Source organism: Rhodobacter sp. CZR27, assembly GCF_002407205.1.
Lineage (GTDB): Bacteria > Pseudomonadota > Alphaproteobacteria > Rhodobacterales > Rhodobacteraceae > Cereibacter_A.
In genome coordinates this window covers 586,413-644,083 of sequence record NZ_CP023549.1, presented here as the reverse complement: position 1 = coordinate 644,083, position 57,671 = coordinate 586,413, and the positions used below count along the sequence as shown (strand labels likewise).

Here is a 57,671-nt window from a genome sequence, read left to right as displayed (position 1 = left end):
GGGCCGCTCGGCGCCCATGCTGACCGACCCGCTGTCGAAGGTGCGACGCGAGAAGACGGGGCGCCTCACGAAGCGACCTTGGGGCGCCGGCGGCATCAAGCCGACAGGCGAGGCTCTCCCCGATCCGCGCGTCGTTCGCGAAGCACGCCGGCGAGCCCGACGAACCGGCCCGCCTCGTCCCGGATCGGCGAAACCACCACCGAGACCTCGATGGAGGTCCCGTTCTTGTGGAGACGCCGCGTCTCGAAGGCGAAGCTCGCAAGACCCTTCGCGTGATCCCGCCACCGGGTCTCGCCGTCGGTCCTCAGGTCGTCCGGAACGAGCACCATGATGCTTCTGCCGACGATCTCCTCCTCGGTCCAGCCGAACAGGCGTTCGGCGCCCGGATTCCAGGAGGTGATGGCGCCATCGACCCCGGTCGTGATCAGCGCGTCGTCCATCGACCTGACGACCGCCTGAAGATGCGCCTGCCCGGATGGGTCCTTGCGGTCGGTGATGTCGGTGATCGTGCCGAGCAGGCGGCCGGGCTGCTGTGCCAATTGCCCGCGCAGGGCGATCCGGCGCAGCGACCCGCGAGTGTCGCGGATGCGCACCTCGATGTCGATCATGCCGATCACGCCGGCCTTGCGGCAGGCATCGCGGAAGATGGCGCGATCCTCCTCGAGGACATGTCGCTCCGCGGCATCGATGCTCCACGACGACGGCGGCGTGTCATAGCCGAAGATGAAGTCGTGCCGCGCGTTCCCCCGGACCGCCCCGGTGAGGAGATCCGCTTCCCAGACCCCCACCTGACCCGCTTCCACGGCGAAGGCCAGCGTCTCGTCATGTCGGGCGGGACGTTGCGGGCTGCGCCGCAGGTCATCGACCTCGGTGGTCGAGCCGTGCCAGCGCCGGATCAGGCCCTGACCGTCCCGCAGCGGGACAGCGAGCGAATGGAACCAGCGAAAGGTCCCGTCGCGCCGCCGCAGGCGGAATTCGCATTCGTGGGCGGCACCCCGCTTGACGCAGTCATACCAGGTCTCGACGACCTGTTCGCAATCCTTGGGGTGGATGAACGCGGCCCAGCCCATGCCCAGCAGCTCTTCCGCGGCAGCGCCGGTGTAGTCGGCCCATTGCGGGCTGATGTAGTCGCAGATGCCATCGGGGCCGCAGGTCCATGTCAGATGCTGCGGACCCTCGACCATCCCCTTGTGGTGGCCGGCGGCCGTGTCGCCCGGGTCAAGGGCCTGCGCCTGCGCGGACAAGCTGCGCACCATGGCCATGAACACCGGCCCGTCCGGGCTCTGCGCGCGGGAGATCGCAATGTCCATCGGGAAGCGGCTGCCGTCGGCGCGCCGGCCCTGCATCCGACCGAGCGTATGGGCCTGACGCGGGGTGATGCCGGTCATCCGGATCAGGCGCAACCGTTGGCGATGCCTTTCGCGCGACTCCTCGGGGATGAGAAGATCGAGCGGACGCCCGATAACCTGCCGGGCCGTATAGCCGAACATCCGCTCGGCCGCAGCGTTGAAAAGGATGATTCTCGCCGACAGGTCGATCACGACCACCGCATCCCTTGCCGCGCGAAGGATCTCCCGGGCCGTTTGATCAGCCAGATGAATGCGGACAGGACGTTCGGAGCTTTCGTCGATCACACTGTTCAACCGAAAGGAAATCGCAAGGGATGGAAGGGCGGGGCATGCTCCGGCAAGCTTATCATGGCGGCCCCCACCGGCAAAGAGGGAGGCTCGTGGCCGATGGCATGATCGGTCAGACCGGGTAGTCGCCCGGAATTCGAAGGAACAGGCCTGTCGGAAGTCCAGCCCTACGGCCAGAAACTGAACTTTCGGTGAAGGCCGCCGCTGCAGGGCGCGGTCCGGTTGCGGCCCGCTCCGGGCGGGATCGGTCAGCACGGACGAGTCCGATTTTCGTCCCCGGGCCGTCGCGGCGGGGCGGACGGGAACCGGGCGCCCGGCTTGCAGGCGCGCAGGGACTGCGAATCGACGCCGGGAGGAAGGACGCGACCGGGCAGCAGCGCCCGCCTTGCAGACGCGCCGAGACTATGACGGCGGTCGTGCCGCCTTCCGGGCCGGATGGGACGCCGCCAATGCGCCCCCTGCCTGCTTCGAGGCAGGAGGGGCGCGGCCAGTCTCCGTCCCTGCCCTCCGGCTCGTGCACGGGACGGCTGTCCTCTTCGCCGCCCTATACGCTGCGGCCGTCGTCCTATGGATCTGCCCGGCGCTTTCCTCGCGTCCAGCGGCGCCCCGGACGTTTCGCGCGATGCGCCCGGACCACCCCGCCGGATGCTGGCGGGGTTCTCCGCGCGGTCGATATCCGGCCTCCCATCGGCTCGGTCCTGCGCCAATCGGCCCGGGCGAAAGGACGAACGCCACGGCTAACGGACGAAAGCGGGTCAGGCCCACCACCTCCGGGGAGGGAGTTTCCGGCGGAATCGGTAATGGACCGGTAAGGGGTTCTGTCGCATCCTCGCGCCCATCGTTCGATTCAAGCCATTTGATGCTTCCCGTTTCGCCTCCTTCAAGGCAGGTCCACATGTTGCGTTCCAATGACGTCCACGCCTGATCCGGCATCCCTTGCCACGGCTCCGCCGCTGCCCGGCCGCCCGCCTCAACCCGCCGCCGGGATCGAGGCGGCGCTGGAGGGGCTTTCCACCGATCTCATGCTGGTCGTCGATCTCGACGGCACGCTCCTGGCCTCGGACATCCTGTACGAGACCTTCTGGTCGGCGCTTGGCCGCGACATGCTGGTGCCGCTGCACGCGGCCTGGGCGCTACGCGGGGGGCGCGCGGCCCTCAAGCGGCGTCTGGCGGCCGCGGCGTCCCTCGACGTCACGCGGCTGCCCTATGACCGGGCGGTGATCGACCTCGTCACCATCTGGCGGGAACGGGGCGGGCGCGCGGCGCTGGTCACCGCCAGCGATGCCGGGCTTGCCCGCGCCATCGGCGACCACCTGGGCATCTTCGACGAGATGCACGGCTCGGACGGCACGCGGAACCTCAAGGGGCCGGCCAAGGCGGACTTCCTCGGGGAGCGGTTCGGAATCGGGCGCTTCGTCTATGTCGGCGACAGCGCCGCCGACCTTGCGGTCTGGCCGCAGGCCGCGCGCGCCGTCACGGTGAACGCGGGCGGCACGCTGCGGCGGGCGTCCGAGGCTGCGGCGGCGTCGGTGGTGCATCTCGAGACGCGCCGGCCGACTGCCCGCGACCTGCTGCGGATGCTCGCGCCGCAGGCCTGGCTGATCGGCCTGCTGGTGTTCGTGCCGATGCTTCTCGCGGCGGGGATGCCGGAGGGGGCGTGGGCGGCGGCCCTTGCGGGCTGGCTGTCCTTCACCGCCGTGGCCTGGGGCGGCCAGCTGGTCGGCGATCTGCTCGCGCTCGACCGCGACCGGCGCGATCCCCGGCGGAAGGGGCATCCCTTCGCCTCGGGGGCGGTGTCCATCGCGCGGGGCACCCTGCTCGGGCCGGGGTTGATGGCAGCGGGGCTTGCACTCTCGCTGACGCTCGGCCCGCTGTTCGCCGGGCTGATGCTGGCGGCCGCGGCCCTCCTGACGCTTCTTCCGCAGCGGGCGGGGGCGGAGGGGCGGCTGGCGGACGGCGCGCGGCTGGCGGGGCTCGCCACTGTCGGGCTTTCCGCCGGAAGCGTCGTGGCGGGGGGCGGGGTTCCGCTCTGGCTGCCGGTCCTTGCGGCGTTGGCATTCTGCCTCGTGCCGGTGATCGGTCGGCCCGGTGCGGCGACGGCCCGCCTGCGCCCGCAGACCCTTGCGGTGACGCTGCTCTGCGCCCTGGTCCTCGCGCTGCCGACGGCGATGAACGGCGCGCCCTACCTCTATTTCGACAGCGCGGCCTACACCTGGTATCCGCACCACCTGGCCCATGCGGCGCTGCGCCTGCTGTCCGGTGCGCCGGCGCCGGACAGCCCGCCCGAGATCATCGCAGGCCGCTCGATCTACTACGGCGTGGTGCTCTATGCCGGATCGGCCCTCAGCCAGGGCTGGGCGGTCGTGGCGCTTCAGGCGGGCGTGACGGGATGGCTCGTGACGCTGACCTTCCGCACCTTCCTGCCCGAGGGATGGGAGCGGGCGGCGCTGCTGTCCGCCGCGGGGCTGGCGGCCCTGACGCCCGCCGCCTTCTTTGCCGGACTGATGATGCCGGACGTCTGGGCCGGGCTGATGATCCTGGCCGCGGCCCTTCTGCTGGCGGCGCAGGACCGGTTGTCCCGCGCCGAGCGCCTGTCGCTCTGGCTGGTGCTGGCCTTCTCCGGCCTGTCCCACAGCAGCCATCTTGCGCTGCTTCTGGCGGGCGCCTCCCTCGCGGCAGGGGCGCTGGTCGTTCCCCGGCTGCGGCCGCATCTGGCGCCCGCGGGACTGGCGGCGCTGGCTGCCGCCATCGCCATCAGCATCCTCGGGCAGATGGGGGCCTCGGCGGCGACGCGGGTGCTGACGGGCGCGCCACCGCAGCCGCTGCCGCATGTCACCGCCCATCTGACGCATCTGGGACCCGGCACACAACTGATCCGGGAGACCTGCCCCGACAGCGGCTTTGCGCTCTGCACCTTCGCCGACCGGCTGCCCGTGCACTGGATCCAGTTCCTGTTCGACGCCGATCCCGCGACCGGCGTGTTCTGGCCCGCGTCGCCCGAGGTCCGCCGCGCCCTCGCGGAAGAGCAGGGCCGGTTCGTGGCCGAGGTGATCCGCACCCATCCGGTCGAGACGCTCGGCGGGCTGGCGCTGGACGGTCTGGCGCAGCTGGTGACCCTGTCGATCGAGGACATCCCGATGCGGCCGGAGCGGGCCAGGTTCCTCGCCGACAACTTCTCGCCCGCCATGGCGGCCCAGACGCAGGCTTCGGCGATGTATCGCAGGCCCGAGCTGCGGCATCTGGTGACAGGGCTTGCCTATGCCAGCTTGGTGGGCGCCGTGCTCGCCATCGGCTGGCTCGGCCGGCGCCGGCCGACCCGCCCGGGGGCGGCAGCGCCCCTCGTTCCGATCGGAGTCCCGCACGCCGGCGCCGGTCTCGCGGCCTTCGTGGTGATGGTGATTGCGGGACTGGTGCTCAACGGGCTGATCTGCGGCGCCCTCGCCTCGCCCTATGGCCGGTTCCAGGCCCGCGTGATCTGGCTGCTTCCCCTGATCGCCGCCCTTCTGGGCGCGATCCGCCTGCGCGACATTCCCCTTCCCGCTTTTTCCCGGAGACGCATTTCATGACGACAAGCGACCTGACCGCATCGGGCAGCGCCCGGACATCCCCGCGCATGATCGCGGGATTCTCCGACTACCTGCGGATCGCCCGCTTCGACCACATGACGAAGAACGTCTTCATCCTGCCCGGCATCGCGCTCGCGCTGCTGCTGCGCGGCAATGCCACGACCGAAGGGCCGCTGGACATCCTGTGGAACGTCGTGATCGGCTTTCTGGCGGCCGTCGGCGTCGCCTCGGCGAACTATGTCATCAACGAATGGCTCGACCGCGACTTCGACCGCTTTCACCCCGAGAAGTCGCAGCGCGCCGCCGTGCAGCGGCGGATGTTCGGGCCGCTCGTGCTGCTGGAATACCTGCTGCTGCTGGGTGCGGGGCTGGCGCTGGCCTCGCTGGTAAACGACGCGCTGTTCGCAGCCTGCCTGCTGCTGGCGGTCTCGGGCATCACCTACAACGTGAAGCCGATCCGCACCAAGGACCGGCCCTATCTGGACGTGCTGTCCGAATCCATCAACAACCCGATCCGGCTGCTGATCGGCTGGGCGATGGTGGATGCGGGCAGCCTGCCGCCGGTCTCGCTGCTGCTGGCCTTCTGGTTCGGCGGCGCCTTCCTGATGAACTCCAAGCGGCTCGCCGAATATCGCGACATCGTGGCAAGCGACGGGCGCGAGACGCTGGGCCTCTATCGCCGCTCGTTCCGGCACTACAGCGAGAACCACCTGTCCGTGGCGAACCTCGTCCATGCGCTGCTCTGCGCCTTCTTCGTCGCGATCTTCCTGATCAAGTACCGGATCGAATACATCCTGCTGTTCCCCGGCATCGTGACGCTGTTCGCGGTCTACTATGCGCTGGCGCTGACACCGAACTCGGTCGCGCGCAAGCCCGAGAAGCTCTATCGGGCGCGGCCGGTGATCCTTGCCTCGGTGGCGACCACGGTCCTGTTCGTCTTCGCCACCTTCGCCGACATTCCGGCGCTGGAGGTGCTGGCGAGCCAGCACTTCATCGAGACCGGCGCGCTCCACCTGCTTCCCAGCCGACCGTGAGGCGGGGCGTGAACCGCGTGCGGGTGATCGGCGACCGGCTGCCGCCGGTGCTGCGCCGGCTGATCCAGTACGGGCTGACGGCAGGCGTGGCGGCGGTGGTGGACGTGGGGGGCTTCGCGCTGCTTCTTCCTGCGGGGGTGCCGATGGTGCCCGCTGCCACGATCTCCTTCCTGCTGGCGAACGTGGTGAACTACCGGCTGACGGCCTCCTTCGTGTTCGGCACCGCGCCGAGCCTGCGGCGCTATCCGAAGTTTCTGGGCGCCGCCGCCGCGGGCCTTGTGGTGAACGTGGGCGTGACGGCGCTGGCAGCCGGCATGCTGGGCCTTGCCCCTGTGGCGGCCAAGGTCGTGGGCGTGGGCGTCGCCTTCTTCGCGAATTTCGCGCTGAACGCCCTGATCGTGTTCCCCTCCACCGGGCAGGAGGAGCCGTCCGGCGCGAAAGGCAGGACGGCGCCGCGCTGACGGCAGGGCGCTGCCCGGCCGTCACTTTCCGGGTCACGGCCCTCGTGCAGCGGGGGCCGGCGGATCGGCGTGACATCGGCCAGGCATGACACGGCCAGGTTGACTCATATCAAGGCGGCTTCGTGGCGGTCCGGGATACCTCGCTGGATAAGGGACAAAACGTCTCGCCCATTTTGCCAGGTCCGCATGCCCAGCCCGTCCAGCCGCCGCGCGATTCTCCGCGGGCACTTCCTTGAAAGCCTGCATCCTCGCCCGCCGGGCGCGGGACTGGCCGCGGACTTCGCCCGGACCTGCACCGGCTGCGGCGACTGCGCCCGCACCTGCCCCGAGGGCATCATCCTGCGCGATCGCGACGGCCTGCCGGTCCTCGACATGGCCTCCGGCGCCTGCACCTTCTGCGGTGCCTGCACCCGCGCCTGCACCGCCGGCGCGCTGGAGCCCGGCGCCCCATTCCCGTGGCGGGTCGCGGCGGGGCCCGACTGCCTCGAGGCGACGGGCACCCAGTGCCGCGCCTGCGAGGATTTCTGCGACGCCTCCGCCATCCGCTTCCGCCCGCAGACCGGCGGCCGCGCGCTGCCCGTGATCGACGCGGACATCTGCACCGGCTGCGGCGCCTGCATCGCCCCGTGCCCGGCCGGCGCGCTGGCGCTCGTTCCCCTCATTCCGGAGACCCGGCCATGCTGAACATCTGCGGCTGCCTCGTCCAGACGCTGCCCGACAGGACCGAGGCGGTGATCGCCGCCATCGACGCGACCGAGGGCGGCGCCGTCCATGCGCACGAGCCCGGGCGCATCGTCGTGACCATCGAGGATACGGAAACGCGCCGCGCCTCGGACCAGATCATGGACCTGCACCAGATCCCCGGCGTCATCGGCGTGACGCTTGCCTACCACCATTTCGAGACGCCCGAAGTGGCGTCCGCGACCCTCTGACGGGAGAACCAGCATGACCCTTTCCTCCTCGCGCCGCTCGTTCCTGAAGGCGACCGCCGCCGCGGCGACCGCTTCGGCCGCGGGCATCCCGCTGGCCGGACCGGCACAGGCCGCCACGGACGGCATCCGCTGGGACAAGGCCGCCTGCCGGTTCTGCGGCACCGGCTGCTCGGTTCTGGTCGGCGTGAAGGACGGCCGCGTGGTGGCGACGCAGGGCGACCCCGAGGCGCCGGTGAACCGCGGCCTGAACTGCATCAAGGGCTATTTCCTGTCCAAGATCATGTACGGCAAGGACCGGCTGACCACGCCGCTCCTGCGCAAGACCAACGGCGTCTACGACAAGAACGGCGAGTTCGTGCCCGTCTCGTGGGACGAGGCGTTCGACATCATGGCCGAGAAGTGGAAGGCCACGCTGAAGGCCAAGGGGCCGGAAGCCATCGGCATGTTCGGCTCGGGCCAGTGGACGATCTGGGAAGGCTACGCCGCCTCGAAGCTGATGAAGGCGGGCTTCCGGTCGAACAACCTCGACCCGAACGCGCGGCACTGCATGGCCTCGGCCGTGGCGGGCTTCATGCGCACCTTCGGCATCGACGAGCCGATGGGCTGCTATGACGACCTCGAGGCGGCGGATACCTTCGTGCTCTGGGGCTCGAACATGGCCGAGATGCACCCGATCCTGTGGTCGCGCATCACCGACACCCGACTGACCAAGCCGGGCTGCGAGGTCCATGTCCTGTCCACCTTCGAGCACCGCTCGTTCGAACTCGCGGACAACGGGATGGTGTTCACGCCCCAGACCGACCTCGCGATCCTGAACTACATCGCGAACCACATCATCCAGACGGGCGCGGTGAACTGGGACTTCGTGAACAATCACACCACGTTCATGAAGACCAGGACCGGGATCGGCTACGGCCTGCGCCCCACGCATGCGCTGGAGGACGGGGTCGATCCCAAGACCACCGGCGACATGGAGCCGATCACCTTCGAGGAGTTCAAGGCGGCGGTTTCCGAATACACGCTCGAGAAGGTCGCGGCGCTTTCCGGCGTGCCGGCCGAGAAGCTGGAGCGGCTGGCGAAGCAATATGCCGACCCGAACCGCAAGGTCATGTCGCTCTGGACCATGGGCTTCAACCAGCACACCCGCGGCTCGTGGGTGAACTCGAACTGCTACAACGTCCACCTGCTCGTCGGAAAGATCTCGGAACCCGGCAACTCGCCCTTCTCGCTGACCGGCCAGCCCTCGGCCTGCGGCACGGCGCGGGAAGTGGGCACCTTCTCGCACCGCCTGCCCGCCGACATGGTGGTGACGAACCCGGAACACCGCCACCACACCGAGGAGCTCTGGGGCCTGCCCGAGGGCACGATCCCCGAGAAGCCCGGCGCGCATGCCGTGCTGCAGAACCGGATGCTGAAGGACGGCAAGATCAACGCCTACTGGGTGCAGTGCAACAACAACATGCAGGCCGCGCCCAACATGAACGAGGAAGGCTGGCCGGGCTACCGCAACCCCGAGAACTTCATCGTCGTCTCCGACCCCTACCCGACCGTGACCACGATGGCGGCCGACCTGATCCTGCCCACCGCGATGTGGGTGGAGAAGGAAGGCGCCTATGGCAACGCCGAGCGCCGCACCCAGTTCTGGCGCCAGCAGGTGGAAGCCCCCGGCGAGGCGCGCTCGGACCTGTGGCAGCTGGTCGAATTCTCGAAACGCTTCAAGGTCGACGAGGTCTGGCCGGCCGAGCTTCTGGACAAGAAGCCGGAACTCCGCGGCAAGACGCTGTACGAGGTGCTCTATGCCAACGGCGTGGTGAACCGCTACCCGCTGGAGGAGACCGCGGAGGGCTTCGGGAACCAGGAAAGTCGGCACTTCGGCTTCTACCTGCAGAAGGGCCTGTTCGAGGAATACGCGGCCTTCGGGCGCGGCCACGGCCACGACCTGGCCGAGTTCCAGACCTACCATCAGGCGCGCGGCCTGCGTTGGCCGGTGGTCGAGGGCAAGGAGACGCTCTATCGCTTCCGCGAGGGCTATGACCCCTACGTCAAGGCCGGCGAGGGCGTGAAGTTCTACGGCAACAAGGACGGCAAGGCCAAGATCATCTTCGCCCCCTACGAGCCGCCGGCGGAAAGCCCGGATGCCGATTACGACCTGTGGCTGGTCACGGGCCGGGTGCTCGAACACTGGCACTCCGGCTCGATGACGCGTCGGGTGCCGGAACTGCACCGCGCCTTCCCCTCGGCGCTGGTCTTCATGCACCCCGAGGATGCCGAGGCGCGTGGCCTGAAGCGCGGGCAGGAAATCGCCATCTCGACCCGCCGCGGCCGGGTGCTGAGCCGGGTCGAGACCCGCGGGCGCAACAAGATGCCGAAGGGCGTCGTGTTCTTCCCGTGGTTCGACGAGGGGCAGCTGGTGAACCAGCTGACGCTGGATGCGACCTGCCCGATCTCGAAGGAGACCGACTACAAGAAGTGCGCCTGCAAGGTGGAGCGCGCCTGACATGGCCGCCCGCCCCGCTTCTCCCATCGACCGACGGCGCTTCCTGACGGATGCGGCCCGCGCGGCGGCGGGTTGCGCGGTGGCGGGCTCGCTTCTGGCGCTTTACGCCCGCGACGCCCGTGCGCTTCCGGCCGAGGCGCTGCGCCCGCCGGGGGCGCTGGCCGAGGAGGATTTCCTTGGCGCCTGCATCCGCTGCGGTCTCTGCGTCCGGGCCTGCCCCTATGACACGCTGTCGCTTGCCGAACTGGGCGACGGGCCGGCCACCGGCACCCCCTTCTTCACCGCCCGCGCCATCCCCTGCGAGATGTGCGACGACATCCCCTGCGTCGTGGCCTGCCCCACCGGCGCGCTCGACCCCGGCCTGACCGACATCGACCACGCGAAGATGGGTGTTGCCGTGCTGGTGGATCAGGAGAACTGCCTGAACCTGCTGGGCTTGCGCTGCGACGTCTGCTACCGCGTCTGCCCGGTGATCGACCGCGCGATCACGCTGGAAAGCCAGCACAACGCCCGCTCGGGCCACCACGCGATGTTCCTGCCCACCGTCCACGCCGAGCACTGCACCGGCTGCGGCAAGTGCGAGCAGTCCTGCGTGCTGCCCGAGGCCGCGATCAAGGTGCTGCCCGTGCGCCTCGCGCGTGGGAAACCGGCCGAGCACTACCGCCTCGGCTGGGAGGAGATGGAGAAGAAGGGCGCCCCGGTGGTCGAGGGTATCGTGGACCTGCCCGACCGGATGCCCGAAGATGTGCCCGACTTCCAGCCGCTGATGCAGCTTCCGGGGGGCCGGCCATGAGCGCGCACAGTCCCGGACATGCGGCCGTGGCCCGCAAGGGGTGGCTGCGCGCCCACCGCTGGCTGGTCCTGCGGCGACTGTCGCAGGCGGTCTTCCTCGGCCTGTTCCTGCTCGGCCCTTGGGCCGGGATCTGGTGGGTGAAGGGCGACCTTGCCGGCTCGATGACGCTCGACGTGCTGCCGCTGACCGACCCGCTCGTGCTGCTGCAGGGGCTGGTCGCGGGGCATTGGCCCGAGGCGACGGCGCTTATGGGCGCGGCGATCGTGGCCGCGGGCTATGCGCTGATCGGCGGTCGGACCTATTGCTCGTGGGTCTGCCCGGTGAACCCGGTCACCGATGCCGCCCACTGGCTGCACGCCCGCCTCGGCCTGCCGAAGGGCTGGCAGCCGAAAGCCTCGACCCGGCTCTGGCTGCTGGTCATGGTCCTTGCCGTCTCGGCCCTGACGGGCACCATCGCGTGGGAGCTGGTGAACCCGATCACCATGCTCCAGCGCGGCCTCGTCTTCGGGATGGGCGCGGGCTGGGCGCTGGTCGCGGCGGTCTTCCTGTTCGACCTTCTGGTCGCGCGGCGCGGCTGGTGCGGCCGGCTCTGCCCGGTCGGGGCCTTCTACGGACTGCTGGGCGCGAAGTCGCTGATCCGCGTCTCGGCCGCCAATCGCGCGGCCTGCGACGACTGCATGGACTGCTTCGCCGTCTGCCCCGAGATGGCGGTGATCACCCCCGCCCTGCGCGGCACGACCGCCGACACGCCGATCATCCTATCGGGCGACTGCACCGACTGCGGCCGCTGCATCGACGTCTGCGACAAGGACGTCTTCCGCTTCACCCATCGTTTCGACGCGCGCCCCGCCCCGGGCCGCGATGCTGCCACCCCCTTCCCGGCCGGCCCCAGCCGCGCCGCATGAGACCACGGAGACCCGCCATGAAACCGATCGCCTTCCTCGGCGCCCTGACCCTTCCCGCAGCCCTCGTGGCGGGCCTTGCATTCGCCCAGTCGCAGGCGCCCGTCGCCGCGGGGGTCGAGTCGCTCCGCGGCGCCCAGCCCGACGAGGAGATCGCCACCGCGCCGGTCTTCCATCAGGACAAGCAGCGCTTCGTGCGCAACTACCGCCTGCAGCCGCCGCTGATCCCGCATTCCATCGACAAGTACCAGATCGACCTGAAGGCAAATGAATGCCTCGGCTGCCACGAGTGGCGCACCTCGGGCGACCGCGGCGCGCCCACGCTGTCGATGACGCATTACCAGAACCGCGACGGCGTGCAGACCGACACGGTGGCTACCCGTCGCTGGTTCTGCAACCAGTGCCACGTTCCGCAGGCCGACGCCCCCGCGCTGGTCGAGAACATCTTCCAGTCCTCCGGGCAGTAAGGACCGACGCCGATGTCTGACACTGCTTCCCGTCCCGGCCTCCTCCGCCGGATCTGGCGCTTCCTCGCCTCGCCCTCGGGCATCTTCTCGCTCGGGCTGCTGCTCATCGCGGGCTTTGCCGCGGGCGTGCTGTTCTGGGGCGGTTTCCACACCGCGCTGGAGATGACCAACAAGGAAAGCTTCTGCATCTCGTGCCACGAGATGAACGACAACGTCTTCGCGGAATATCAGGGCTCCATCCACCAGAACAACCGCTCGGGCGTGCGCGCGACATGCCCGGACTGCCACGTTCCGAAGGAATGGGGCCCGAAGATGCTGCGGAAGATCAAGGCCTCCAAGGAGCTTTACGGCCACTTCATCAGCAAGTCGATCTGGACGCCCGAGAAGTTCGCCGAACGCCGCATCGAGCTTGCGGCGAACGAATGGACGCGGATGAAGAAGAACGACAGCCAGGAATGCCGCAACTGCCACAACTTCGGCTTCATGGACTTCACCATGCAGGAGAACCGGGCGGCGGCCGACCACCAGCGCGCGCTGGACGCGGGCAAGACCTGCATCGACTGCCACCAGGGCATCGCGCATGACCTGCCGGGGAACTACCTCGACCGCTACCAGCAGGTCGTGCAGGACCTCGAGTCCCGCGGCGCCATCCCGGCGCGGAAGCCGCAGGATGCAGCCGAGGTCTCGGCCTATCTTGACGAGGTCTCGGGCGGCTGATCCTGTCCGTCGGGTCGGGCGCCACCGGGCGGTGCGGCAACGCTCCGCCCTTGACCTTGTGCCGCCGCCCAGTCGGGCCGCGCGCCCCCGGATGGCGGCGGGCTGCCCCGACGCGCCACGGCACGCGATGGCAGCTTTCACCGCCCGCCCATCCGCTCTAGACGGTCCCCTGCAACCACTCGGGATCGAAGATGCAGATTGCAGTGCTGGGCGCCGGCCTTACGGGAAGTCTTGCGGCGCTCGAACTCGCCGACGCCGGGCATGAGGTGACGCTGTTCGACCGCTGCCCGCAGGCGCTCAGCCGCGCGAGCCTCGGTTGCGAGGGGAAGCTGCACATGGGCTTCGTCTACGCGCTCGACCGCACGCTGGACACCGGGCGCATGATGATCCGGGGCCAGCTGGCCTTCCGCCCGCTGGTCGAACGCTGGACGGGCGCTGCGCTCTTCGAGCGCAACCTGTCGCGCCCTTTCACCTATGCCGTTCCCCGTGACAGCCTGATGCCGGTGGAGGGGATCCGCGCGCATTTCGCGGGGATCGAGCAGGCTCTGGCGGACCTGGGCGCCGACCGGGACGAGGGCCGCTGGGAGGAACTGACCCCGCTGGAGCGGGCGGCGATCTTCGATCCCGGCGAGATCGTGGCGGCATTCCGCACGCGCGAGATCGGCGTCGATACCGCCGCGATGGCGCAGGCCTTGCGCGATGCCCTCGCCGCCGCACCACGGATCGCCCTGCGCTTCGGAACCGAGATCACCGGGGTCGCGGACGAGGGCGCGGGCTTCCGCGTCTCGACGCTGGCCGGGGGCCACCCCTCGGCCGAGCGCTGCGACGCCGTGGTGAACGCCCTCTGGGAGCAGCGGCTTCACATCGACGCCACGCTTGGCATCACCAGCACGCGCCCGGTGATCCACCGCTACAAGGTCGGCCTCGTGACCCGCGACGCGCGCGTGCGCGCCGGCCTGCCCAGCGTCACCTTCCTGATCGGCAGCTACGGCGACACCACCGCCTTTCCCGACAGCGCCTATGTCTCGTGGTATCCCGCCGGACTTCTCGCGCAGGAGCGCAGGCTGCGGCCCAGCCGCTTCGACATCGAGCCGGACGAGGCGCAGCGGCAGCAGATCGTGCGCGATACGCTGTCGAACCTCCGCCGGCTGATGCCGGGGGTGGCCGACTGCCTGCGCGACGAAGCCGGCTGGCAGGTGAAGGGCGGCTACATCTCCGCCTGGGGCGAGACGGGGATCGAGGACCGCAGCAGCGAGTTGCACCAGCGCCACGCCGTAGGGGTGCATTCGCGCGGCCGCTATCACTCGATCGACACCGGCAAGCTCACCCTCGCGCCGCTTTTCGCCGCCGAAGCCTGCGCCCGGCTGCGCGCGGCCTGAGCCTTCGGCCCGCGGTCGGGCTGCGCCTTCGGTCCGCAGGCCCGGGTATCGGGCGGGCCACGACCCGGAAACCTCGCGCCGGGCAGGGTCGCCCCCTCTCGCGCCGCGCCTCAGTCGGCAAGCCCGGGGTCGAGCGAGGCCGCCAGCGCCGCCTCGCGACCGGCCTCCTCGGCCTCGCCGACGGCGCGGTGGTGCAACGACAGGACCCGGTGAAGCCGCGCCCGCACCGCACCCGCATCGGCGCCGTCTCCGGCCGCCGCGGCCAGTGCCGCCCCGACCCGCACCAGCGCCTCGGCATCCAGCGCAGGCGCCACCATCTGCTGGCGCCGGCGCAGCATGGCCGCGTCCAGCGCGGCACGGCACAGCGCCTCCCGATCCGACGGCATCGCGATGCCGCGCATCGCAGCCTGAAGGCGCAGCCCCATCTGCCGGTCATGCGCCCGCCAAGCCGCAAGACGCTCCGCCGGCGGCACGCCCGCCACCCGCGCGCGCGAGGCGCTTGGCACACCGGGCGCGTGGACACGCTTGCGATAGAGCACCTCGGCGCGGTGCAGCACGCGGCCGGCGCCCAGCAGCGCCAGCGCATATTCGCATTCCACCGCAAAGCCTCGATGCGCGTCCGTGGGAAAGCCGCCCGTCGCCGCGAGACTGGACCGCCGGGTGACGCCCCGCCACGGCATCGCCTCCGCCCCCTGCAGCAGGAAGCGCAGAAGGTGCCGGGCCCGGTCCTCGCCCGGGGGCAGCACCACGGAACGGCCCCCGGTCGCGGCACCGAACCGGGTCATGTCGGCATAGGAGACCACGGCATCCGGCGCGGCCACAAGCGGCGGAAGCAGCTTTGCCAGATAGTCGCGATGCCACAGGTCGTCGTGCGGCAGGACGGCATACCAGTCCGTCCTCACGCGCTGCAGCAGGGCGGCGATGTTGCCTGCCCAGCCGAGGCGGCGGGCATTGACCCCGATGTCCACCCGCGGATCCGCCCGGAACGGCTCGAGCGCGGCGAGCGTGGTGTCCGACGGATCGTCCTCGGCCGGATCGACAGCGACGATAAGCCGAAGGTCCGCCCGGCTCTGGTCCAGCACGGAAGCCACCGTCTCGGCGATGAAGGCGCCCGCCCGATAGGCCGGAATGCAGACCGAGACCGTCACCGGCCGGATGCTCCGTGGCCGACTGTTCCATCCCTCGCGATCATCGGGCCTCCCTCTGCCGTGGCCTTGCCGGAAGACCACGGGACGCCCGGACGGTCAAGCCGAGGGAGACCGGGCCGGCAGCGGCCGCAATGGCCGGATGGCAGCGTCAACCGTCCAGCGCCGTCACCAGCGCCTGCCGCAGCCCCTCCCTGCAGTCTTCCCGCACCGGGAAGGCCGCAAAGTCGGGATCGCCCGCAACCAGCGCCGGCAGATCCTCGGCCCCCACCTGCACGAACATCGGCCGCCCCAGCCCGCTGCAATAGTCGTGGAACTTGAACTCGTGCGACTTGTGGCTCCTCAGGTTCAGCCAGCAGCCGGGCACGCCGTAGCTGTCGGCAACGATCAGCCCGTGCAGGCTGGACGAGACGATGGCCTCGCAGGACGAGATCGCCTGCAACACCTCGGCGGGCGGATACGTCGGATCGATCAGAAGGCAACCCCTTTCCTGCGCCGCCTGACGGACCGCCGGGTCCTTGCGGTGGGTGAAATGCGGAACGATCCCCCAGCGATGGGCCTTCGGCGCGGCCGGGACCAGCTCGCTCGCGAAGATCCCCGGATCGCCGAGGGTCAGCCCCTCCGGCAGGCCGAGCGCCTCGCGCGTTTGAACGCCGCGCACCGCCAGCGGACGGATGCAGGGCGACAGCTGCGCGATGTCCTCCTCGAGCAGGCCGCTGCCCCAGACCAGCAGCTCGTCCCGGCGCTTCGCCCGCATGGCCTCCTTCGAGACCTGCGACAGGATGCTGCCGATGCCCGCCAGATCGCAGGCGCCACCATCCGCCCATTCGATGCTTCGGCCGGTCAGCCGTCCCACGACCAGCGGGCTCAGCTCGTCGCCGAAATTGCCGCTGCGGGCGGCGGCGCCGCGCCGGAACCAGAACATGCGCAGGGCCCGCGCGTGGGCCTTCCGCCCCTCACCCGCGGGCGGCAGCCCTTCGGGGCGATCCCTCGGCGCGCCCCCTGCCCCGAGATCAAGGCCGAGCGCCTCGGCCAGAAGCCGTGCGGCGGCCTCGTGGCCGCCTCCCGGGGCAGCCAGCCGGCCAAGATCGTCCCTGCAGCGGTCCGGCTCGTCCAGATCCAGCACCAGCGTTCCGGGGTTCTCCTGCAGGAAGCGGTCGCAGCGCAGCAGCGGGTCCTCGATCCGGCCGGAGGCGACCAGCGCCTCGACCTCGGCAAGCGTCTCGTGGCCGGTCAGCGCGCGGCGAAGCGGGCCGTCGTCATTCAGACGCCGCGCGGTCTGCTTCGGCTGCGGCTCCGCCACCCGCTGCGGCAGCCCCGCAAGCACCGAGGCGCGGCTGCGCGTCAGGACGACCGAGATCTCCCCAGCAATCGGCCAGTCCGGGCCGGGCACGCGCCGCGCGTAGTCGGGAAAATGGCGCACCGCCAGATGGTGCGGCAGCCCGGCCTTCTGCTCCTTCCCGATCGCCCGGACCAGCAGCGAGATCGGCCGCTTCGCGAAATCGTGCTCGTGCACGAACATGGCGTGGCGCTTGTGGCAGGCTCCGGCCACCGCCGCGACCAGCGCGCCGCTGTCGGGCAGGCCCACCGTGGTGACGCTGAGCAGGATCGACTGCGGGACCTCTTCCGCAAGCGCCGAGCCGGGCACCCGGGCGGGCGAAAGCGCGGTGACGATCCGGCGCGATTCCTCGATCTGCGCCGGTTGCAGCACGCCCTCGGTGCTGTCCTTCAGGATCCGCTTCAGCCGAACCGTCGCCTCGTTCAGCATCAGCGCCTCGAGCCGGGCCTTGCGCATGGCGACCGCCGCGTCGTGCAGCCGCGTCAGCTCCGGGTCGGCCCGAAGCCGCGCCAGCTCGGCCGCGAAATGCGGCGCGCAGTCGGCAACGGCCAGATCCTCCGCCTCGTTGCAATCGGCCCCCCGCCAGTAGTCGATGCCGTGCCGGCTGGAATTCATCAGCCCGTCGCCGCGGAAGATCTTGAGGATGTATTCGTCGAGGCTCTTGATCATGAAATGCGCGACTTCGGCCGCGTCGCGGCGCACCACGTTCTTCCCGCCGTTCCAGCTCAGCCTTCCCGGCGCCATCGGGTTGCCGTCCGGGTCGGTCCAGCGGAAATCCCCGGCATCCGCGACGCTGCGGCCGTTCTTCCGGATGACCTTGGGGAAGTGGATCGCCAGACGCAGCGCCTCGTGCTGGCGGAACAGCGTCTTGACCCCCTTGTTCGGCAGGTTCGCGATCGACATGGAGGTGCGGAACCGCTCGATCACCGGGCGATCCTCGAACGTGTAGTTGCGCGACGAGCCGAAGATGCGCCACGGAATGACCATCATCCCCGTGCCGCGCGCCTCCATCGCGTCCAGCAGCATGCCCACCGAATGCGGCTTCGCCTTGATCACGAGGAATTCGTCGGCATCGAGCACCATGACATAGTCCGCGCTGCGGACCTCGGGCGTGACATTGGCCAGCTTCAGCGCGTGGGAATGCGGCTTTGCCCCCAGCGGCACGATGTTCCGGTAATAGGCGATGGCGCCCATTTCGTGCAGGCGGGTCAGGATCTCGTCGGTTCCATCCGTGCAGTCGTTGGCCAGGACCACGATGCGGTCGAAACCGATGGCGCGGTGATAGGCGACCCATTCGAGGACATAGGGTGCCTCGTCCTTCATCGAAGTGACGACAGTCGCGATTGCCATGGTGCCAACCTCAAGCCGAGAACGACACTCCCGCTCGGAGGGCCGTGAAACGCCGGCTTCGGGAAGGCGCAGCGCGCCCGGAGACCACCGGGTCCCTGCGGCGCACCTTAGGGGAACTTCCCGGCGGGAGACAAGGCGTCCCGGCCGATCCGACAGGGCCATCCGCCTGCAAAAACGGGGCGATGCCGCACCCGCCGCCGGGTGGAGCGCGGCCCGGCAGGGAGGACCCCGCCCCGCCGGGATCGTTGTTGAAAAGGATTTCCGCCTTCCGCGCGGCAGCCGGCGCCGCGGGAAGGGTGGCAAGCTCGGCGCGCCTAGATCACCAGGAAGTCGGCGTGGGACAGCGCCAGCCCGCTGCCGAGCATCGCGATCTGGATCGCGCCGCCGCCGCCCGCCCCGTCCGCATCATAGAGCAGGGTGCCTGTGTCGGTTTCGTAGATGATCCGGTCCGCCGCATCCGCGGCAAGCCCCGAGGCATTGGCGACGAACGCCCCCGCCGCCAGCGCGCCACGGGACAGGGCGGTGAAGATCACGTCATCAAGCCGGATCGTGTCGTCGGGGACGCTGAAGTCGATGATCGTGTCGAGGTTCTCGGCCCCGATCGCCGCATCGAAGACGAAGGCATCCGCGCCGATCCCGCCGATCAGGATGTCGCTTCCGCCCCGGCCGAGAAGGACGTCCGCGCCCGCACCGCCGTCGATGATGTCATTGCCGCCCTCGCCGTTCAGGACGTTGCGCGCGGCGTTCCCCGTCAGCCTGTCGCTGCCGGAACCCGTGGTGACGTTCTCGATCGCCAGCAGCGTGTCGAGTCCGTGCCCGGTATCCTGGGCCGAGGTCACGTTCAGGTTGATGAAGGCCGACGAGGTGCCCACGAAGTAGGCGCTGTCGCTTCCGGCGTTGCCGCGCAACGTGTCGTTGCCAAGGCCGCCGACAAGCGTGTCGTTGCCCTCTCCGCCGGTGATCAGGTCATCGCCGGCGTCGCCGTCCAGCAGGTTGCCGACCGCACTGCCGGTCAGAACGTCGCCATTCAGCGTGCCCACCAGGTTCTCGATGCCGATGAGCGTGTCGACACCCGCGGCCAGCGTGTTCTGCGCCCCGGTCTGCATCAGGTCGGCCACCACGCCCCCGCCATCGCGCAGGACGTTGCGATAGGAAACCGTGTCCGAACCGGTGCCGCCCCGGAACACGTTGGCGCCGAGATCGCCCACCAGCAGGTCGTCGAAACTGCTGCCGATGATGTTCTCGAAGTTGCGCAGCGTGTCCAGATCCTGCACCGCATCGCCCACCGCGGTCGTCGCCTGCCCGGTGGTGAGGTCGATCGTCACCCCGGCGGCGGCCGCCGCATAGGAGACGGTGTCGATCCCCGACAGGCCATCCAGCGTGTTCCGCGCACCGTCGCCCGACAGCAGGTCGTCATGGCGGCTGCCGGTCAGGTTCTCGAACCCGGTGATGAGATCGCTGCCCGAGCCTCCGGTCGCCTGCCGGCTTCCCGAGCGTCCCAGGTCGACCGTCACGCCGGCGGTCGCGCCGTATTCATAGGAGATGGTGTCGCCCGTCCCGGCCCCGCCATCCACCACGTTGTCGCCGATGTTAACCCAGATGATGTTGTTCGAGGCGTTGCCCGTGCCGTTCAGCGCGTTCGTGCCCATCAGGCGCAGGTTCTCGACCGAGCTGCCCAGTGTCTGGTTGACATAGGTCATCACGAGGTCGGTGCCCGAGGTGTCGGTGATCTCGTCGCCCAGGTTGTCGGCGACATAGGTGTCGTTGCCGCCGCCGCCGGCCATCTTGTCGGCCCCGGCCCGGCCGTCGAGGACGTTGCCGGAACTGTTGCCGGTGATCCGGTTGTCGAGGTTGTTCCCGATCCCGCTCAGCGCCGAGCCGGTGAGAACCAGGTATTCGACATTCGCCGCCAGCCGGTAGGACACGCTGGACTGCACGGTATCGAGGCCGCCGTCGTCCTCGTCCTGCTCCACCACCACGTCCGCGCCATCGACGACGAAGGTGTCGTCGCCGTCGCCACCGGTCAGCAGGTCCGCACCCCCGCCGCCATCCAGGACGTTGTTGCCGGCGTTCCCGGTCAGCTCGTCACAGAAGCCGCTGCCCGTCAGGTTCTCGATCCCCGCGAGCACGTCGAAGCCCGATCCCTGGGTGTCCTGCACGCCGGTGATGTTCAGGTCCACCGTCACGCCGAGCGTGGAGACGCTGCTGACTGTGGTGCGGCTCGACAGCGAGCCGCGGCCCGCGAGGCCCATCAGGCTCGCGCTGGCATAGGAGGCGGTGTCGATCCCGCCCATCCCGTCGATCCGGTTGTTCCCGGCGCTGGCGAAGATGACGTTGTCCAGCCCGTTGCCGGTGCCGTCGATGTTGGCGCTGCCGAGCAGGCGAAGGTTCTCGAGGTTCTCGCCGAGGGTATGGCTGATCTCGCTCGCGACAAGGTCGATGTCGCTGGCGCTCGGGTTGGTCTCCACCACAACATCGCCCGCGTCATCCACGATATAGACGTCATCGCCATCGCCGCCCGTCATGGTGTCGGCGCCGAACCAGCCGTTCAGCGTGTTGTCACCGCGGTTGCCGGTCAGGTGGTTGTCGCGGTGGTTGCCGATCCCGACATAGCCGCTGCTGCCGGTCAGCACGAGGTCCTCGAGATTGGCGCCGAGGGCGTATGAGACGCCTGCCATGACGGTGTCGATCTGTCCGAGGGCGCTGTTGGTCTCGGACACCACGTCGTCCCGGTCGTCCACCAGATAGGTGTCGTTGCCGTCGCCGCCGATCATGGTGTCCTCGCCGGACCGGCCATCCAGCACGTTGGCCGCGGCATTGCCCAGAAGGCGGTTGTCGAGCGTGTTGCCGGTGCCGTTGATCGCGCCGGTTCCCGTCAGCGTCAGGTTCTCGACGTAGTTCGTCAGCGTGTAGCTGACCGAGGCCGCGACGAGGTCCAGCCCCGCGCCCGCGAGCGAGTTGTTCTCTTCGGTAACCACATCGGCGGCATTGTCCACGACATAGGTATCGTCGCCGAGGCCGCCCACCATCAGGTCGCCCCCTGCCCCGCCATCCAGCCGGTCGGCCCCGCCAAGCCCGATCAGCGCATCATCCCCCGCGCCGCCCCTGATGGGGTTGTCAAGGTTCCCCTCGTGCCCGGTCGTCCCCTCGCCCACCAGCAGCGCGCCGGGCGAGACGAACTGCACGTTGCCGCGCCCCGTTGCCGGATTGACGCCCAGATCGTCGAGACCGATCCCCGTCAGCACGATCGACTTCCCGCCGACCGAGATCTGCACGCCGGACGCGGTGGCATTGATCAGCAATTCCGCGGGGCGGGTGCTCGTGTCGAATACCAGGATATCCGACAGGGGATTGAACGAGACAAGGGAATTGGAGGCAATGGAACTGAAGGTGTAGGTGGCCATGACAATCAACCTGTGAAGCGTGCGCCGGCCATACTGGCGACGAATGCGGCCAGAACATGCAAGGACTTTGACCGCATCGAGCCAAGGCAGAGCGGCGCGAGGTATTCCGCAGCGTTGATGCGCGATATTGCCCGCAAGGGTTGTTTTAAATTCGCAACGCGAGAATTCGGGTCGAATCTCCATTGCAGCCCGAAAAAAAGCGGCATTCGACAGTTTCCGGGGCGGGAAATGCAGCGTATCTTCCGCGCCGCAACGCCGGCCGCCGTCTGCAAAGGATCCGCAGGATGAATGAGACCGCTGGCGGAAGGATCAGGCAATCACCGGCGCCGCCGACGTAGGGCGACCGCGAGCTGAAGTGGAAGGCCGGCGGCCCCGTCCGGCGTGACCGGAGCCGGCCTCAGGCGGGACGCACCGCTGCGGAGCGTCCCGCCGCTTGCGACACTCACATGATATGGATGTCGTAGGTGCTGATGTCCGAGACGTTCTGCAACAGGATGCGGTTGCCGCCCCCGAAGTCGAACAGGATGCCTCCGCTCGTCTGGAGAGCGTACATGTCGTAGAGCTGGCTTGCGCTCTGCGCCCCGTTTGCCAGTTCCGGCGCGATGTAGATGTCTTCGTTGTAATAGCCCTGGATGGTGTCCGCGCCGCAGCCCGCCTGGAAGACGAAGATGTCATTGCCGTTGCCGCCCACCAGAACGTCGGCGCCGCGCTCGCCGTGCAGGGTGTCGTTGCCCGTTCCACCATGGAGCGAGTCGTTTCCTGCGCCGCCGTAGAAGCAGTTGTCGTCGCTGTCGCCGACCATCAGGTCGGCGCCCGATCCCGTCCTGATGCCTTCGACCCCGGTGATCGTATCCGTGCCGAAGGCCGCGGACCGCACGACTCCTGCATCCAGATCGACCGAAACCGCTCCCGAAGTGATGAAGGTCGCCCAGTCATAGGAGCCGTCGCCGTCGCCGCCATCAAGCCAATCGTTCCCGGCCCCGCCGACGAGCGTGTCGGCGCCGGTCCCGCCGGACAGCGTGTCCGTGCCGCCCTGCCCGGTCAGCAGGTCGGCTCCGCCCTCGCCCATCAGCCGGTTGTTCGCGGCGTTGCCCGTGATGACGTCACCGTAGTGGCCACCGGTCACGTTCTCGACGCCGATCAGGATCTTGCGGCCGTCCCCGGTATCCTGCGCCGTCGTCAGGTCCAGCCTGACATCGAGGGTTGCATATGCGTAGAAGCTGACAGTGTCGATCCCGGCCCCTCCGTCCACCCGGAAGGCGCTGCTGGCATAGAGCACGTCGTCGCCCAGACCGCCGAACAGCGTGTCGAGCCCGCTCGATCCATCGAGCGTGTCGTTTCCGGCGTCGCCCTGCAGAAGATCGTTGCCGGAGCCGCCATAGAGCCGGTCGTCCCCCGTACCGCCATAAAGCCGGTCGTCGTCGTCGTCGCCGTAAAGGCTGTCGTCTCCGCCGGCCCCGCGCAGCGTGTCATTGCCGCCAAGCCCGCCGATGACGTTGGCGCCGTCGTTGCCTTTCAGCAGGTTCCAGTTGAAGGTGTCATCGTAATAATGATCCTCGGCGAAGAGATTGACATCCGCCCGACCGGTCAACTGCGCGCTGTGAATGCCGCTGACCAGCGTGAGCGTGGCCGAACTGAGCAGCAGGCTGTTGTTGACCAGGTCGATCCGGGCATCGCCCTCGGCGAACTGCACGCGCGCGTTGATTTCCACGGCGTTGTACCGGATGTAGAGATCCGCGGTGGAATAGGGCACCACGGCCATGGAATAGGTGCCGGCCGCGTTGGTCGAGGTCTGGCGCGATTCCACGCGGAAGATCGTATTCGCGATGCCCTCGCGCGCGTCGCGCGTCAGATCGCCGTCCAGATCGCGAAATGCCGCTCCGAATATCTGCCCTGCCATAATCGTACTCCACAAGAAATGATCTGGATGGTTTCATAACGGGCGCGCAAATCGTTTCAAGAACCATCTTGCTCATGCCTGTGGGGGATTTCTCAGTCAGGCCGACGCAGGCGTGACTCAGGCGCAAGCAGGTGAAAGCCGAGACCGCTGCCGCTTTCGGCGGCACAGCGGGGGCGGAGCTTCGGTGCCTTCCCCCTGCCCCGGGCGCTCAGAGATCCCGTCGCGCAGGTGCGCAAGCCGGTCATCTGCGCCCGTTGCAGAAGCCTTCGGCCCGGAGGCAACGCCCGCTGCCCGTCTCCAGCAGCAGGACCGCGGCCCGTCCGGCCGACACCGCGGCGGAGGGGCAAGATGGGTTGACCGATCGGCAGGACGCATTTTCTGGATGCAGCCGTCACCGCGGCGACCTTGCGCGGCCAGCCCCGCAACTCCTCGTGGGTTCGCGGCATGGCGCGCAGCCCGCCGCGCGGCTGATCCCCGGATGACGCCGGGACGTCCGGTCAGCCGCCGTTGATCGCCTCGCGGAAGGCCTCGGCCAGCTGCGCCTGCCGGTAGGGCTTGCGCAGCAGCTTCAGCCCCAGCGAGGACAGCTTTGCGCTGTCCACCAGTTCCTCGGCATAGCCCGAGGTCAGCAGGACCGCCTTGCCCGGGTGGTGGTCGCGCACATGCTGGGCAAGGTCATATCCCGACATGCCCCCGGGCATCACCAGATCGCTGAAGACCAGCGCGATCTCCGGGTTCCGGTCCAGAAGCTGCAGGGCCTCGGGGCCGTTCGACGCCTCGAGTACGCTGTAGCCGAGGATCTGCAGGCGGTCCCGCGTCAGCTTGCGCATCTGGTCGTTGTCCTCGACCACCAGCACGGTCTCGCGCTCGCCCTCTTCCATGGCCATGGGTGCCTCCTTCGGCTCGTCGAGCGCAGGGTCCGACTGGTGGCGGGACAGGAAAAGCGTCACCGTCGTGCCCTTGCCGACCTCGCTGTAGATCGTCACCTCGCCGCCCGACTGCTTGGTGAAGCCATAGACCATGGACAGCCCGAGGCCGGTGCCGTGGCCGACGGGCTTCGTGGTGAAGAAGGGCTCGAACACCTTCTCGCGGATCTCCAGCGGCATTCCGCATCCGGTGTCGGTGATCGAGACGGCGACGCAATGACCGAGCGTCAGGCCAAGCTCGGCCGCGTTGAAATCGTCGAAGGTGAAGTTCCGCGTCTCGATGAACAGCCTGCCGCCGTTGGGCATCGCGTCGCGGGCGTTGATCGCAAGATTGATGATGGCGGTCTGGAACTGGTCGGGATCGACCTCGACCATCCAGGCGTCGGGGTCGAGCGAGAGGCAGAGGTCCACCGTCGCGCCCAGGCTGCGTTCCAGCATGTGCGACAGGCCCGAGATCAGCCCGTTCACCTGGATGGGGCGCGGCGCCAGCGGGCTGCGCCGAGCGAAGGCGAGCAGCTGCGAGGTCAGGCTTGCGCCCAGGTCGGCCGCCTTCAGGATCTCGTCGATGATCGCCGCATGGGGCTTCATGTCGCCCTTCAGCATCAGCAGCTCGACATTGCCCACGATCACCGCGAGCAGGTTGTTGAAGTCATGCGCCACCCCGCCGGTCAGCTGGCCGATGGCCTCGATCTTCTGGGCCTGGTGCAGGGCGCGGGCGGTCTCGTTCCGTTCGGTAAGGTCGTGGATGATCGCGGTGAACAGGCGCTCGCCCCGCTCCGCGAACTCGCCGATCGACAGGTGCATCGGAAAGAGCGAGCCGTCCTTGCGCCGTCCCACCACCTCGCGCCCGATGCCGATGATCTTGCGGACGCCGGTCGTCATGTAGTTGCGGAGGTACTGGTCGTGATCGGCCCTGTCCTGTCCCGCCATCAGGAAGTGGACGTTCCGGCCGATGAACTCCGCCGTCTCGTAGCCGAACAGCCGCGCCGCCGCGGCATTGACCGTCTCGATGACGCCGTCGGACCGCGCGATGATGATCCCGTCGACGGCAGAGGCCATGATCGCATGCAGTCGGCCGGCGTGTTCGAGCGTCGGCCGGGATGACTTGGTGCGATGCATCGATGCGCTCTTCCGGCAGATAAGATCACTTTCGCATATCCCTTTTCAACCCATGCCGGAACCCAAAAGTTTCGGCGCAAACGAAGTAACACAAACGCCATGCCGGAATGCCTGACCGATTGCGCCTGCGAGGACCGGCCGCCTTGAGGCGATCCGCGGCTGCCGAGGTGCAACCTTGACAGTCACTCCGGCAGCGGGCGCGGCGGGATGATCAGGCTGGCAAGTGTCCCGGCCTTCGTTTGGCCGAGGCAAGGGCCCGGTCGGGGCAGCCGGCCGGACACCTTGTCGAGGTCCGGGCCAGGTGTGCCGGCACCTTGTAGGGATAAGGCGTCGGAACCTTCCGACGCGCGGGCATCGCCCACCGGCCGCCGGTTCAGAATGACCAGAGGACCGGCACGAGGAACACCGCGATGAGAAAGAACCAGATCATCAGCGGCAGGCCGAGTTTCCAGTAGTCGCCGAACCGGTAGGCCCCCGGGTCCATCACCATCAGGTTGGTCGGCGTGGCCACCGGGGTGAGGAACGCCGCCGCACTGGCCAGGCAGACGGCCATCAGGATCGGCTGCGGCGACACTCCCATCTGCGCGGCCGCGACTACCGCGATCGGTATCACGATCAGCGCCGTGGCGGTGTTCGAGATGATCTGTCCCATGACGGCCGACAGCACGAACAGCCCCACGAGAAGCAGGTGCGGACTCGACTCGCCGATCATGTCGACCAGCCCCGTGGCGAGAAGATCGGCCGCGCCGGTCTGCTGCATGGCGGTCGAGAGCGGCATCATCGCCCCCATCAGGATGACGGTCGTCCAGTTGATCGCACGATAGACCTGCTCGACGCTCTGGATGCCGCTGAGCAGGACCGCCCCTGCGGCGAGGACGCCCGCGATGGCCGGCGGCACCAGCCCCGTGGCCAGCAGCACGACCATTGCGCCAAGGATCGCCAGCATGTTCCGGGCACCGGGACCCATCGGCAGGGCCTGCCGGCGGACCAGATCGGGCGAGTTGACCATCAGCACCTCGGCGGGCTTGAGGCGTTTCTCCAGCGCCGCCCATGTCCCCTGCAACAGCAGCGTGTCGCCCACGGCGAGCGGCAGGCTCGGGTCGAGATCCTCGCCGTGACGCTGCACGGCCAGCACGATCAGGTCGCCGCCTTGCGTCACCATGCCCGGAAAGAACCGCTCGCCCACCAGTTTCGACCGCGGGGGGATCTGGATCTCGGCAAGGCCCGACTGGCGGTTGAACAGCGTCCGTTCCAGATCCGGCGCGTCATCCTCGGAAAAGCTGAGGCGGAAATCGCTGGCAAGCGCGGCGGCGGCCTCCGCCTGTCCGCGCACCACCACCACGTCGCCCGGCCGGATCGCGTCGCGGCGGGCGGAACGGCCATCGGCCTCCTTCAGCGTCACGAGGGTCAGCCCGTCGCGGCCCGACAGGTCGAACTCCTGCCGGGGGACGCCGACCAGCGGCGACTCCTCGCGCACGCGCAACTGGTGGACGTCGCTGGCCAGCCGGTATTGTTCGATCAGCGTCATGGCATGCCGGCTCAGGTCCGGCGGCAGGGTGGCGCTGGTGCGGCTGGGCAGCAGCCACCTGCCGAACAGCACGACGATCAGGATCGAGCCCGCGATAAGCGGGAAGCCCACAAGGGCGAACTCGAGATAGCCGAAGCCCCCGCCTCCGGCATCGAGCGACGCCTCCGAGACCAGCACGTTGACCGGCGAGCCGGTCAGCAGGATCTGCGAGCCCGCATGGGCGGCAAAGACCAGCGGCATCAGCAGTTGCGAGGGCGGCTGGCCCAGCCGGATGGCCATGACGATCACCACCGGCAGCAGCGAGGCGACCGCGCCATTGACGCTGATCAGGCCGCTCAGCAGGCCGGCCACGCCCATCATGAGCACGATCAGCCGGGGTCGGCTGTCTCCGGCCTGCCGGATCAGGATCTGGCCGGCCCAGGCGGTGACGCCGGTCGCCTCGAGCCCGCCGCTGACCACGAACAGCGAGGCGACGAAGATGATCGCCGGATCGCCGAAGCCCGCCATGGACTGGTTCAGGGTGAGGATCCCGGTGGCCCACAGCGACAGTGCCGCAATCATGCAGACCGCGATGACCGGCAACCTGTCCCAGATGAAGAGCACCACGATGACGCCAACAATGGCGAATACGGTCCAGATATCGCTCAAAAGTCTTGTCCTAACTACCGACCGGGGCGGCAATTCGGATGAACCGCTTCCGGGACAAACCGCTAACGAAGTTCCAGGACGTGGTCGTCTGGCGAAGCAACGGGCCAGACCGGGCAAGAATGACCGACATCGCCCGGATACTCAAGCCTCGCGGTGGCGCCGGGCGCCGCGGGAGGGCCCCCGCTGCGGGGCAGGCGGCGGCGCCGGACGCCTCCGCATCGGATGCCGTGCGGCCGGCCTTCGCCGACCGGCGGACTGCGCCGCGGCGGATAGGCGTTCCCGAATTTCTGTGGACAGTCCGCGGGGGCCTCCGGTATCAAGAAGGGGCGAAAAGTTCTCGTGGCATGAGAAGATGCAAGGCGGGAAGCGCGCGGGCGGCTGCATCCCGTCGGTCATTCGGCCGGCCCTTGGGGATGCAGTGTGCCCTCGGCCGAACGGCCTGCAAGGACAGCACTTTCCGGGGTCGGGCCCGCTGCTGCCGCGTGCGGGGCCTTTGACTTCCCGTCCCATCGCCTGAAAGGCAGGCGCAAAGACCACGTCCCGAAGGCTGCGCATCACCGGTCGATGATCAGCCTCCGGTCCTTCCACCGGCGGTGTCCGGTTCCGGCCAGGCGCAGGCCCGGCCGTGGTGCAGGTGAAACGGGAAGGGAGGCGCGCGCAAGGTGGCGATGCCAACGGATCCGGCCGAAGCCCGCGGCATGTCCGGGTTTCTCGGCACCATCGAGCGCGTCGGCAACATGGTGCCGCATCCGGCGATCATCTTCTTCCTGCTGATCGCCGTCGTGATCGTGCTGTCGACGATCTTCGGCGTGCTGGGCACCACGGTCACCTATGAGGGATACGACCCGGCGCTCGGCGACATCGTCGAGCAGACGGCATCGGTGCGCAGCCTTCTGTCGCCCGACGGCATCCGCTTCATGCTGACCTCGCCGGTCGCGAATTTCCTGGGGTTCACCGGGGTGGGCGTGATCCTCGTCGCGATGATCGGCGTTGGACTGGCCGAGGAATCCGGCCTGATCGCCGCGCTGGTGCGCAAGCTGGTCGCCGCGGCGCCCCGGTCGATCTTCACCTTCATGATCGTGATGGTGGGGGTCATGTCCTCGATCGCCGCCGATGCGGGCTATCTCGTGCTGGTTCCGCTGGCGGCGGCGGCCTTCCACAGCATGGGGCGCCACCCGCTGGCGGGGCTTGCAGCCGGATTCTCGGGCGTGGCGGCGGTCTTTCTCGTCAACGTCTTCGTGACGCCCACCGATGCCCTGCTGGTCGAGGTGACCAACGACGCGATCCGGGCGGTCAATCCAGATGCCCAGATCAGCGTGGTCGGGAACCTGTTCTTCATGATCGCCTCCTCGATCCTGATGGGCCTGATCTGCACGGTCCTGACCGAGCGCTTCGTGGAGCCGCGGCTCGGACCCTACAGGGGCGGCGTTCCGGTCGAGGCGAGCCACGGCCTGTCGGGAAGCGAGCAGCAGGGCCTGAGGAACGCCGGCCGCGCGCTGCTGGTCTTTGTGGCAGTGGTTTCGCTTCTGACCGCCCCGCCGCTGCCCTGGGGCATCCTGCGCAATCAGGAAACCGGTGGCATCATGGCCGGCTCGCCCTTCATGAGCGCGCTGATCGTGCTGATCAGCCTGCTGTTCCTGGTCGTGGGCTACGCCTACGGGCGGGGCGCGGGGACCATCGCCAACGTGACCGACGCCATCGGCCTGATCGTGAAGACCTGGGGCAATCTCGCGGGGATGATCTTCCTGCTGTTCGTGATCGCGAACTTCATCGCCTTCTTCAACTACACCAACCTCGCGACGGTTCTGGCGGTGAACCTCGCCGACATCCTGCAATATGCGCCGATCGGACGCGCGGGCTACATCGTGCTGTTCGTGGTGGTGGTGGCGATCATCGACATCATCCTGACCGGGGCGCTGGCGAAATGGGCCATCCTCGCGCCGGTCTTCGTTCCGCTGTTCATGCGGCTCGGGGGCGACCCGGACCTGGTGATCGCCGCCTACCGGGTGGGCGACAGCCCGATGAACGTCATCACCCCCTTGAACGTCTATCTGGCAGTCATGGTGGGCTTTGCCCGGAAATACCAGAAGGAGGCCGGGATCGGCACCATCGTGGCGCTGATGATCCCCTACACGGTCACGCTGCTCGTGCTGTGGACGGCCCTCCTGATCGGCTGGACGGCCTTCGACCTGCCCCTCGGGCCGCGCTGAATGCAGCGCCGGCCCGTCCGCCATCCGCGCCGCAAGGACATCTTCACGACGACGAGTGCCATTATGGAGAACGGAACATGAGGTCGCGCGCTATCCCGAACATCGTGCTTGCGATGCTCCTTGCCGCAGTTCTGGCGGCCTGCGACGAAGAGGAGACCGCCGAGACCGAGCCGATCCGGCCCGTGCGCACCGTCACCGTCGAGAAGCGGGCCATGGGTGAGGTGATCACCCTTGCCGGCACGGTGGAAAGCCAGGTGCAGGCCGATCTGGGCTTCCGGATCGCGGGCCGGCTGGCCGAGCGCCTCGTGAACGTGGGCGACCGGATCGAGCCCGGCCAGCTGCTGGCCAGCCTCGATCCCGCCGACGAGCAGAACGGCCTGCGCGCAGCCGAGGCCTCGCTTGCCGCCGCCGAGGGCCAGCTGACCGAGGCGCGCACCGAGTTCGGGCGGCAGCGCCAGCTTTACGACCGCGGCTTCGCCTCGCGTGCCGCCTATGACCGCGCCGAGACCGCGTTGACCACGGCCGAGTCGACGGCGGAAGCCGCTCGGGCACAATACCAGATCGCCGCGCGCCGCCTGAACGACACGAGTCTCCTGGGTGATGCCCCGGGTCGCGTGACCGCGGCGGGCGCCGAGGAGGGTGAGGTCGTCGGAGCCGGTCGGATGATCGTGCAGGTCGCGCGCGACGGCGGCAAGGATGCGGTCTTCGACGTGCCGGCCGCCGTGCTGGCGGCGAGCTCTGCCGATCCCGAGATCACGGTGGCCGTGTCGCAATTCCCCACCGTCAGCACGAAGGGCCGCATCCGCGAGGTCGCGCCCCGCGCCGATGCCTCCACCGGCACCTTCCGGGTGCGCGTCGGGCTGATCAAGCCACCGCCCGAGATGCGGCTGGGAACGGTGGTGACCGGCACGGCGGTCTTCGGCGACACCGCCGGCATCGAGATCCCGGCAAGCGCGCTGACCGGCGGCGGGGGCAAGCCCGCCGTCTGGGTCCTCGATCCGGCGAGCGGCACGGTCGACCTGCGCGAGATCGGCGTTGCCCGCTTCCTGCCGGCATCGGTCGTGGTCTCGGGCGGTCTGGATCCGGGCGAGGTCGTGGTGACGGCCGGGGTGCAGGCACTGCGTCCGGGCCAGCCCGTCCGCCTGGCGGAGAGCCGGCCATGATCGGACCCAACCTTTCGGAATGGGCGCTGCGCAGCCGGCAGCTGACGATCTACATGATGCTCGTCACGGTGATCGCCGGCGCCTTCGCCTTCATCAACCTCGGTCGTGACGAGGATCCCAGCTTCACCATCAAGACCATGCTGGTCACCGCCGTCTGGCCCGGCGCCACGCTGGAGGAGACCCAGACCCAGCTGACCGACCGGCTGGAGCGGCAGTTGCAGGAAACCACCGGGCTCGACGCGCTGCGCTCGATCACCCGGCCGGGCATCACGACGATCTATGTCGACCTCGAGGACCAGGTCCCGCCCGAGCGGGTACCCGAAGCCTGGCAGGAGGTGCGCAACGGCGTGGGCGACATCGCGCAGACCCTGCCGCCCGGCGTGCTGGGGCCGTTCTTCAACGACAGCTTCGGCGATGTCTTCGGCATCATCTACGCCTTCACCGCCGACGGCTTCAGCGACCGGGAGTTGCGCGACCACGTCGACACCGTCCGCTCGACGCTGCTGCGCGAGGTGCCGGCGATCTCGAAGATCGAATGGCTGGGTGTGCAGGACGAGCAGGTGCTGCTGGAGTTCCAGCCCGACCGGGTCGCGGCGATGGGGCTGGACTATGGCGCGATCTTCAACGCCATCGCGGCGCAGAACGTGGTGCGCCCGGCCGGTGTCGTCACCACCGGGCAGGAGAACATCACCCTGCGCGTCTCGGGCGCGTTCGAGACGGACGCCGACCTGCTCGATGTCTCGCTGGTGGCCGACCGCCGGATGATCCGGCTGGGCGACATCGCGACGGTGCGCCGGGCGCTCTCGGACCCGCCGCAGCCGCTGCTGCGCGTCAACGGCCGGCATGCCATCGCGCTGGCGATCTCGATGCGCGAGGGCGGCGACATCCTGGACCTCGGCGATCGGGTGACCGCCGCCATGTCCGAGGCGGTGGCCGACCTTCCCATCGGGATCGAGCCGGTCCTGGTCTCGAACCAGCCCGCCGTGGTCGAGCAGGCGATCGGCGAGTTCACCACCTCGCTCTGGCAGACGGTCGGCATCATCCTTGGCGTCAGCTTCCTGATGCTGGGCGTGCGGCCGGGCGCGGTGGTGGCCATCGCCATTCCCGTGACGCTGGCCGGCGTCTTCCTCGTGATGCAGACGCTGCAGATCGACCTGCACCGCGTCTCGCTTGGCGCGCTGATCATCGCGCTGGCGCTCCTGGTGGACGATGCGCTGACCACGGTCGATGCGATGCTGCGCCGGCTGGCCACGGGGGACACGCTGGAAAAGGCTGCGACCTTCGCCTACCGGAGCCTTGCCGCGCCCATGCTGACCGGCACGCTGATCACCATCGCGGGCTTCGTGCCGATCGGCTTTGCCAAAAGCGACGCCGGGGAATACACGATCTCGCTGTTCCTTGTCGTGGGGATCGCGCTGATCGCCTCGTGGCTGGTGGCGGTGCTGTTCACGCCGATCATCGGCTCGGTTCTGCTCAAGGCACCGGCCACCGGCGTCGCGGAACCCGAGCCCGGCAGGATCCTGCGCGGCTTCCAGCGGTTCCTTGGCCAGGCGATCCGGTTCCGCTGGCTGACCTTCGCGGTGACAGCGGGGCTGTTCGCGCTGGCATGGGCGGGCCTGTCCAGCGTCGACCGGCAGTTCTTCCCGGCCTCGGACCGCAACGAGCTGATCGTGGACTTCCAGCTTCCGCGCTCGGCGTCGATCTTCGCCAGCGCCGATGCCGTCTCGAGGATCGAGGCCTTCATCGACGCCTCGGGCGAGGCGGAGTTCCACACCTCCTACATCGGGCGGAACGTGATCCGCTTCTACCTGTCGATGGACATCCGGCCGCCGAGCGATCACCAGTCGCAGATCGTGGTGATGACGAAGGATCTGGCTGCGCGCGAACGGCTTCAGGCGTCACTCGAGGGCTGGCTGGGCGACGCCTTCCCCGAGGCGATCAGCCGGGTCAGCCCGCTGCAACTCGGGCCGGTGACCGGCTGGCCGGTGCAATATCGCCTGACCGGCCCGGACATCGAGGTGCTGCGCGCCCGGGCGCTGGATCTGGCCGGCATCGTCGCCAGCGAGCCCGCCACGCGCGACATCCACTTCGACTGGATCGAGCCCGCACGGCAGATCTGCATCGATGTCGATCAGGATCGCGCCCGCAGGCTCGGCCTGACCAGCGCGCAGCTTGCGGCGGTGATGAATACCGCGATCACGGGAACGCGGATCAGCCAGCTGCGCGACGACATCTACCTGATTCCGATCGTCGCGCAGGCTGCGGCGGCAGACAGGCTGTCGATCGACCGGCTGGAGACGCTGCAGGTGCCGGTGCCGGGCGGGCGGACGGTGGCGCTGGGGCAGTTCGCCAACATCTCCTTCGCGCAGGAGCAACCGTTCCTGTGGCGGCGCGACCGGCTGCCGACCCTCACGGTGCTTGCGGATGTGGCGCCCGGCGCCACGCCCGAGGCGGTGGTGGCGGGGCTGGAGCCGAAGATCGCCGCGATGAACGAGGCGCTGCCACCGGGCTACGAGGTCGAGGTCGGCGGCACGGTCGAGACCAGCGCGGAAAGCCAGGCTTCGGTGTTCGCGGTCGTGCCGCTGATGATCTTCATCATGATCACGCTGCTGATGATCCAGCTGCAAAGCTTCCGCGACACGGGCATGGTGCTTCTGCTGCTGCCGCTGGGCCTGATCGGGGTCGTGGGCGCGTTGCTCACCTTCGACCGGCCGCTGGGGTTCGTGGCCATCCTCGGGATACTGGCGCTGATCGGGATGATCGCCAAGAACGCGGTCATCCTGATCACCCAGATCGATGCCGAGCGGGCCGCGGGCTTCGCCGTGCGCGAGGCCGCGATCCGGGCGGCAACGAACCGGTTCCGGCCGCTGCTGCTGACGGCCCTTTCGACGGTGCTGGGCCTTCTGCCGATCGCGCCCACGCTGTTCTGGGGGCCGATGGCCTTTGCCGTCATGGGCGGGCTTCTGGTCGCGACCCTGCTGACGCTGGTCTTCCTGCCCACGATGTATGTCACGGTCTGCGGCCGCGAGAGTGCGGGTCATGGCTGAGCCCGGCGCCGGAGGCGGGACGCCGGGCCTGGCATGGTCCGGCGTCAGCGACAAGCGCAGCTACTACCGGCTGTTTACCGGCTATGTCGTGGCCCTGATCGCTACCGGCATCGCGACGGTCGCGCTGGCGCTGCTGGCCTTCAACCTCGCTGGCGAGGAGTCGGGCGCGGTCATCGGCACGGCGCTGTCGCTGAAGATGCTGGCCTATGTGTTGGCCGCACCGGTCGTCGCGATCCTGACCGAAGGCATTCCGCGCCGGCAATTGCTGATCGGCCTCGATCTTCTGCGGGCGGCCTGCCTCGTGCTGCTTCCGTTCGTCACCCAGGTCTGGCAGGTCCATGCCATCGTCTTCGTCTTCGCCCTGGCCTCGGCGACCTTCTCCTTCGTCTATCTGGCGATCGTGCCCCATCTTCTGGGCGATGAGGCCGATTACTACAGGTCGCTGTCGCGGGCGCGCGTCGCGGCCGAACTGGAGGGGCCGATCAGTCCGCTGGTGGCGGGTCTGCTGATGGCCGTCCTTTCGGTGGCGGGGATCTTCACGCTGGCGGCGGCGGGCTTCGTGCTCTCGGCGCTGCTGGTCCGTGCGGCGCGGATGCCCCGCACGCTCGCATCCCCGACCGGCAACGCCTGGCGCAGGCTGACGCGCGGGCCGCGGCTGTTCGTGGCGGTGCCGGCCTTCCGCGCCATCATCGCGATGGATGTGGTCGCGGCGCTTGGCACCGCCATGGTCATGGTCAACACGGTGGTGATCGTCCAGGGGCTGCTAGACCGCGAGGTCGGCTCCACCGCCTCGGCCTTCGCCTTCCTCGGCGCGGGGTCGATCCTCGGCGCGCTGGTGCTTCCGGGCGTGCTGTCCCGCGTCAGGGACCGCAACGTGATGCTGACCGGAGCGCTGATCGTCGTGGCAAGCCTTGCGTCCGGCGCGCTGAGCTTCGGGATTGCCGGACTTCTGCTGCGCTGGGTGGCGATCGGGCTGGGCGTGGTCTGGACGATCACGCCCGCCATCTATCTCATCCGCCGTCTGGCCCGGCCTGCCGACCTGCAGGTGCTGATGGCGGCGCAGATGACGCTGGCCAATCTCTGTCTGCTGATCGCCTTCCCCGTCGCGGGGTTCCTGGGCGCATGGGCGAGCATGTCCGCGACCTTCCTGATCCTAGCCGCGCTGTCGGGGCTGGCTACGCTGGCGATGATCCGGCTCTGGCCCGAGGATGTCACGCCCGACATCTGACGGCTGCGGCACGGCGATCGGCGGCAGACCTACTCGGCGGCATCCGGCACGAGGGTCGGCGTCGGCAGATGCGCGTCCCCTTCAAGGCTGTCGAGATCGAGCGTCGAGCGCTGGCCGACATGGACGTAATTCTCCGCCAGCCAGGCATCCGCCCAGCCGCATCCCAGGTCGAACAGCTTGCGCAGGTAGTCCCATTCGGCATTGAGCTTGCTCGAGGCCACCAGATCCTGCACCTCGAGATCGGTGTGGATCAGGTGCAGATAGGTCATCGTGTAGGTCCCGAGATCGATGCCCTTCGCCTCGGCCACGCGCTGCATCAGGCCGATGGCCCGCAACTCCTTGACTAGGCTCGAGTTGAAGCTGATCTCGTTCACCCGGTTCATGATCTCGCGCGCGCTGCGTGGCAGGGCGTTGCGCACCAGCGGGTTGATCTGCACCACCACGATGTCGGGGCTGTCCTCGCTGACCAGCAGGGGATAGAGCGCGGGGTTGCCGGTGAAGCCGCCGTCCCAATAGGCCTCGCCGTCGATCTCGACCGCCGGGAACATCTGCGGCAGGCAGGCCGAGGCCAGAACCGCCTCGACCGAGATCTCGCCCGGGCTGAAGACCCTCGGGCGCCCGGTTCGCACGTTGGTGGCCGTGACATGGACACGCAACCCCGGCACGCTGTTCACCCGGTCGAAATCCACGAGCTTCCCGAGGATGTCGCGCAACGGATTGAGGTTCATCGGATTGAGTTCGTAGGGCGAGAAGAGCCGGCTCAGCCCCTCGAAGAACAGGAAGCCCGGCGACCTGTCGAGGCTGTAGTCGCCTGTTGCCCGTGCGAGGGGGCCGCGCTGGATCGGCGAGAAACGGGCCGCGTCGCTGACCTCCTTCCAGAAGCGGGCCAGCGCATCGCGCGCGCCCTGTCGCCCGCCTGATGCCAGCCCGTCGGCCAGCACCACGGCGTTCATCGCGCCTGCGCTGGTGCCGCTGATGCCGGTGATCTCGAGGCGGTCATCTTCCAGAAGCCGGTCCAGCACCCCCCAGGTGAGGGCGCCATGCGACCCTCCGCCCTGCAGGGCCAGGTTGATCGGCTTGCGCTTGTTCGATCTGGCGTCGGGCATGGACTCTCCTGCTCGTGTGGGCAACGTCAGGGAACTGCATCCGGATCTTCGTGAAGCTTACCCTGCGCGCCGCACTGCGACAACCGGCATTGGCGGCCACGTCCCCTTCGCCGCCGACCGTCTCGTGAGGGGCGTCGTCCCAAATGATGGCGAAGGAGGCCGCGCCCCGAGCCCTTGAGGTGCCGCAGCCCGCGACCGCGGTGACATCTGCGGTCGCCGATCGTCAGGGCCATAACCGGGCGGGGAACCGGCGACTCATGACGAACGCGTCGATAACCGTTCCGCGCAGGGCCTCACGGCAGCTGCGGGATCGCCACGGACTTCGCCCCATGGCGAGATCGTCGCCTGCAGGCGGCTAGAGCCTTCCTGATCTTTCGCCGAGTGCCGCCACCCCGACCGCTTCCGGATCGTCGAGGTCGAGCCAGATGCGACCGGCGCGATAGCCCCCGCGGATCAGGAAGCCTTGCCTTCGGACCTCGTGGTGCAGATCGGCCCAGTCCCGATAGCGGTCGTTCGTGACGACACGAGCCTCGAGATCCCGCGCCGCCGTGATGATCATCGGGTCCGCAGGTGTTCCCTTGTCCACGACCATGACGCGATCCGGCGGAAGACCGAGCTGGCGCCCCAGTGCGTCGTCATGCTGATACTTGCCGTCAAGCAGGTAGCCGGCGTTCGCATCGAAGATGACCCCCGGCGTGAAGCCCAGATCCTCGAGATGCCTGACAACGTCGCGCACCGTTTCGACGCGGGGCGTATTGTCCTTCCAGTACATGACGTTCGAGCCATCGACGACGATCCACTTCGGCCTTGCCCTCCGCAGTGGACGCCCGCAGGTGAACCAGGCGCGTACGAGGAGGAAGGCACTCGCGACACACATCGATCCGCTGATCAGCAAGACGTCGCGAAGCCCGGGGATGAGCAGGCAGACGATGGCGCCGCACAGCGACAGCAACAGGAGAATGAACGGAACACCCATTGCGAAGCGTTAGCGCGGTGCCGCTTTTCCGCCAAGAGGGATGTCGCGCTTGCCGCGGGCCATGGACGGGTCCGCCTGCGATCGGACGCGGTGAGCGCCCTGGCGATCGCCGAATTCGCTCCGGCCGCTGCCATTTCGGGCGTGGTCCTGCCGGGATCCTGCTGGCGCCGATGATCCTCCCGCAGCCGCGCGGAGGCAACGGGAAGACAGTCCAGTAGGAGGCCGCACGGTCATGCACCGGCAGTCTTGCCGCGCCCCCTCCAGAGCCGCGGATCGGATCAGCCGCGACCGATCCTGCGGAACGCGGCGGGGTCGATCCCGAGCCGCGCGAGGTCATGCGCGGCGGGCATGGCGCTCCGCTCGGTGCAGGCCGGGGCGCGCGCGGCGGCAAGGAAGATGTCGGCCGCGCCCAGAGCCGAGTTCAGAAGCGCACGGACGTTGAATTGCATGGGTCATTTCCTGATGCAGGCATGTTTGCCCGCAGCACCGACATAGTCGTCCGGCAGACCCATGAGACCTGCCGAAGTTGCATGACCGGAATGCGTGCGGCTGCCGTGCCCGCTGCCCAAGCGCGGGTAGATCCCGGGCTGCAGGAGACGCGGCCTCCCTCGCCCCGGGTCTTTCGGAAGGTTCCGGCTACATCGTCGCGATGTCCATGACAAAGCGGTATTTCACGTCGCCCTTCAGCATGCGTTCGTAGGCCGTCTCGATCTCCTCGGCCCGGATCATCTCGATGTCGGCGGTGATCCCGTGCTCGGCGCAGAAGTCCAGCATCTCCTGCGTTTCCGGGATGCCGCCGATCATCGACCCGGCGAGGCTGCGCCGCCGCATGATGAAGTTGAAGACGTTGGGGCTGGGGTGCGGAGCCGCGGGGGCACCGACCAGCGTCATCGTGCCATCGCGCTTCAGGAGCGTCAGGAAGGCGTCGAGGTCATGCGGCGCGGCGACCGTGTTCAGGATCAGGTCGAAGCTTTGCGCATGGGCGCCCATGGCCTCGGCGTCGCGCGAGACGACCACCTCGTCGGCGCCGAGCTTCAGCGCATCCTCGCGCTTGCCTTCGGAGGTGGTGAAGGCCACGACATGCGCGCCAAGCGCTCGGGCCAGCTTGATGCCCATGTGGCCAAGGCCCCCGATGCCGACGATGCCGACCTTCCGGCCCGGCCCGGCGCCCCAGTGGCGCAGCGGCGACCAGGTCGTGATGCCGGCGCAGAGCAGCGGCGCCACGGCCGCCAGCTGTTCCTCGGGGTGGGTGATCTTCAGGACATAATGCTCATGCACCACGACCTGCTGCGAATAGCCGCCGAGCGTGTGCCCGGGCGGATCCGCCGTCTGCCCGTTGTAGGTGCCGACCATGCCGTCGCAGTAGTTCTCCAGCCCCTCGTCGCACTCCGCGCAGTGCCGGCAGCTGTCGACGATGCAGCCCACACCCACCAGATCGCCGGGCTTGTGGGCGGTGACATGGGCGCCCACCTCCGCGACGCGGCCGACGATCTCGTGGCCGGGAACGCAGGGGTAGAGCGTGCCTGCCCATTCGCTGCGCGCCTGATGCAGGTCCGAATGGCAGATGCCGCAGAACAGGATCTCGATCTGCACGTCATGCGCGCCGACCGTGCGGCGGGTGATGTCCATCGGCTCGAGTGGCAGGGTGGCGGCCTGGGTGCCGTAGGCCTTGACGACCATGGTTGTCTCCTTTTCGGATCGGGAGCGGGCCGCGATCGCGAAACCGCGGCGCCTCGGGGTCTGGATATACCCGGCGTCGGCCGGGAGCGCTTGCCGCATCAGGCCAGATGCAGGTGAAGACGGCCCGCACCCTGTCGAACGGGATGACGTTGGCCCGGTCGCAGGTATCGAGATGGATGGCCCCGGAATGATCATCAACTCCTTCGGCTCCGCCGCGGCGGCAGGGGCGGTCTCGCTGAAGTAATGCGAACGGGCGTCTTCGCCATGGCTCACGTTCGGGCCCAGCGCCATATCGGCGATCCGGGTCAGGCGCGGCATGCTGATGAACGGGAGCGGCGGCGTGAACGCCCTGGGGACGTCGGAGTCTGATTGCCCGCAAGTGGAAGCCGCGCGGCATCCGGTAGTCGTCGTCGCAATGCACCGGAAACCGACCGCTGCTCCTCGTCCGGCCGGCCGCACACCTGTTGCGACGCGACAAACCCGGCCGCTACCATCCCGACGGCGGGGGCCGAATCGGACCAGGATGGGCAGGTGCCGCATCATCGGGCTGACCTTCACGCATCCGCTGCGCGATCGGGTCGAACAGGGCCACCCCGTCGAATTGCAGCAGTCTCAGCGCGGTGCGCCCGGCTGCGGGAAGGGCGAGACGCGCCTCTTGGAACCGGCGGACCTGGGGAAGACGTCACGGCCGCGGGTTTGGCCGTGACGCGGGGCGGGTGGTCAGGCCGCCCTTTCGGGGATCTGCATGCCGAGCCAATCGGTGTAGAAGGCATCCACATCCGGTTCGAAATCGTGGATCACCGGATACCACGGCGTCGGCGCCTCGACGTCGAGCAGATCGCCCGAGACCGGGCAGTAGTATTCGCGGATCACCTGCCACGAGGTCGTGGGCGCCATGAGGCGGGGGTAGATCTCCTCCATCTCGGCCGCAGTCTCGCGCACCCGCATCACGGCGTGGAGCTTCCAGTTCTCGCGCCAGTCGCAGAACTCGTGGCCGGCGTGCGACTTCACCACCCACTTGTGGTCCGCCTTGCGCTGGACGATGTAGAGCTTCGGCCCGAGCGGAAGGATGATGCGATCATCCCACGGCACCTGCTCCTGCAGGATCCCGAGGTAGATCTCGAACCGCTCCTTGTCCTTGGGCGTCGCGAGCATGGTGTGGAGCGTGTCGCGGTCGATCTTGCCGTCGACGAGATCCTTGATCTTGGTCCGGGTGTAAGCCATTGCAAATTCCTCGCTGAAGGATGGGGCGCCGCGCGCGGCCCGCGCGCGGCGCCGGTTGGGTCACTCCTCGACGAACTGGACGGTCTTCACGTCCGGCAGTTCGGAAAGGTCCATCGAATATTCCCGGCCATAGGACGGGATCGGCAGGTCCGCCTCCATCAGCCGCCAGTCGACCGGCAGGTCCCAGAACTTGCGGAAGCCCTCCTCCCAGCGCGGCCCCAGCTTGAAGGAGGCCGCATACATCTGCTGGACATGCACGCCCGCCTCCTTCTTCAGGATGCGCTCGCGCTCGCCGGCCATCCAGTCGCGGGTGGGCACGGCCTTGGCCAGACGCTCGCGCCGGATCGCGGCGCGGCGGGCCTCGGTGGCGGCCTCGTCCACGCCGAAGAGGCCGTCAGCCTGTTTCACCAGCGCCACGCCATAGACGCTGTCGGCGAAGCGTTCGATCAGGTAGCCGCCGTTCACGTCGCAGGCCACCGCCTGCGGCTCGCGGTCGAGCGGGTCGCCGAAGCCCGGGCCGCCGCGCATGTAGTTGAGGTAGAGGTCATAGTCCTTGAACATGGCCTCGGTGGTGATGGCCTGCTTGTCGCGCTTGATCCGCGCGTCCTTCAGCATCCCGTCCCAGACCGGGTTCTCGGGGTCGGTGTCGCCGCCATGGGGGATGTCGCCGCCCTTCGCGATGATCTCGTGCAGGCCGGTGTCATGCGCCTCGAAGCGGTAGCCCGAGGCCGCCGGGTAGCCGCCCATCAGCCCCCAGTCCGAGCTGATATGGCCGTTGCCCATGAAGAACATGGTCCAGTCCTTGGCGTTCCAGACCATGCGCAGGCTTTCGAAGCCGCAACCGCCGCGGTACTTGCCGGCGCCGCCCGAGGAGGCCTTGATCTGGCGGCCGAGATAGATCAGGGGCTCGGCCAGCTCCCAGATCTCCATGTCGCCCATGTCGCCCTCGGGGTTCCAGATCGCGGCGGCATGGCTGAGGCCGTCCGAAATTGCCGTCGCCCCCACCCCGTTGGCCGCGCATTCGAACGAGTTCACCGCGTGGATCTCGTCGTACTGGTTGAAGCCGCCACCCTGCAGCCAGTTCGAGGTGTTGGCGTTGCCTGCGTTCACCTCCTCAAGATAGCCGCGGCCGAAGTAAGCCCGGCTGAGGCCTCGCCACAGTGCCGTCCACGAGCTGACGAGGAAATGCCAGCTGTAGGCGAAGGCCACCCGCCGGTCGTCGGGGTTCATCCAGGTGCCCTTGGGCAGGCGGAACTCGGTCCCGTAGGCCGCGCCGTCGTTGATCATCTCGGTCGGGATCAGCGTCTGGGTCATCATCACCCAGATTCCGCTGGTGAAGCTGACCGAATGGGCGTTGTAGGTGTGCCAGCCCCAGCGCGAGGACCCCTCGAAGTCGAGCCGCCACGTGCCGTCCGGCCGGATCGTCATCTCTGACGGCGTGTGCATGATCGTGTCGACCTTGGCGAAGTCGGAGGGCACGCGCACGTCGTCATGGGCGTAGGGCACGTCGACGAAGCCCACCTGGCGATACTTGCCCGGGATGGTCATCGCCTTGATGCGGTTCTGAAGGCCGAGGCGGCCGTGCTCCACTGCCTCGTAGGCGAACTGCCAGTAGGCCTCGATGCCTTCCTCGGCGATCACCTCCTCGACCATGCGGCGGATCATGTGGCAGCCGGCGATGCGGGTGCGCTCGTCCAGCATCCAGTAGCGCGTGGTCCTGACCGCGCGTTGGCTTTCGTGGAGCCAGTCGCGGAAGAGCGTGTCGTTCTCGCCGACCTTGCGGCAGGTGACCGAGTAGCCGTCGCCGAAGCGCTGCACCTGCCCCGTGGTCATCGAGCCGGGGCCCACTGCCCCGGTGTCGATGACATGGGTCACGCCGCCGACCCAGCCGATCAGCTCGCCCTTGTGGAAGATCGGCACGATCGTGTGGATGTCGCAGGGGTGGACGTTGCCGATGAGGCTGTCGTTGTTGCAGAAGATGTCCTTGTCCTTGACGCCGGGGTTACTCTCCCAGTCGTTCTCGATCATGTACTTGATCGCGGCGCCCATGGTGCCGACGTGGATGATGATCCCCGTCGAGGTCAGGATCGAATCCCCCGCCGCGTTGTAGAGGGTGAAGCAGAGTTCCCCCTCCTGCTCGACGATGGGCGAGGCCGCGATCTTCTTCGCCGTCTCGCGGGCGTCGACCACACCGGCCCGCAGCCGCGAAAACAGCTTGTTGTAGAGGATCGGGTCGCTGTCGCGCAGCGCCATCTTCTTCAGCCCGGCATAATGGCCGGTGCGCTTCGTTTCCGACATGATCTCGTCACGGTGCTGCTTCAGCGTCTGGCCGCCGCGGACGATGCCCTTGAGCTTCATTGGTGCGTTCATGGTCGTGCCCTCCCTCACACTTCCTTCAGGTGGAACAGGCGATGCCCGTCGAGCCAGGTCTCGAAGCCGCCGGGCACGACGAAGGTCGTGGCGTCGGATTCGATGATCGCGGGGCCGGTGATGCGGTTGCCGGGCTGGAGCATCTCCATCCGGTAAAGCTGCGCATCGACCCACTTCTTCTTGCGGTAGAACTTGCGGGTGCCGAGCTTCGCCTCTTCCGGCGGGGTGGGCCCCACCTCGGGCTCCTTCGGGATCTTCGGCTTCGGGATCGGCACCGTGCCGCGCATGATGGCGCCGGTGACCGAATAGCCCAGTTCCGGCGAGCGTGCCGAGGCCGCGTAGACCCGCCCGTAGGTGTCGTTGAAGGCCGCCACCAGCTTGTCCCAGTCGGCCGCGGTCTTCGCGGACTGGATCGGGCTTTCGATCTCGAGGTCGTTCAGCTGGCCGCGATACTGCATCCGGAAGCCGGGTTGCAGCTGGACCTGCTCGCGGCTGTAGCCGTTCAGCTCGAACTCCTCCAGCACGCGCTCGGTCAGTTCGTGCCACGCCTCGTTCAGCGTCCGCGCCTCGGCGACCTTAAGGTCGTCCGACGCCGTCTCCGCGATGTTGAGGTCCAGCGACTTGTCGTAGCGGTATTCGAAATCCGCCGCCGCGCAGCCGAAGGCCGAGAAGCCCGCGGCCCAGGCGGGCACGATGACGTCCTCGAAGCCCAGACCTTCTGTGTAGCCGTAGGTGTGGACCGGCCCCGCCCCGCCATAGCTGAAGCAGGTGAACGACGCCGGGCTGTAGCCCTTGCCCGAGATCATCGAGCGCAGGTAGTCGCGCAGGTCGCTGTCGAGCAGCTCGATCACGCCGGCCGCCGCATCCTCGACCGAGAGGCCCAAGGGGTCGGCCACCTGCACCTTCATCGCGTCCCACGCCCGCTGGCGATCCAGTTTCACCTGCCCGCCGAGGAAGTTGTCGGGGTTCAGGTAGCCGAGGATGACGTGGCAGTCCGAGATCGTCACCGTCTCAATGCCCGACGCCTCCCAGCAGACGCCGACGCGGTAGCCCGCAGAATCCGGCCCCAGCTTGATCGCCTTGGTGTAGGGATCCAGCCGGATGAACGAGCCCGCGCCGGCGCCGACCGAGTCCATGGCGACGAGCGGCAGGGACAGCACCAGCCGCGCCATGTCAGGGTCATTGCGGATCGTCAGTTCGTTCTGGGTGATCAGCGCCACGTCGAACGAGGTGCCGCCGATGTCCGAGCAGGCGATGTTACGGTAGCCCAGGGTCTCGCCCAGATACTTCGCCCCGATCACGCCTCCGATCGGCCCCGAGACGATGGTGCGTGCCAGTTCCTTGGCCTTCCAGCTGATCGTGCCGCCATGCGTGGCCATGACGCGGAAGTCGAACTTCGAGCCGTTGTCCTTGAAGGCACTGGTGATCTTCTTCAGCGTCTGCCGCGAGGGTTCCGCGGCATAGGCCTCGAGGATCGTCGTGTTGGTGCGGTGGGTCTCCTTGCGCACCGGGTAGTAGTCGGTCGAAGCGAAGACCGGGATCGTCTTGCCCGCCTTCTCGATCTCTTCCCGCACGATGTCGCGCACGCGCCGCTCGTGCCCGGGGTTCTTGTAGCTGTGCAAGAGCGAGATCACGATCCCCTCGACCCCTTGCGCGATCAGGTCGCGCGCGGCCTGACGGGCGGTGTCCTCGCGCAGCGGGATCACCACGTCGCCCGACATGTCCACCCGCTCCATCACGCCGCGCGTCAGGTGGCGCGGCACAAGCGGCGGGTCGTAGTAGTGGGTGTTCAGGTGGATGCGGTCCTCGTAGGCGAAGCCCAGATAGGCCTGGATCGCGCGGCCCATGCGGTGGAAGTCCTCCATCCCCGCATTGACGATGAGGCCACACTTCAGCCCCTTGCGCTGCACCACGCGGTTCAGCATCGCGGTGCCGGAATAGACCCCGGTCTGGATCGAGGACAGTGCGTCCTCAAGGCTCAACCCCCAGTGCGCGAGCCCCTCGCGGCTCGACTCGATCAGGCCGCGCGCCTCGTTGTCGGGCGTCGATTGCGCCTTGCCGACGACGAAGTCGCCATCGGCATCGACGAAGAACGTGTCGGTCATGGTTCCGCCGGCGTCGATGCCCAGCACCTGCACGGACCGGCTGTTCGGCTTGTCCAGTGGCACGGTATTTTCCTCCCTCCCTGAGGCCGCCCCCAGAGCGGGCGGCTGCGATCAGGCTAGGGATGCAAGGGGCCGCAGGGCTGTCCGATTATCGTCCGGCCCGACGGACATGCTGCGGACGCCAAGTCAGGGCTGCCGCGACCGCGGAATGCCGTAGCTGTCGAGCTTGAGGTAAAGCGTGGAGCGCGCGATGCCCAGCCGCTGCGCCGCACGCGAAAGGTTGCCCGCCTCGGCCTCGATTGCGCCAAGGATCTCGAGTCGCTCCTTGTCCCGCAGCGTGTCGCCTCCTGCGCCCTTTGAGGCTGCGCGGAACTCGGCCGGCAGCGTCCGCTCGTCGATCAGGCCGGTCGGCGAGAGCGCATCGAGCGTCGCGATCAGGTTCTTCATCTCCAGCAGGTTGCCCGGCCATGGATAGGCGGCCAGCGCCGCCGTGGCCTGCGAGGTGAAGCGCAGCTCCCGCCTGTTGCCCTCGGCGGCATGACGCAGCACCAGTTGCTGAAGCAGGGGCAGGATCTCGTCGGGCCGTTCGCGAAGGGGCTGGATCTCGAGCCGCGCGCCTGCAATGCGGTAATAGAGATCGCTGCGGAACTCTCCGCGCTGCACCGCGCCGTAAAGCCGTCGGACCGACAGCGCGATCACGCGCATCCCCGCGCGCGACACGTCCTCCACAAGGTTCAGCAGCAGCTTCTGGACCTCGGGCGGCGCCTCTGCCGGGCCGTTCAGGCAGAGCACGCCGCTCGTCGCGCCGATCCGGCCATGCGCGAGATCCTCGCAGAGCCGGTCGGCCATGAGCCGGGAACAGTCGATCAGCTCGAACGGACCCTCGGCCTGCGGGCTGGCACGGTGGATCGCCTGCGCGAGGAACGTCTTGCCAACCCCGGTGTCGCCCTCGATCAGCAGCGGGATGTTGGTCAGCGCCAACCTCTGCGCCTGCGTGCAAAGGACGGAACTCGCCACCCCCGCCGCCCCGATCTTGATGAGGTCCGCGTTGGCATCGGCCGCATGGGCCCGGCTGCGGCGCAGCGAGATCAGGACGCCGATGGCATCGTTCCCGGTCGCGATGACCTCGAGGTCGGTTCCCGGCAGGCAATCGGACAGCGCCTCGCCGATGGCCTCGGGCGTCTGGTCGATCAGCTCCGGGATGCGCGCGCGCAGCGCCGTCAGGGTCCGGTCGTCGTCGCAGAAGCGCGCGAAATCCTCGGTCGCAAGGACATCCGCGCCGCATCGATCCACGATCAGCATGGGCTCGTTGCCGCGGCGCAGGCGGCGCAGATGCAGCTGCTCCATCAGCGCCTCGCGCTCACGGGCGAGAAGGCGCGTGAGTTCCGACTCCACCTGCAGCGCGAGCGCCGCGGACAGGGCAACCGCGTTGGCCTGGGGCATGCCGCTTGGCCATGAAATGTCCATCACGCCCAGCAGCATTCCCGACCCCTGATCCGTTATCGGCGTCGCCGCGCAGTTCCACCGCTGGATCTCCTCGCAGAAATGCTCGGCTTCCCGGACGACCATCGGGCGGCCGGCCGCCAGCGCGGTGCCGATCGCGTTCGTGCCGATGGCATCTTCGGTCCAGTGCCCGCCCAGATGCAGATGGTTCTCTCGGCCGCGCGCAAGCGTCGCCTCGTCGCCCACGGCATCGAGGACAACCCCGGTCCGGTCGCAGAGCAGCAGGATGTTTTCCGTGCCGTCGAGCAGCTTGCCCGCCCGTGCCAGGGCCGTCTTCGCCCCGGCCCTGAGGCGCCTTTCGAACGTCCTGCGCGCGAACAGGCTCTCCTCGCTCAGCAACGGCGCGTGCTTCAGACCGGCCACCCGATAGGCAGCGGAACGCTTCCAGCTTTGCAGGACGTCCTGTCGGATATCGGGAGGAATGCGGCCAACGGCCATGAACTCTTCCCAATCGCCCTTCCCCAAGGTGCGTGCCATCTGCTCCTCCCCGAACGAATGGCAATTCCTGTCAATCGGGTTCCCTGTGCCTTGACTGGTCTTCCCGGCCCCGCTGTTGCAGATCGATGCGACGGCGGCACTGTAGCAGACAGGACGGGCGCCGAGCGTCCGATTTTCGGACATCGGTGCCGGGAAATGACTGTCGCTGGCAGCAACCGCGGGGGCCACCTCGCGGACCATGAACTGCCATCGCTCCGTGGACGGCAGGCACCGGGACCGGTCGCGCGGGTGTCGGGGAAGCGTGTCCGTGTTCTGGCGGCCATACTGGCCGAGATGGCATGGCCAGCCGATCCCTGGCGCGGCGGCCGGATGCCGTGCCGTCCAGACGGGCTCCTGATGACCGGGGCGCGCAACGGCCCGACCGCAGCCGCCCGCCGCCGTCAGTCCTCGCGGATCGCATGGCGCGGATGCGGTCGCCAAGCAGCCGTCCTGGCGTCGGACAAGCGGGTCGCGCTTCAGAACCTGTAACTCAGACCGATGACCGGGCCGCGCATCGTCACGTCATAGACGAAGCCATCGTCGCGAAGGTCGGTCGAGAGCACGCGGTAGCCCATCCGCAGCGAGAGCCGCTCGGTCCAGCGATAGTCGAGTGTCCCGATGAGCTGCCATGTCTCGTCCGAGCCCACGCCCGAGAAGCCGTGATCGGCCACGAGTGTCAGGCTCCACGCCTCGTCCAGCCGGGCGCGGAGACGGGCGGCCAGCACCGGATCGACCCAGTCCCTGTCCTGCGAGGCCGTCCGGTAGTCCAGGGCCTCCGAATTGCTCGACACCTTGTTGTCGAGGTGCCAGTAACGCAGCCCCGCCCCCAGATCGACGCTCAGGACCGGCGTGGCAAGGATCTCGCGCAGGAGGGTGGCCTGCAGCGTCGCGGACCGCTGGCGCAGCTCGAGGTTGCTTGCCAGCGGACCGGGGAGCGTGCCGCCGGGGCGGACCTGGGTGAGCATGAGGTCACCGAGCAGGCTCCAGCCGCCGAAGCGATAGTCGGCGGCCCCCATGATCCCGCCCTCCAGATCCTCCAGCACGTCGCCGAAGGAGAGGTCCAGGTCGGCAGGGGGCAGGCCCTCGAAGCTCGAGGCGCGGCCAGTGAGGGCGCTGGCAAAGAGATAGCCACTGAGGATGAGGCGCGGCTCGTCAGCGGTCTGGGCCACAGCCGCGCCGGCAGAGAGGCAGAGCAGCACGGATGCGGGCAGGGTGCGAAGCGACATGACAGATTGTCCTGTGAAGGGAGAGAGTGGGCGCGGGCGGCCAGCCCGCGCGGCGCAGGCGTCAGTCCGCGCCCTGCGTCGCGGCCTGCACGGCATCCTGCGGTGTTGCAAGCGGCGCCGAGAGGGTCGACTGCAAGGCACTCGCATAGAAGAGCGGCGGCGCCATCGTGCGCGCAAGCTCGACCACCCGGGCCTGCATCTCGGCCAGCTTCGCCGGCTCCGCCTCGGCGAGGTTCACCGTCTCGGCGGGATCGGCCTCGAGGTCGAACAGCTCGACCCGCGGCGGCAGCACGGGCTGCCAGTAGAGCTTCCACTTGCCCAGCCGCAGCGCGCCCTGCGTCGGTTCGATGTTGTAGACCATCTCGTCGCGCGGCGAGGCCTGGCCCGCGGCCAGCGTCTGCCAGACGTCGAGCCCGTCGAGCGTCCGCGTCCCCGACAGGTCCGCCTGCGCCAGCGAGGCAAGGGTCGGCAGCATGTCCACCACATGCATGACACCCTGCGCGTCGCCGGTCTCGATCCGGCCCGGCCAGTTGGCAAGCGCCACGACCCGCGTGCCGCCCTCGTAGAGCGTGCCCTTGCCCTCGCGGAAGGGATCGTTGCGGGGCGGCAGGTCCCCGGCAACGGCGGATTCGCCCGCGAACATCTTCGAGCGCGTGCCGCCATTGTCGCTGTGGAAGATGACGAGCGTGTTCTCGCGCATTCCCTTCCGTTCCAGCGCCTCGATCACCCGGCCGATCTGGTCGTCCATGCAGGAGATCATCGCCGCATAGGCCTTGCGAGCCGGATCCTCGATGCCGGGATAGCGCGCGAGGCAGGCCTCGGGGGCCTGATAGGGCGTGTGGGGCGCGGTGAAGGCGAGGTAGAGATAGAGCGGCTCGGCCGCGTCATGGCCGTCGATCAGCCGCACCGCATCGGCGCCGAACAGCTCGGTGTCGTAGCCCGGCTCCTTCAGCAGGTCGTTGTCGCGATACCAGTCGGTGACGCCGTGCGCCTCGTGCCGGAAATGGTCGATCTCGCCCACGAGAGGGCCGTAGAAATAGTCGAAGCCCCGCTGGCGCGGCCAGAACTTCCGATCCGCATGGCCCAGGTGCCACTTGCCCACCAGCGCGGTGCGGTAGCCGGCCTGCTTCAGCACCTGCGGCAGCAGCACCTCGGCCGTGTCGAGCCCATAGCTTGCGCCCGAGGGGATCACCCCGGTCTGCAGGCCGTAGCGCATCGGATAGCGCCCGGTCATCAGGGCCGCGCGCGTCGGGGTGCAGAGCGGCTGGGTGTAGAACTGCCGCAGCCTTGCCCCGTCGGCCGCGAGCCTGTCGAGGTTCGGCGTCAGGATGTCCGAGCCGAGGAAGCCCACGTCCGCATGGCCGAGATCGTCGGCAAGGATGTAGACGATGTGCGGCCGGGCCACCTCGCGGGCGCGGGCGGGATCGGCCAGCGCCGAGAGGCCCGCGATCGCGGCAAGGAATCCCGCCGAGCCGGCCAGAACGTCGCGTCGGGTCATCGGCGACCTGTCGGTCGGGGCGGGAGAGGCGGGATGGTCGGTCATGCTGTCCTCATGTGCGGGCGGGCCTCAGGACACAGCGGAAGCCGATGTGACCCGAGGCGGAATCGGGGGTCTGGCCCTGCCGGGCGGCGGGGCGGTAGCGCTGGCAGTAGTTGGGCGCGCAGAGATGCGAGCCGCCCTTGAGCACCCTGCGCGCGGGGCCGCTGGCCGGGCCGGGCCGGGGCTGGCAGCAGGAGCGTGCCGCCATGGATGCGTGGTCGGGGCGGAACCGGTCGTCGGTCCATTCCCAGACATTGCCGATCATGTCGAAAAGCCCGTAGCCGTTGGGCGGGAAGGCTCTGACGGGCGAGGTGCCCTCGTAGCCGTCCTCGGCCAGGTTCTCGACCGGAAAGCGTCCCTGCCAGGTGTTCGCGCGGTGTCGCCCGTCCGGAACGAGGCTCTCTCCCCAGGCGAACTCGGCCCGGTCAAGCCCGCCGCGGGCGGCGAACTCCCATTCGGCCTCGGTCGGAAGGGCCTTGCCCGCCCAGGCCGCATAGGTGGCCGCATCCTCGTGGCAGACATGGACGACCGGATGATCCTCGATCCCGTCCGTCGTGCTGCCCGGTCCTTGGGGATGGCGCCAGCAGGCGCCGGGCAGGTAGCACCACCAGCCCCTCCAGTCCCGGGGATCGGCACCGTGCCCGGGGCGGCGCAGAACGATCGAGCCGGGAACGAGCAGTGCGGGATCGGCGTCGGGATAGTCCTCGGGCCGCGGCGGGCGCTCGGCACCCGTGACATGGCCGGTGGCGGCGACGAAGCGGGCGAAATCGCGGTTGGTGACAGGGTATCGGTCGATCCAGAAACCCTCGACCGCCGCGCGGTGGACCGGCGCTTCCTCGGGATAGTGCCGATCCGAGCCCATGTGGAAGACGCCGCCCTCGAGCCAGACCATCTCGCGGCCGTCCCCGGCAGGACATGCTCGGGCTTCCACGCGTGCCTGCGACACTCTTCCCCCCCTCGCGTCACGCCACGCGCCTCCGGCCGCCGGACGGATCCGGCGCCAGGGTCGCGGCCCTGTCGCTGATGCCTTCTGCGGCGGAGGCCCAACCTCCGCGCTGCCACGTCATCTTTTCGGGAAGCGGCCGGACGGGCAATTGCCATCTCGCGCCAACATGCATGCAGGATGCCGGTATTCAGGCGCGGCCGAGGGGCCGGCGGGGCGCTCAGTACGTCAGTCGGCGGCGGTGATCGCTGGGCGACATGCCCTGCCAGCGGCGAAAGGCCCGGGTGAAATGGGCCGCGTGGGAATAGCCGAGACGATGGGCGATCATGCCGACGGCCGCGCCCTCGGCCAGCATCTCCAGCGCACGGGTCCGGCGCCACTCGTCCACCAGCCGCTCGAAGGAGGTGTCGAGTGCCGCGAGCCGCCGCTGAAGGCTTCGGCCCGGGATGCCCAGCGTGCGCGCGGCGTCAAGCAGGCTCGGCACCCCCGAGGCCGAGCCGGTCGAGAGCATGAGATGCAGGCTTGCGATCAGCGTCGCATCGTCGATCACCGCGTCCCGCCCCTTCAATGCGACCGCGCCCCGGCCAAGGTCGCGGGGCGCGAGCAGCACGTTCGGCGCCTCGAGATGACGCGCGTCGAAGGACACCACCGTCTCGGGGCCCGGCCGGAACGAGACCGCGGTGCGCAGCTTCTCGTCATAGAGGCGGGCCGGCGCGTGCGCCCGATGGGGCAGCAGGACATGGAGCGGCAGGTCCGGGTCGCCGCAGATGCTGCGGATCGCGGAGGTGAGGAACCCCGCGACCGCCTCGTTCAGGACCCTGGCCTGTTCGGGATCGGCGCTCGCGAACCGGTGGTGCCAGAAGGCCCGGCCATTCCGCTCGACGAGACGCAGCGTCACGCCGCCCTGCAGCCAGGGCATGTGGCAGATGTGGGCGAACAGGCATTCGCGAAGGGTGCGGCCCGCGAAGAAGGCCTCTCCCGCAGGTCCGAGTCGCACCGGATCGGCGGCATGGGCGAGATCGAAGCCGATGGTCGGCTCTCCGGCACGGCGGGCGAGATGGCGCAGGAGGGCCGAAACCTGGCCGCGCCTGACGACGCGTCCGTCCCCGCCCAGTTCGTCGCACGCAAGGCCCACGCTCGCCACGAGCGGTCCGCAGGACACGCCATGCCTTTCGGCCACCGCAGGCACCATGTGCAGGATCGAGAGCCGGATGGGGTGCTTGTCATACATGCGGACCGTCTTCTGCCTCGCCGGCATCGTGCATCCCCGGTGCCGGGGCAAGACCTCTTGCACGAACCTGTCACCTCGGTCGGCAGCCGTCAATTGAACGACGCGGCGGATCCCGATCGTCCTGTCACGCGGGAGCGGCGAGGCGACCTGCAAGCGCCTGGGCGTCCGCCGAGGCGCAGATCGTGATCCACCACGGGCAGTGCACAGTGGCCAGCTTCGCCACCCGAACCCGCTACACCGGCCACCCCAAGCGTAGCGTCGGGACCCGTCATGCGCCAAGAATCAGCCGGACCACTCCATGGGGGCAGGCCATGGTGCAGCCGTGCCGGTTCCTGCGCGCTGGCCGAGCGTAGCCTTGCCACAAGCGCCCACCGCTTGGCCCTCCCGTCACGGATGAGGCGCCCGCGAAGGGATGAGGGCGGACATGAAAAAACGGGCGGCAGTGCCGCCCGTCATCCTGTCGGTATCTCGCGGCAATCAGGCGAGGACGAGGTTCGTCGCCGATTCGCGGCCGTTGCGATCGCGCTCGAGATCGAAGGTCACGGCCTGGCCGTCATTGAGCTGACGGATGCCGGCGCGTTCCAGCGCGGTGACATGGACGAACACGTCCTTGGAGCCACCCGCCGGGGCGATGAAGCCGAAGCCTTTGGTGGCATTGAACCATTTCACGGTGCCGTTGGCCATCGTGATGTTTCCTTTTTCCGGATGCCACCCGCTGAATGCGGTGGCCTGGCTCAGTCTCGTCAGAGTCGCAACTGAAGCCGCAAGGAAACAGAAGGTCGAAAGAGGATGCTTTGCCCGACCTGCATGACAGAGATCCCTCGCCAATGCAAGCCAAGGCGGAAAATATATGCCGGAACCGCCAGGGCCAGCCTCGCAGGGGTGTCGCGGGCCACGTGCCGCGACATTGCCCCCGGACGGGTCATGGCTCATAGAGGCGGCGCAGGTCCGCCTCGGTGACTCCGTCGGCCTCCATGACCAGCCGGATCATGGGATCGTCCAGCATCGCCTGCAGGAAGAACTGGTCGAGGGACTGGCCCGACGCTTCGTCGCGCGCGATCGCCGCGTCGATATCGGCCAGCCGCACGGTCAGGGCGCGGGCGAGGTCGGGCATGTCTGTGGCGGGATGGAGATGGATCACCACCGACGCCCGCCATGCGACCGGATCCGCCATGCCCGCAGGAGGCAGGATCTCGGTATCCAGCAGATATCGGCCTGCCGGAAGTTCCGCGTCGAAGCCGGGCAGGCGGAACGGCCGCAGGAACACTGCGGTGGATCGGACGATGCGGTCGGTCATGATGGTTCTCCTGTCTCGGGGTCCGCTCCCGATCCGCAGGGCGCGTCATGCGTCTGGAACAGTCGTGCGCGCGGTGTCCACTCTCACCCGTCCGGCACGGCGCCCGGATCTGCCAGGCAACGGCCGCGCGATCCCGCGGCAGGGCACCATCCGGAGCGCGGAGATCGATGGGACAACGCTCGCGCCGGTCCCCGTGCCCGATCGTGCTGCAGAACCGGATCCCGCGCCAGAACTTTCCCTTCGGTTGAGGGATAGCTTCGACCTCGGCGCTGATCGCGGCGGGTCTCGGCGGCAGCATGGCCACCGAGGCGGAACGCGCCAAGAAAGGAAACGTTCCGGTGGAAGCGCACCGTTCCACGGCAACTCCCCTTGATGGGCCGCCGTGGCAGCCCTCACCAGTGGACCGAAATCGGCGCGAGATCCTGGAGCGGGCATTTGCAATGTCAGATGGCCATCGGACGCGGAAGGCCCCCGGCTCTCGGTCAGCCCTTGTTTCGGGGATCCCGCGTCCCCATTTGAACTTCAGTTCGTATCAACGCCGTGCCCTGCCTTCCGGCCGAGATCGGACGGCACCTGAAGCGCCTGCCGGCACTTGCTTCCTCCATCGACGGCCCGCGTCGCGTCCCTCGCAACCACGACCGGCGCATTCCGCCGGAACCCTTCAACCGGAGAGCCACATGGCCAAGGGCATGAACATCCGCGGAAATCGGCAGACGAAGAAACCGAAACAGCCGAAGAAGGCACCTGTTGTGGTCGCGGTGACAAGCGCCCACGCGGCCCTCTCGCCGTCGTCCGGCTCGGGCACCGCGAAGAAGCCCTGAGCCGGGATAGCGGGGTGCATTTGCCCGGATCCCGACGTGCCGGATCATGCCCGACACGAGGTTCCCCATGACAGAACAAGGAACAGGAATGCGATCCCCCAAGTCCGATGCCTTCCGGGCCAGTCCCGGCCATGCCGCACAGCGCGCCGACGCGGCCGCGAAGGCGATTGTCGCCGCCGAGACCGATGCGCGACATGCGCAGGTTGCGCGCCTGCGGGCGGCACGGCTCGAACGCGACGCGGCGCTCGCGGCCCTGCCCCCGCCCCCTAAGCCGCTCCGCAAGTCCGGCCGGAAGTAACCCCCGGCAGGGGGAGCCATCCTGTGCGGTGATGGAAGATCAGGACCGACTCCTCCTGCCGGAATAGCCGGTCCGCGGTCATGAACCGACGGTCGGACATCGCCGCATCAACAGGCACGGTGGAGTTCCCTGGCGTGTCGCAGGCACCTGCTCGGCGTGCCACATCCGGGCCCCCCGTTCGCCGGCGACCAGAACGTCGCCGGGCGGCCGGAGGATCGCCTTCGCGCTGTCGAACACCCTGACATCGTGCAGGATCAAGGCCTGTTCCGCGGTCTTCTGCGCTGAAACGACCGATCCCGCGAACCCGGCGGCGATGAACAGGCCGCGCGAAAGATAGCCCATGCTAGTCCTCCGTCTCGGATACCTGCGTCCAGTCGGATACGCGATGGACTTCGGAGCTTTCGGCCGAAACCGTAGGGCATGCCGCCGGTCCGGATCTGTCCAGGATTTACGGTTTTCCCGACCTGCGCGATGTCCTGATGTCGACACCGACGGTCGCCCTTTCGAGCCGGTCCTGCTGCGCGCGGACTGGTTCAGGAACCTGCCGGAGGACGTGCGGCGGAAACTCCTCGGCGCGCTGCGGGTCCGCAAGCTGGTCATGCAGCAGCGGATCTTCTCTCGGGGAGAGGTCGGCGACGGGCTCTATGTCGTCGTCGAGGGCGTGGTCTGCGTATCCGGAGTTTCCCCGAAGGGGCGCCAGACCATCCTCGATTCCTACGATGCCGGCTTCTGCTTCGGAGAAGTTGCCGCGTTCTCTGGAAGCGCACGCCTTCACGATGCCGAGGCTTTCACGGACGCCGTGGTCGTGCATCTTCAGTTGCAGGACTTGAACGGCCTCCTGACCACCATCCGGAGCTTGTTCGATCATTCCTGCGTCTGGAGGCCGGTCGGCTCGGTCAGGTCTTGCAGGCGCTCGATGTCTATTCCTCGCTTTGCCTCGAGCAGCGGCTTGCCCACAGGCTGTTCGTGTTGGCGGATCGCTTCGGCACACCGCAGGGATCAGGGATTGAGCTTGCACTCAAGCTTCCCCAGAAAACGCTGGCGCATCTGATTGGCTCCACGCGCCAGCGTGTCGATCAGATCGTCCGGGATTTCGAGGCCACGGGTCTCATAGCCTGCCACTACGGGCGTGTGACCTTGCTGGATATGGGCGGACTGACGTCACTGGCCGCGTCCGATTCCTGAGGCGTGACAGCGAGAATGCCAGGGTCGATTGGTCAGGAAATCGACTGACGCCACGAAACGACCCGGCAATGATGTCCAACCTGGACAAGCAGCCCCCATCGGGCTCGCGTTGGACGGTATTGGATTCGGACATGCATCTTTCGCCGGCCGGGGCAAAAGGCCTGCAAATGAACCGACGTTGCCGTTCTGCCTTCGGCTGCAGTCGCCATCGGAAAAGTGCCGGAATTGACAGAGGCTGCACCGCCTGAGCAGGATGGAGCATCATGTGCAAGATGACGAACAGGTCTTTTCCCGAAAATGCTTGTGCACCAATAGGTCAGATATTCCGCCTGATGGCCCGCGTCGTCGACAACGGTCGCAAAGCGTTTTTGATCATTGAGAATGAAAACGACTGACGCTCTGGAAATTCTGTTGCACAGGGTAACGGAAACGTAAGGCAAACGATCGCATATCTCGGCCCGTGATCGTTTCCTATCGCGAACCCGTTCCATGATTCTGCAACGCGACACACTTCCTGGGCCACGAGCTCTGCTGCTACAGGGACCCGTAGGACCCTTCTTCGGGGAATTGCAGGAGATGCTGCAGTCTGCCGGCTGGGCGGCCCACAGGGTGCTGTTCACCCTGGGAGACCGTTTCCTGACCGGTCTCCGGCCCGGCATGTCGCGCGAGACGGTCAGGGGAGGCCTCGCTGACTGGAGCCGGCGGTGCCGCGCACTGCTTGACGACTGGAAGCCGGACGTGATCATCCTCTTCGGCTCGAGCCGCCCGATCCACGAAGTGGCGCGAAAGATGGCGGCCCTTCGCGGCATCCGCGTCCTGTCGCTCGAGGAAGGCTACATCCGCCCCGGCTTCGTGACGGTCGAGGACGGGGGCAATAACGCGGATTCGCCGCTGTGCCGGATTCCTCCCGTCGTCGGCTGGCCGATGCCGGACCTGACCGGGACGGACTTCGCGGGCGCCAGATCCTGTGCCTGGCACGCCTTCCTGCATTACGGGCTCATGGCTCTCGCCGGGGAAGGATCCGCCTTCCCCCTGTCGCACCGGTCCTTCCGGGCCGGCTCCGAAGCGGCTGGCTGGATCCGTGCGGGGCTCCATCGCCTCCGCCATGGGGGTGTCGCCGACCGCGCAGCGGAGACCGAGACCGGAGGCCGGCCCGCCTTCCTGGTCGCCCTGCAGGTTCCCGGCGACCTCAGCCTTCTCTCCGGCGCGAACGGCTGGACGCAACAAGGGTTCATTCGCCAGGTCATCTCCTCCTTCGCCGTAAAAGCTCCGGCCGGGACCGACCTCGTGTTCCGGATCCATCCGCTGGATCGCGGCCGCAGCACCCTGCCTGGCCCGATCCGGGCCGCGGCGGAAGCCGCCGGGATCGGGGACCGGGTCGTCGTGACGCAATCCGGCTCTCTGGGTCGGGCGCTCGACACGGCACGGGGGTTCCTGACCCTCACCAGTTCCTCGGCACTGGTGGCCCTGATGCGGGGCGTCCCGGTGCTGACCGCGGGCCGCGCGATCCATTCCCACCCGGGACTTGCCTGGTCCGTAGCCGACATCGACCGGTTCTGGACCGAGGCGCGAGCGGCCGACGCAGATCTCGTCTCGGGCTTCCTCGCCCGTGTCCGGCGGGAAGCTCTCGTCCCCGGCGATTTTCATGCCCCGCCGGGTCGGCGGGAGGCAAAGACCCGAATTGCCGAGATCTGCGAAGAAAACGTCCGCCTCAAACGAGCGGTCGGTCGTCGATCAGATCTTCTCACGGCGAACTCCCTGGCCCGCCTGCAAGCTGTTAATCCGTGAACAAGGAAAGACAAGTCGTGAACCAGATGTTCAACACCGGCATCGATCTGCAGCAGGTCATCACCAAGACCCTGGAGACGGAAGCCGAGGCGATCCTGGCCTACGCCCGCCAAGTGGACGACTCGATCGCCCGGGCGGCGCAGATGATCCACGCCCACTGTCAGGCGCCCCTGATCGTGGCGGGCATCGGCAAGTCGGGTCACATCGCCCGCAAGATCGCCGCAACCTTCTGCTCACTCGGCAAGCCTGCGATCCACCTGCATGCCACTGAAGCAAGCCATGGCGATCTCGGCATCGTCGGCCGCGACTCGGTCGTCCTGACCCTGTCCAATTCCGGCGAGACCGCCGAACTGTCGGACCTGCTCCACTACTGCCGGATCCACGGGATCGCAACCATCGGCCTGACCTCAGCCCGGACCAGCACCCTCGCCCGCATGTCCGACATCGTGATCGCCTACGGCCGCGTCCGCGAAGCCTGCGTCCACGGCCTCGCGCCGACCACCTCGACC

43 protein-coding genes and 1 pseudogene (1 of these 44 only partly in view) are annotated in these 57,671 nt (G+C 68.4%); 21 read left to right on the top strand and 23 right to left on the bottom strand.

Annotated elements, in window-relative coordinates; all coding sequences use genetic code 11:
• Positions 1-95: 95 nt before the first annotated feature.
• Positions 96-1,634: a PAS domain-containing protein gene (locus CK951_RS19025; RefSeq protein WP_269770565.1), complete on the bottom strand. Its 1,539-nt coding sequence runs from the start codon at positions 1,632-1,634 to the stop codon at positions 96-98.
• A 911-nt stretch (positions 1,635-2,545) separates the two neighbouring features.
• On the opposite strand from CK951_RS19025, the gene CK951_RS19020 reads away from it, so the two are divergent.
• The 11 genes from CK951_RS19020 to CK951_RS18970 all read left to right on the top strand — a co-directional run bounded on the left by CK951_RS19020 (position 2,546) and on the right by CK951_RS18970 (position 14,385).
• Entirely contained in the window at positions 2,546-5,203 is a 2,658-nt protein-coding gene (locus tag CK951_RS19020) for a haloacid dehalogenase-like hydrolase (protein ID WP_096787776.1), read from the top strand.
• Entirely contained in the window at positions 5,200-6,237 is a 1,038-nt protein-coding gene (locus CK951_RS19015; RefSeq protein ID WP_232520750.1) for a UbiA family prenyltransferase, read from the top strand. Before CK951_RS19020 ends, CK951_RS19015 begins: the two co-directional genes overlap by 4 nt.
• Before the next feature lie 8 nt (positions 6,238-6,245).
• Positions 6,246-6,698: a GtrA family protein gene (locus tag CK951_RS19010; RefSeq protein ID WP_157764676.1), complete on the top strand. Its 453-nt coding sequence runs from the start codon at positions 6,246-6,248 to the stop codon at positions 6,696-6,698.
• A gap of 186 nt (positions 6,699-6,884) precedes the next feature.
• Positions 6,885-7,382 carry a ferredoxin-type protein NapF gene (locus CK951_RS21950; protein ID WP_096787774.1) on the top strand — a complete coding sequence of 166 codons (498 nt, stop codon included), beginning with the start codon at positions 6,885-6,887 and terminating at the stop codon, positions 7,380-7,382.
• Positions 7,376-7,630 (top strand): chaperone NapD, encoded by a 255-nt coding sequence (locus tag CK951_RS19000; RefSeq protein WP_096787773.1) that lies wholly within the window; start codon positions 7,376-7,378, stop codon positions 7,628-7,630. Before CK951_RS21950 ends, CK951_RS19000 begins: the two co-directional genes overlap by 7 nt.
• Before the next feature lie 13 nt (positions 7,631-7,643).
• A complete protein-coding gene (gene napA / locus CK951_RS18995) occupies positions 7,644-10,127 on the top strand; it encodes a nitrate reductase catalytic subunit NapA (protein ID WP_096787772.1) in 2,484 nt (827 codons plus the stop codon).
• Position 10,128: 1 nt separating this feature from the next.
• Complete coding sequence (gene napG, locus CK951_RS18990; protein WP_096787771.1) at positions 10,129-10,920, top strand: ferredoxin-type protein NapG; 792 nt, start codon at positions 10,129-10,131, stop codon at positions 10,918-10,920.
• Positions 10,917-11,825, top strand: coding sequence for a quinol dehydrogenase ferredoxin subunit NapH (napH, locus tag CK951_RS18985; protein ID WP_096787770.1), 909 nt, complete (start codon positions 10,917-10,919; stop codon positions 11,823-11,825). The genes napG and napH overlap by 4 nt, the downstream gene beginning before the upstream one ends.
• Before the next feature lie 17 nt (positions 11,826-11,842).
• Positions 11,843-12,289: a nitrate reductase cytochrome c-type subunit gene (locus CK951_RS18980; protein ID WP_096787769.1), complete on the top strand. Its 447-nt coding sequence runs from the start codon at positions 11,843-11,845 to the stop codon at positions 12,287-12,289.
• A gap of 12 nt (positions 12,290-12,301) precedes the next feature.
• On the top strand, positions 12,302-13,006 hold the full coding sequence (locus CK951_RS18975; RefSeq protein WP_096787768.1) for a NapC/NirT family cytochrome c: 705 nt from the start codon (positions 12,302-12,304) through the stop codon (positions 13,004-13,006).
• A gap of 191 nt (positions 13,007-13,197) precedes the next feature.
• The gene (locus tag CK951_RS18970; protein ID WP_096787767.1) at positions 13,198-14,385 is read left to right on the top strand and encodes an FAD-dependent oxidoreductase; all 1,188 of its coding nucleotides are present in this window, start codon (positions 13,198-13,200) and stop codon (positions 14,383-14,385) included.
• A 110-nt stretch (positions 14,386-14,495) separates the two neighbouring features.
• On the opposite strand, the gene CK951_RS18965 is transcribed toward CK951_RS18970, so the two are convergent.
• From CK951_RS18965 to CK951_RS18940, 7 genes are all read right to left on the bottom strand, one after another.
• Positions 14,496-15,533, bottom strand: coding sequence for a glycosyltransferase family 2 protein (locus CK951_RS18965; protein ID WP_157764675.1), 1,038 nt, complete (start codon positions 15,531-15,533; stop codon positions 14,496-14,498).
• 148 nt (positions 15,534-15,681) lie between these two features.
• Positions 15,682-18,219: a glycosyltransferase family 2 protein gene (locus CK951_RS18960; RefSeq protein WP_198402483.1), complete on the bottom strand. Its 2,538-nt coding sequence runs from the start codon at positions 18,217-18,219 to the stop codon at positions 15,682-15,684.
• A 314-nt stretch (positions 18,220-18,533) separates the two neighbouring features.
• Positions 18,534-21,623, bottom strand: a complete 3,090-nt coding sequence (locus tag CK951_RS21230; RefSeq protein ID WP_198402482.1) for a calcium-binding protein — start codon at positions 21,621-21,623, stop codon at positions 18,534-18,536.
• Between the two features lie 5 nt (positions 21,624-21,628).
• On the bottom strand, positions 21,629-21,829 hold the full coding sequence (locus CK951_RS21475; RefSeq protein ID WP_198402481.1) for a hypothetical protein: 201 nt from the start codon (positions 21,827-21,829) through the stop codon (positions 21,629-21,631).
• 236 nt (positions 21,830-22,065) lie between these two features.
• Positions 22,066-23,523 (bottom strand): calcium-binding protein, encoded by a 1,458-nt coding sequence (locus tag CK951_RS18950; protein WP_096787764.1) that lies wholly within the window; start codon positions 23,521-23,523, stop codon positions 22,066-22,068.
• Between the two features lie 497 nt (positions 23,524-24,020).
• Entirely contained in the window at positions 24,021-25,568 is a 1,548-nt protein-coding gene (locus CK951_RS18945) for a PAS domain S-box protein (RefSeq protein ID WP_096787763.1), read from the bottom strand.
• Positions 25,569-25,941: 373 nt separating this feature from the next.
• Positions 25,942-27,744 (bottom strand): SLC13 family permease, encoded by a 1,803-nt coding sequence (locus CK951_RS18940; RefSeq protein WP_096787762.1) that lies wholly within the window; start codon positions 27,742-27,744, stop codon positions 25,942-25,944.
• Between the two features lie 698 nt (positions 27,745-28,442).
• Here CK951_RS18940 and CK951_RS18935 point away from each other — a divergent pair.
• From CK951_RS18935 to CK951_RS18920, 4 genes are all read left to right on the top strand, one after another.
• Positions 28,443-29,954: an AbgT family transporter gene (locus CK951_RS18935; RefSeq protein WP_232520749.1), complete on the top strand. Its 1,512-nt coding sequence runs from the start codon at positions 28,443-28,445 to the stop codon at positions 29,952-29,954.
• 77 nt (positions 29,955-30,031) lie between these two features.
• Positions 30,032-31,117 (top strand): efflux RND transporter periplasmic adaptor subunit, encoded by a 1,086-nt coding sequence (locus tag CK951_RS18930; RefSeq protein WP_096787760.1) that lies wholly within the window; start codon positions 30,032-30,034, stop codon positions 31,115-31,117.
• On the top strand, positions 31,114-34,164 hold the full coding sequence (locus CK951_RS18925) for an efflux RND transporter permease subunit (RefSeq protein WP_096787759.1): 3,051 nt from the start codon (positions 31,114-31,116) through the stop codon (positions 34,162-34,164). The genes CK951_RS18930 and CK951_RS18925 overlap by 4 nt, the downstream gene beginning before the upstream one ends.
• Positions 34,157-35,392, top strand: coding sequence for an MFS transporter (locus CK951_RS18920; protein WP_096787758.1), 1,236 nt, complete (start codon positions 34,157-34,159; stop codon positions 35,390-35,392). Before CK951_RS18925 ends, CK951_RS18920 begins: the two co-directional genes overlap by 8 nt.
• Positions 35,393-35,421: 29 nt before the next feature.
• On the opposite strand, the gene CK951_RS18915 is transcribed toward CK951_RS18920, so the two are convergent.
• The 14 genes from CK951_RS18915 to CK951_RS18835 all read right to left on the bottom strand — a co-directional run bounded on the left by CK951_RS18915 (position 35,422) and on the right by CK951_RS18835 (position 53,070).
• A complete protein-coding gene (locus CK951_RS18915; RefSeq protein ID WP_096787757.1) occupies positions 35,422-36,498 on the bottom strand; it encodes a patatin-like phospholipase family protein in 1,077 nt (358 codons plus the stop codon).
• A 355-nt stretch (positions 36,499-36,853) separates the two neighbouring features.
• The gene (locus CK951_RS18910) at positions 36,854-37,474 is read right to left on the bottom strand and encodes a hypothetical protein (protein WP_096787756.1); all 621 of its coding nucleotides are present in this window, start codon (positions 37,472-37,474) and stop codon (positions 36,854-36,856) included.
• A 278-nt stretch (positions 37,475-37,752) separates the two neighbouring features.
• Entirely contained in the window at positions 37,753-37,923 is a 171-nt protein-coding gene (locus CK951_RS18905) for a hypothetical protein (RefSeq protein ID WP_096787755.1), read from the bottom strand.
• A 187-nt stretch (positions 37,924-38,110) separates the two neighbouring features.
• Entirely contained in the window at positions 38,111-39,154 is a 1,044-nt protein-coding gene (locus CK951_RS18900; protein ID WP_096787754.1) for an NAD(P)-dependent alcohol dehydrogenase, read from the bottom strand.
• A 720-nt stretch (positions 39,155-39,874) separates the two neighbouring features.
• Positions 39,875-40,378, bottom strand: coding sequence for an acetone carboxylase subunit gamma (locus tag CK951_RS18885; RefSeq protein WP_096787751.1), 504 nt, complete (start codon positions 40,376-40,378; stop codon positions 39,875-39,877).
• Between the two features lie 60 nt (positions 40,379-40,438).
• Positions 40,439-42,748, bottom strand: a complete 2,310-nt coding sequence (locus CK951_RS18880; protein ID WP_096787750.1) for a hydantoinase B/oxoprolinase family protein — start codon at positions 42,746-42,748, stop codon at positions 40,439-40,441.
• A gap of 14 nt (positions 42,749-42,762) precedes the next feature.
• Positions 42,763-44,910: a hydantoinase/oxoprolinase family protein gene (locus CK951_RS18875; RefSeq protein ID WP_096787964.1), complete on the bottom strand. Its 2,148-nt coding sequence runs from the start codon at positions 44,908-44,910 to the stop codon at positions 42,763-42,765.
• 129 nt (positions 44,911-45,039) lie between these two features.
• The gene (locus CK951_RS18870) at positions 45,040-46,833 is read right to left on the bottom strand and encodes a sigma-54-dependent Fis family transcriptional regulator (protein ID WP_096787749.1); all 1,794 of its coding nucleotides are present in this window, start codon (positions 46,831-46,833) and stop codon (positions 45,040-45,042) included.
• 476 nt (positions 46,834-47,309) lie between these two features.
• A complete protein-coding gene (locus tag CK951_RS18865) occupies positions 47,310-48,059 on the bottom strand; it encodes a hypothetical protein (RefSeq protein ID WP_232520748.1) in 750 nt (249 codons plus the stop codon).
• Positions 48,060-48,120: 61 nt separating this feature from the next.
• A complete protein-coding gene (locus CK951_RS18860) occupies positions 48,121-49,602 on the bottom strand; it encodes an arylsulfatase (protein ID WP_096787748.1) in 1,482 nt (493 codons plus the stop codon).
• Positions 49,603-49,609: 7 nt separating this feature from the next.
• Positions 49,610-50,491: a formylglycine-generating enzyme family protein gene (locus CK951_RS18855; RefSeq protein WP_096787747.1), complete on the bottom strand. Its 882-nt coding sequence runs from the start codon at positions 50,489-50,491 to the stop codon at positions 49,610-49,612.
• A gap of 271 nt (positions 50,492-50,762) precedes the next feature.
• Positions 50,763-51,773 (bottom strand): AraC family transcriptional regulator, encoded by a 1,011-nt coding sequence (locus CK951_RS21790; protein WP_232520747.1) that lies wholly within the window; start codon positions 51,771-51,773, stop codon positions 50,763-50,765.
• Between the two features lie 477 nt (positions 51,774-52,250).
• The gene (locus CK951_RS18840) at positions 52,251-52,457 is read right to left on the bottom strand and encodes a cold-shock protein (protein ID WP_096787746.1); all 207 of its coding nucleotides are present in this window, start codon (positions 52,455-52,457) and stop codon (positions 52,251-52,253) included.
• Between the two features lie 238 nt (positions 52,458-52,695).
• Entirely contained in the window at positions 52,696-53,070 is a 375-nt protein-coding gene (locus CK951_RS18835) for a hypothetical protein (protein ID WP_096787745.1), read from the bottom strand.
• A 677-nt stretch (positions 53,071-53,747) separates the two neighbouring features.
• Between CK951_RS18835 and CK951_RS21225 the strand changes: the two genes are divergently transcribed.
• Both CK951_RS21225 and CK951_RS18825 read left to right on the top strand, forming a co-directional pair.
• Entirely contained in the window at positions 53,748-53,891 is a 144-nt protein-coding gene (locus tag CK951_RS21225) for a hypothetical protein (protein WP_157764673.1), read from the top strand.
• A gap of 88 nt (positions 53,892-53,979) precedes the next feature.
• Positions 53,980-54,189, top strand: coding sequence for a hypothetical protein (locus CK951_RS18825; RefSeq protein WP_096787743.1), 210 nt, complete (start codon positions 53,980-53,982; stop codon positions 54,187-54,189).
• A 78-nt stretch (positions 54,190-54,267) separates the two neighbouring features.
• Here CK951_RS18825 and CK951_RS18820 read toward each other — a convergent pair whose 3' ends face one another.
• Positions 54,268-54,531 carry a hypothetical protein gene (locus CK951_RS18820; RefSeq protein WP_096787742.1) on the bottom strand — a complete coding sequence of 88 codons (264 nt, stop codon included), beginning with the start codon at positions 54,529-54,531 and terminating at the stop codon, positions 54,268-54,270.
• Here CK951_RS18820 and CK951_RS22155 point away from each other — a divergent pair.
• The 4 genes and pseudogenes from CK951_RS22155 to CK951_RS18800 all read left to right on the top strand — a co-directional run.
• Positions 54,530-54,970 (top strand): annotated as a pseudogene (locus CK951_RS22155) (cyclic nucleotide-binding domain-containing protein); the annotation flags it as partial. The gene CK951_RS18820 and the pseudogene CK951_RS22155 sit on opposite strands and share 2 nt — an antisense overlap.
• Before the next feature lie 122 nt (positions 54,971-55,092).
• Positions 55,093-55,374, top strand: coding sequence for a Crp/Fnr family transcriptional regulator (locus tag CK951_RS21220; RefSeq protein ID WP_232520745.1), 282 nt, complete (start codon positions 55,093-55,095; stop codon positions 55,372-55,374).
• Between the two features lie 576 nt (positions 55,375-55,950).
• Positions 55,951-57,162, top strand: coding sequence for a hypothetical protein (locus CK951_RS18805; RefSeq protein WP_198402480.1), 1,212 nt, complete (start codon positions 55,951-55,953; stop codon positions 57,160-57,162).
• Between the two features lie 26 nt (positions 57,163-57,188).
• On the top strand, positions 57,189-57,671 hold the 5' portion of the coding sequence (locus CK951_RS18800; protein ID WP_232520795.1) for an SIS domain-containing protein. The gene runs 159 nt beyond the window's last position; 483 of the gene's 642 nt are visible here — the first part of the coding sequence; the start codon lies at positions 57,189-57,191; the stop codon falls past the right edge of the window.

Excerpts from the sequence above, each read along its gene's own strand:
- CK951_RS19020 (WP_096787776.1), top strand. The coding sequence starts at position 2,546 with ATGACGTCCACGCCTGATCCGGCATCCCTTGCCACGGCTCCGCCGCTG.
- CK951_RS19015 (WP_232520750.1), top strand. The coding sequence starts at position 5,200 with ATGACGACAAGCGACCTGACCGCATCGGGCAGCGCCCGGACATCCCCG.
- CK951_RS21950 (WP_096787774.1), top strand. The coding sequence starts at position 6,885 with ATGCCCAGCCCGTCCAGCCGCCGCGCGATTCTCCGCGGGCACTTCCTT.
- CK951_RS19000 (WP_096787773.1), top strand. The coding sequence starts at position 7,376 with ATGCTGAACATCTGCGGCTGCCTCGTCCAGACGCTGCCCGACAGGACC.
- napA (WP_096787772.1), top strand. The coding sequence starts at position 7,644 with ATGACCCTTTCCTCCTCGCGCCGCTCGTTCCTGAAGGCGACCGCCGCC.
- napG (WP_096787771.1), top strand. The coding sequence starts at position 10,129 with ATGGCCGCCCGCCCCGCTTCTCCCATCGACCGACGGCGCTTCCTGACG.
- napH (WP_096787770.1), top strand. The coding sequence starts at position 10,917 with ATGAGCGCGCACAGTCCCGGACATGCGGCCGTGGCCCGCAAGGGGTGG.
- CK951_RS18980 (WP_096787769.1), top strand. The coding sequence starts at position 11,843 with ATGAAACCGATCGCCTTCCTCGGCGCCCTGACCCTTCCCGCAGCCCTC.
- CK951_RS18975 (WP_096787768.1), top strand. The coding sequence starts at position 12,302 with ATGTCTGACACTGCTTCCCGTCCCGGCCTCCTCCGCCGGATCTGGCGC.
- CK951_RS18970 (WP_096787767.1), top strand. The coding sequence starts at position 13,198 with ATGCAGATTGCAGTGCTGGGCGCCGGCCTTACGGGAAGTCTTGCGGCG.
- CK951_RS18960 (WP_198402483.1), bottom strand. The coding sequence starts at position 18,219 with ATGGCAATCGCGACTGTCGTCACTTCGATGAAGGACGAGGCACCCTAT.
- CK951_RS21230 (WP_198402482.1), bottom strand. The coding sequence starts at position 21,623 with ATGGCCACCTACACCTTCAGTTCCATTGCCTCCAATTCCCTTGTCTCG.
- CK951_RS21475 (WP_198402481.1), bottom strand. The coding sequence starts at position 21,829 with ATGCCGCTTTTTTTCGGGCTGCAATGGAGATTCGACCCGAATTCTCGC.
- CK951_RS18950 (WP_096787764.1), bottom strand. The coding sequence starts at position 23,523 with ATGGCAGGGCAGATATTCGGAGCGGCATTTCGCGATCTGGACGGCGAT.
- CK951_RS18945 (WP_096787763.1), bottom strand. The coding sequence starts at position 25,568 with ATGCATCGCACCAAGTCATCCCGGCCGACGCTCGAACACGCCGGCCGA.
- CK951_RS18935 (WP_232520749.1), top strand. The coding sequence starts at position 28,443 with ATGTCCGGGTTTCTCGGCACCATCGAGCGCGTCGGCAACATGGTGCCG.
- CK951_RS18930 (WP_096787760.1), top strand. The coding sequence starts at position 30,032 with ATGAGGTCGCGCGCTATCCCGAACATCGTGCTTGCGATGCTCCTTGCC.
- CK951_RS18925 (WP_096787759.1), top strand. The coding sequence starts at position 31,114 with ATGATCGGACCCAACCTTTCGGAATGGGCGCTGCGCAGCCGGCAGCTG.
- CK951_RS18920 (WP_096787758.1), top strand. The coding sequence starts at position 34,157 with ATGGCTGAGCCCGGCGCCGGAGGCGGGACGCCGGGCCTGGCATGGTCC.
- CK951_RS18915 (WP_096787757.1), bottom strand. The coding sequence starts at position 36,498 with ATGCCCGACGCCAGATCGAACAAGCGCAAGCCGATCAACCTGGCCCTG.
- CK951_RS18910 (WP_096787756.1), bottom strand. The coding sequence starts at position 37,474 with ATGGGTGTTCCGTTCATTCTCCTGTTGCTGTCGCTGTGCGGCGCCATC.
- CK951_RS18905 (WP_096787755.1), bottom strand. The coding sequence starts at position 37,923 with ATGCAATTCAACGTCCGTGCGCTTCTGAACTCGGCTCTGGGCGCGGCC.
- CK951_RS18900 (WP_096787754.1), bottom strand. The coding sequence starts at position 39,154 with ATGGTCGTCAAGGCCTACGGCACCCAGGCCGCCACCCTGCCACTCGAG.
- CK951_RS18885 (WP_096787751.1), bottom strand. The coding sequence starts at position 40,378 with ATGGCTTACACCCGGACCAAGATCAAGGATCTCGTCGACGGCAAGATC.
- CK951_RS18880 (WP_096787750.1), bottom strand. The coding sequence starts at position 42,748 with ATGAACGCACCAATGAAGCTCAAGGGCATCGTCCGCGGCGGCCAGACG.
- CK951_RS18870 (WP_096787749.1), bottom strand. The coding sequence starts at position 46,833 with ATGGCACGCACCTTGGGGAAGGGCGATTGGGAAGAGTTCATGGCCGTT.
- CK951_RS18865 (WP_232520748.1), bottom strand. The coding sequence starts at position 48,059 with ATGTCGCTTCGCACCCTGCCCGCATCCGTGCTGCTCTGCCTCTCTGCC.
- CK951_RS18860 (WP_096787748.1), bottom strand. The coding sequence starts at position 49,602 with ATGACCGACCATCCCGCCTCTCCCGCCCCGACCGACAGGTCGCCGATG.
- CK951_RS18855 (WP_096787747.1), bottom strand. The coding sequence starts at position 50,491 with ATGGTCTGGCTCGAGGGCGGCGTCTTCCACATGGGCTCGGATCGGCAC.
- CK951_RS21790 (WP_232520747.1), bottom strand. The coding sequence starts at position 51,773 with ATGTATGACAAGCACCCCATCCGGCTCTCGATCCTGCACATGGTGCCT.
- CK951_RS18840 (WP_096787746.1), bottom strand. The coding sequence starts at position 52,457 with ATGGCCAACGGCACCGTGAAATGGTTCAATGCCACCAAAGGCTTCGGC.
- CK951_RS18835 (WP_096787745.1), bottom strand. The coding sequence starts at position 53,070 with ATGACCGACCGCATCGTCCGATCCACCGCAGTGTTCCTGCGGCCGTTC.
- CK951_RS21225 (WP_157764673.1), top strand. The coding sequence starts at position 53,748 with ATGGCCAAGGGCATGAACATCCGCGGAAATCGGCAGACGAAGAAACCG.
- CK951_RS18825 (WP_096787743.1), top strand. The coding sequence starts at position 53,980 with ATGCGATCCCCCAAGTCCGATGCCTTCCGGGCCAGTCCCGGCCATGCC.
- CK951_RS18820 (WP_096787742.1), bottom strand. The coding sequence starts at position 54,531 with ATGGGCTATCTTTCGCGCGGCCTGTTCATCGCCGCCGGGTTCGCGGGA.
- CK951_RS18805 (WP_198402480.1), top strand. The coding sequence starts at position 55,951 with ATGCTGCAGTCTGCCGGCTGGGCGGCCCACAGGGTGCTGTTCACCCTG.